The organism is Sorangium sp. So ce119 (genome assembly GCF_051524405.1).
Lineage (GTDB): Bacteria > Myxococcota_A > Polyangia > Polyangiales > Polyangiaceae > Sorangium > Sorangium cellulosum_G.
The window spans coordinates 1,032,537-1,089,257 of sequence record NZ_CP150310.1 but is presented as its reverse complement, the minus strand read 5'-3'; the positions used below and the strand labels follow the sequence as shown (position 1 = coordinate 1,089,257).

Sequence of the window (56,721 nt, the reverse complement as noted above, 5' to 3'; positions counted from 1 at the left end):
CCGCCGCAGAACTCCGAGGCCGAGAACTTCGGCTGGTAGCTCCCGCCCATGAACTTGCTCGGCACGTCCGGCCGCTGCCCGAACATCACCTGCACGAGCTTCGCGCCGGGGTCGGCCGAGATCCGCTCCTGCGGCCGCTGGATCATCAGCGCCCCGGCGACCCCGGGCGGCTTGCTCAGGTCGACGTCGCGGACCTTGTGGCAGGCGTCGCAGTGGTTCCCCTTCTCGAACGCGATGCCGGTCGCCTCGAGGAGATCGCGCCCGCCCGCGGGCCCGTCCATCCCCGCCGCGTGGCAGTCGGCGCACCCGCCGAACGCCGCCGGCCGCTCCGCCGCCGGCAGCGCGGGGTCGTCGCACGAGGGCCGCGCCTCGCCGCCGCAGGACGGGTTGAGGTCCGGCAGCACGCCGCTGCCGAGATAGCACCGCATCGCGGCCTCCCCCTCGCTCCCGGGCACGCGGCCCGCCTTCCAGCGCCCGCCCGCGGCCGCGCACGAGGCCTCGTCGTCGTGGGCCATCGAGACCCCCGCGTAGACGGCCTGGAGGAGCGGGCCCCTGGCCGACCGCGCGTGCCCCGACCCGAGGAACTGGGTCACGAGCGTCGTGTGGCAGTGGTCGCAGAACCGCGTCGAGTTGTGCGGGTCGCCGTCGCCCGGGTCCCCGTAGCTGTAGCCGAGCGCGTTGTCCGGCGGCGACACGTACCGCAGCGCGAGCTCCACCGGCCCGTCGGGGAGGCGCTCGAACTCGATGCCCTCCGTCCGGTACCCCACCTTCGCGGCCACCAGGGTCGGCTTCCCCGGGATGCCGCGCGTGATCTCGATGGAGAACGCGCCGTCCGGCCCGGTCTCCGTCTCCGGCTCCCCGCCGGCCTGCATCACCAGGGCGCCCTCCAGCGGCGCCGCGCCGTCCGTGACCACCCCGGTCACGAGGAACGTGCGCGGCAGCTCCTCCGGGGCGCCCCCGAAGCCCGTGACCGCGCTCATGTACGTTGTCGTCGTCACCGGGTGGGCGCCCGCGCCCTGGCCGGAGCCACCGTCGCCTCCCGTGGCGGGCGGCTCCCCCGCGCAGGCGCCGCCGAGCAGGCCGGCGGCGAGCACCGCCGGGGACAGGGAGGCTCCGAGCCGCCCCGCGGCGCGCGCCGCGCGGCGAGCCCGGCGGCCGGCGGAGGCGCTGCGGGGCGGGTGCGGAAGACGCAGGCGGCGCATCGCCGACATCCTGGGACATCCTGCCGGCCCCTCGCAAGCGCGCGCGGACGGGGTGCTCGGCAGCACAGCCGCCCGCGGCGCCGCGACGTCGGCCCGGTCCGCGTTCCGCCCCGATGGCCACGCGACCGGCGCCGGCACGCGTCCGGACGACGCGGCCAGTCTCGACCTGGGCACATCGGCGCCGGAGGCGACCTCGCCGCGCGACGGCGCGCGCGACTCCAGCTTCCGCAGGACCATCGACGGGCGCGCGAGCACGCCGAAGGCCACGATCAGCATGATCACCACGACGTGGGCCGCGCTCTGCTCGCCGTCTCGAGCCTCGTCGCGCTTGCTTGTTCCACCCACGGGGCACGCCTCCGGCGGCGGCTGCCAGGCCTGCGGGGATCGCGATGCGCTGTATCGACGTCAAGAGCCGGTCAAGGCGCTCGTCTTTGAGTGTTGCGCTTTGGAGTAGGCGAAGCAGCTGCCTTTGGTTTCGTCGGCTTCTTCGGGACGTCAGGGGCGATACCGCCAGCGACAGCGTTCCACTCCGAGAGCCGCACCACGACGGACTCGGGCACGGGCTCATCGAGTTTGAAGCGGATGATTCCCTTGCTCGCCTCGCGGCCTTCAAGATCCTTTGTGATAGCTTCAAAGAGCGTAGACGAGACGATGTAGAGAGCGTAATGGTCCTTCCATCCCGCGAAGGATGCAACGGCGCGGCCATCAACGAGGTACGCCGGCATTCCGTACTTGATGGCCTCAACGGAAGTTGGGAGAGCACGGCGCATCGCGGCTCGGACTTTGACGAGGGCGGCGCGGGCTTCGGGAGGTTGGGCAGCGAGGTACGCATCGACATCAGCGGGCTTGGGGGTCGGCATACGCGAAGGCTTAGCACGTCCGGCGATGGCGCGCGTAGCTGACCTTGCCCTTGCCCGTCGTCGCCCAACTCGCGCCGGCTTGCGCGAGCCGTGCGAGACCATTGGCCGGGATGCCGTCCGTAAACCATGTGCAACCCGGGCAAATGTGTTCCGGACCCGTGTCCATGAACTGGTAAATTAGCCCCCTCAGAAGAATTTGTGGGTGAGCCATTCGGGCTCCGGCAGGTTCCCGAGCGCGTGGTAGAGGGCGATCTCCGCGTGTTCGTAGGTCCGAAACCCATACGCTCTTCTGGTCGTAATCCTCGCTTTATTGTTGAATCCCTCGGTGGCGCCATGGGCGAAGGCGCTCCGTGCGCGGAACCAGTTGAGCAGGAGCTCTCGATGGCCACGGAGGGTCCGTGCGAACTTCTGGAACGGCGGAATCCTGGAACCCATGGCCAGACGTGTCCAGTCGTCCAGGAACCATCCAGCCCACACGGGAGACTTGTACTTCCAGAAACGCTGGAACTGCTCCTTCAGCAGGTAGGCGCGAACGCTACGAACCCTGCAGTCGACCCGGCGCATCGAGTAGACGAGATGGACCATCAGACCCCAGAACGGGACGAACGCGAACCGCGCAGCGGGCCGGAGCGCAGCGGAGGACCTGGACGCGAGCGAGCACGGCGCGACCCGTCTCACGCGACGGCGGACACGCGACCGCGCTGTGCAGTGAATGCAGGTCGTCACCGTATGAACGCACCGTCGCGCAGCTTCCCGCCCAGCTGACCATGAAGTCACGTTGACGGAGGGCGTCAAACCGCAGCTTGTCAGATCGCTGGGTGCCTCATCGTGACTGGAGCTGACGTCGTCGACGAATCTCGGATTTCAACGCAAAGGCGCAAAGGCGCCAAGGCGCAAAAAGGCGGAGAGAATGACCGAGAATGAGATAGCCAAGGTCGTCGTCGACGCAGCGATCGAGGTGCATCGTACCCTTGGAGGCCCAGGGCTGCTCGAGACAGTCTACGAAGAGGCGCTTGCCTTCGAGCAGGCCCTCACCTACCTGCGGCTGTCCGATCTCAAGCTCGCGATTGGTATCAACTTCGGCGAAGTGAAGGTGAGGCAGGGCATCCATCGCATCGTCAATGGATTGCAAGAATGACCTTCCTCTCTCTTGCTTTTTTGCGCCTTGGCGCCTGGCGCCTTGGCGTTGAGTTCTCCGGTCTCCCGCTACGATACGAGTAGACACGCCCATGCACCGCCTCTGCGACCACGGTCTGCGAGCAGGCGACGCATCCCACGGATGCCCGCGACGCATCGCCCAGCCATGCGCTGCGGCAGGGCGCCCCGCGGATGCCCGCAAGTCGTTCTGCCCTTGCTCGGCTCATGCGCCCACAGATCCTGCGGAGGAGCCGCCAATAGAGTATCGCTGCGCGATACAATGCGCGCATCGCGTGCCCGCGCCGGCGCCAGGGCGACGCCCGGGAGCGCCGCTGCGCCGCCTGTCAGACTGCGGTCGTGAGCCTCTCCGGGAAGGCCGAAGTTTCCTGACACCCACAGAAGCGCCTGGACTCCCTCCCCGCCCGGATTGTGCCGTGGCACACGCCATCGAGCGCCTTCCGTTCACGCCGGGGGAGCCCCATGACAGGCGAGTAGCCGCGCGATGCGCCCGCGTCGCCGGCGAGGACGAGCACGCGCGCGATGGAGGCAACATGAAGACGAACCGGCTCCGTCTGGGGATCTCTGCGCTCCTTGCCATGGCTTCCTTCTCGCTCGCGATCGCGGGCTTCACCGACACGATGGAACCAGCGGAGTACGAGCGAAGTGTGGACTGGAGGGCCTGTGAGCAGCGGCGTGCCCACGCATCCAGCCAGGTGGAGCGCGTCCGGGCCGCTTACCGGGCATGCGCGACCAGCGCCGATTGCACCCTTGTCGATACGAGCACCGACTGCGGCGGCACCTGCGGTGAGGTGGTCAGCAGGGCGGGCGTGCAGCCGATGAGGCGCGTCATCTCCCACCTCAACGCGACCGTATGTCGCGAGCATCGGAGGATGGACTGCCCGTACGGCGCGCCTGCGTGCCTCGCGATCAGGGCCGTCTGCGCCGGCGGTGCGTGCACGTTCGCCCCGCTGTAGGCGACGTCGCGCGACCTCGGCGGTGAGGTGCACGCCCTGAAGGGGCCGCACGCCGGGCTGGAGTTCCTGTTCGGCCCGAGCGCGGGGTTCTAAAGTGGGAGGCCGCGAGGAGCGTCAGAACGCCGGCACCACCGCGCCACCGTAGGTGGACTCGATGAAGCGCCGCACTTCCTCGGAGTGCAGCGCCTTGATCAACGCCTGCACCTCGGGCCGCGCCTCATCGCCCTTCCGCACCGCCAGCACGTTCGCGTACGGGTTGCCCTTGGCGGACTCGCGGGCGAGCACCTTCGCGTCCAGCTTCAGGCTCTTCTGCGCCTCGAGGAAGTAATTGCCGTTGATGACGGCGGCGTCCACGTCCGCCAGCGTGCGCGGCTGCTGCTCGGCGTCGATCTCCCGCAGCGCGAGCTTGCGCGGGCTGTCGACGACGTCCTTCACGGTCGCGGCGATCCCCACGCCCTCGCGCAGGCGCAGGAGCCCGTGCTGGGCCAGGAGCTGGAGCGCCCGGCTCCCGTTGGTCGGGTCGGCCGGGATGGTCACCTGCGCGGCCTCGGGCAGATCCTCGAGGCGAGCGTGCTTCGTGGAATAGAGGGCCAGCGGCTCGAGGTGCACCGCCGCCGCGCTGGTCAGCGACAGGCGGCGATCGGCGCTGAAGCGCTCCAGGTAGGGCACGTGCTGGAAGTAGTTGGCGCCGAGCTGGCCGTCCGAGAGCGCGATGTTCGGCTGCACGTAGTCGGTGAACTCGACCACCTCGATCTTCACCCCCTCCCGCTCGGCCAGCGGGGCGGCCGCCCGGAGGATCTCGGCGTGCGGCACGGGGGTGGCGCCGACCTTCAAGGTGCGGCCGCCGCCGGCGGGCTCGTCCGGCTTCCCGCAGCCGGAGAGCAGCGCCACCACGGAGAGCACGAGAGCGGAGACGACGATCGCAGGGGTTCGCTTCATGGTCAGTCCTCTGGAGGGTTCAGGTTGGCGAGGCGGCGCGCGCCAGGCCCCTGGAACAGGGTCAGTCGCGCGCGCCGGCGCTCCGGGTGCCGGTGCGGTCGAAGCGGGCGGCGAGCCCGTCCCCGAGCCGCTGGACGGCCTGCACCAGGACGAGGAGCACGACGAGACAGCCCAGCATCACGTCGGTGCGAAAGCGCATGTAGCCGTATTTCACGGCCAGGTCGCCGAGGCCGCCGCCGCCCACGGCGCCCGCCATGGCGCTGTACCCGAGCAGGCTGATCACCATGAGCGCCGTGCCGCGCACGAGGGACGGCAGCGCCTCGGGCAGCAGCACGCGGACGATCACCTGCCGCTGCGTGGAGCCCATCGCCACCGCCGCCTCCACCAGCCCAGGGTCCACCTCCCGCAGGCTCTGCTCCACGACGCGCCCCATGAACGGGATCGCCGCCACGACCAGCGGCACGATGGCGGCCGTCGTGCCGATGGTGGTGCCCACGAGCAGCCGCGTGAGCGGCACGATGGCCACCATCAGGATGATGAACGGCACCGAGCGCCCCACGTTCACGAGCGTGCCGAGCGCGCGGTTCAAGAGCGGCCGCTCCCACAGGCCGCCCCGGTCGGTGATCACCAGGAGCACGCCCAGCGGCAGCCCCGCGAGCAGGACCAGGACCGCGGCGACCGCCGCCATGTAGAGCGTCTCCAGGGTGGCCACCCACAGCGACGCCAAAAGCTCGCTAGGCATGCGCCACGAGCTCCGGCAAACAACGCTGCTCGCGCAGGTGACGCAGCGCCTGCTCCAGCGCCTCGGGGGAGCCGGTGAGCTCGACCAGCAGCCGGCCCACGGGGACGCCCCCCACCCGCTCCAGCGTGCCCTCGATCAGGGTCGCGTCGACGCCGAAGCGGCGCGCCAGCACGGCGAGCACCGGCTGCGCCGCGGCGTCCCCCGCGAGGGACAGGCTGACGAGGCGGCCTCCGGGGCGGACGGGCCAGCCGCCCGCGGCGAGCGGCGGGTAGCACAGCGCGCTCAGCCGGGTGCCGGGGCGCGCGAGCAGATCGACGACCTTGCCCTGCTCGACCACCTGGCCCCGCTCCAGCACCGCCGCCGCGTGGCAGATCTCCTTGAGCACCTCCATCTGGTGGGTGATGAGCAGGATGGTGAGCCCGAGCTGCCGGTTGATGTCCCGCAGCAGGCCGAGCACCGCGCGCGTCGTCTCCGGGTCGAGGGCGGAGGTCGCCTCGTCGGACAGCAGCACGCGCGGCCGCGGCGCGAGCGCCCGGGCGATCCCCACCCGCTGCTTCTGGCCGCCCGAGAGCTGGGCCGGGTACGCCTGCGCCTTGTCCGAGAGGTCGACCAGCGACAGGAGCTCCTCCACCCGCTCGCGGACGCGGGCCCGCGGCCAGCCCGCGATCGCCAGCGGATAGGCGATGTTCTCCGCGACGGTCTGCGAGGAGAAGAGGTTGAAGTGCTGGAAGATCATCCCGATGCCCTGGCGGGCCTGCCGGAGCTCCCGCGGGCCGAGCGCCAGCATGTCGCGGCCGTCGACGCGCACCTCGCCCGCGCTGGGCCGCTCGAGCAGGTTGACGCAGCGGATGAGCGTGGATTTGCCCGCGCCGCTATGCCCCAGCACCCCGAGCACCTCGCCCGGGGCCACGCGCAAGGAGACGCCGTCGAGCGCCGCCAGCTCGCGCTTCCCTTGCCGGTACACCTTGCTGACGCCACGCAGCTCGATCACGGCCGACGACCACCCTCGCACCCGCCCCGCGCCAGGCGCCGGGATCGGGCTGGAGGCGGAGCGCGACCCCGTGCCGCTCGCGCGGGCGCCGCGGGCCAGCTTGTAGCGGCGAGCTCACGCCGGGGCAACGCGGCGCCCCTAGATTGCTGCCCACGCAGCAGCGCGCTCGGCCCCGTGGCCCCTCCCCCGAGGAACCAGCGGCTCACCTGGGCGACGCGGCGCTAGAGACCGCAGTCCGGCCAGCCTTCCTCATCCACCCCGCAGGGGAAATCCGGCAGGCAAACGAACGTCTGAATGCCTCTCTCCGGGGTGCACTGGATCAGCACGGATTGCCCATCGATCACGTCGCACATCCCCAGCTCCGGGATGCCGGTGCAGTCGGGCTCCGTGGCGTTCGGCGCGAACCAGCAGCGGGGGCGCGAGCCCGTCCCCTCGGTGCACGAGTCGGGCGCCGCGGCCGCCTCCACCTCGGGGCTGTACGTCAGCACCTGCTCGTAGGGCTGGATGAGGCCGGGGATGGCGGTGCCGCGGAACTTCGTCGGGCAGAGCGCCCCCTGGAGCAGGGTGTCGACCCTGCACTGCAGCGGCGGGTTGTTCGCTTCGGTCAACGTGACCTCGTCGGTGTGGGGCGTGCTCAGATCGGGGACAGGACGGGAGTCACCCGGCCTCCGCGCCCAGCGACCGAAGCCCTCGGCGACCGCGGCGATCCGGTAGCACAGGTCCTGCGCGTCGACGCCCTCCCACGCCGCGTCGCAGCGCGCCTTCGCGTACTCGGTCACCGTCCCGCGGAACAGGGCGTTCACCTCGCGCTCGGCGGACCAGAGCCGCGGGAGACACTCCTTGGTCGCGAAGTAATCCGCCTGGCCTTCCGCGCTGCTCACCGTTCCGTACTGCCCCGCCGCCAGCCCTTCGACCTGCCTGTGCTGGGCAGGCGATCGCTTGAAGGGGAAGCCCCCGAGCGCGTGGCCGATCTCGTGGCACGCGATGAACGAGGCGACGTCGGGCGACGACACGCCCTCCTTGCGGAAGTCGAAGCCCAGGTGGATGTACCATGTGCGATCGGCCGCGATCTCCAGCCTGGTGTCGGTCGTGGTCCCCGCGGTCACCGCGAAGCGGGCCTGGTGATCCCGCATGTGGTCCCGATAAGCGTCCACCGCCCGGTTCGCGAGGTCGAACGCCTGCTCCGTCGTGACGTCGCCCGCGTCGGGGCCTGATTCGACGCTGGCGGCCTCACGGACCTTCTTGAGGATCACGGTCGGGTGATCCGTCGACTGCCACGCTGCGCCGCCGACGTCGCCCGAGCCGGTCAGGACGCACAGGGCATACAGGCCTTCCTCCGCGGGCACGGGGAGCTTCGCGAGGCGCTGATCCTCGATCGCGATCGGGTCGGAGTATCCCTCCGCCGCGCGGCAGTCGACGCTCGCTACCGGGCCCACCTTGTAGCGGTAGTGCGTATCCGCCGTCGAGGAGAGGCGGACGTCCCAGCCGCTCGGCTCGGGCGGCTCGCCGAGCGTCGGCGTGGTGACGCGCGACGGCGCCCTGATCGGGGAGGCATGGCCCCCCGGATCCAGCGCGCAGCCGGCGGCCGACAGATCGAAGCGGCCGTCGGCGTCGAAGCACCCGGCGATCGCCGTGACATCCGCGACGTAGCCGGCGCCCTCGACGCTGCGCTCGGGCTTGCCGTCGCCGACCTCGCACGGGTAGTCCAGGTAGCAAGGGTCCACCCGCCCGGCCGACTTGAAATGCGTGGTGAAGACCCCGAAGACCCTCCCGCGCCGGTCGAGCGCCGGGCCGCCCGAGGCGCCGACGCCCAGGCCGCGGCAGTCGTTCACGTGCATGTCGTACCAGTGCCACTGGTGCTCGATCACGTCGGGTCGTCTGCCGCCCTCCGCGCAGCGCGCGCGGCGCACGTACGGCTCGGTGGTGTAATCGCCCCCGTCGTGCTGCAGGGGTACCACGGCGAGCTCGATCGGCTCTCCCGCCGCCGGGGGCGCGTCGGCCAGCGGGAGCGGCTCGATGCCGAGCGCCTGGAGCTCACCGACGGTGCGGTCGAGCTCGACCAGCGCCAGGTCGGTCCCCTTCATCGTGACGTACGCGAGCCGGATCCCCATCGCATGGACCAGCTCGGCGTCGGGCGTATCGTTGAAATAGTTGAACGTGAAGATCAGGGCGCTGTCGGGGTCCTCGTCGACGCCCACGTCGAAATACATCGGCGTATCCAGAGGAAATTTGACGCAGCGACCTGCGGTGAGCGCGAGGGCGGGCGCGTCGACGTCGTCGCCGGTCTTGATGAGGAAACCGGTGCAGTCGTGGTACAGCGACCCGACGGCCCGGAGGTAGGCGTTCCTCGGGTCCTGGCCGGTGACCAGCGCCGTCGTCGGGACCGCGCCCTCCCATGCCCGGGGCGGCTCCTCCCCGATCAGGGGCGGCCTCTCCCCCAGGAAGGGCGGCTCCTCGCCGGTCAGCGGCGGTTCTCGCGACGTCGCGGGCGGCGGACCGGATCCTCGAGGGTCTTCCGGGGCAGAGAGATCCGCGCAAGCAACGCAGGTCAACGCGGCCACGCCGGCGAGCGATGCTGCCGCCGTGCCGCGCCGCCGATGCCTCCTGATGCCCTGGTTCGTGTGCACGTGCAGACCTTCGTCGGGGAGAGTTGGATGGCCGCCCGGCAGACCCCGGGGAGGCGCGCCTCGACCCGGAGCATACAGGTGACCGCTCGCCGCCAGGACCCGGGCAGCACACAGGGCTTGATGCCGCCTCGGGGCGCGCCCCTTCAGATTATTTCCGCGGCGTTCCCGACCCGCCCGCCGCCCGGCGAGGTCGTCGTGGTGCACCGTCGAACGCCCGAAGCCGCGGGCCCTGGCGTCCGCGCGCGGCTAGACTCGGACAGAGATCTCATGTCGATCCGCCAGCGCGATTACCTCCTCCGCATGATCGAGCAGCTCGCCGAGGCCGTCGGCCGGATCGCCGGGCTCCGGCGCGCCGGCCAGCTCGACGAGGCGGAGCTGCTCGTCCGCACCACCGCCGACGGGCTCTTCGGCCCGATGCGGGACATGCTCGACCGGCTCGACGCCGCGGGCGCGGCGACCCTGCTCGGCGACCACGAGAAGATCGGCGCGTACGCGGCGCTCTGCGCGGAGCAGGCCGAGATCCTCGAGCTCCGGGGCCGGGCCGCGCAGGCGCCCGCGGAGCGCCGGCGCGCGCTCGAGCTCTACCTGGAGGCGGCGAACCGCGCGCCCGAGGGCAACCCGCGCGCGCGGGATGGCGCGCGCGCGCTCCTCGGCCGGGTGGACGCCGCGCGCTTGCCGGAGAGGTACCGCGCCCTGGCCGCGAAGCTCGGCTGACGGATTGCCATGACGCCGGCGCGAACCCATGAGACGGGGAGCCCCGTGGAACCGATCACTTCGTCTGTCAGCTTCGCCGCGCTCGGCATCGGCCCTGCGCTCCTCGGCGTGCTCACCGAGCTCGGCTATGAAGAGCCCACCCCCATCCAGCGCGAGGCGATCCCGCACCTCCTGACCGGGCGCGATCTGCTCGGGCAGGCCGCCACCGGCACCGGGAAGACGGCCGCCTTCGCGCTGCCGCTCCTCCAGCGGCTCGAGATCGGAGGCGAGCCGCCCAGCCGCCCCGTGGCCCTCGTGCTCGTGCCCACGCGCGAGCTCGCCATGCAGGTGGCCGAGGCGATGCACCGCTACGGCCGCCGCCTCGGCGTGCAGGTGCTGTCGGTCTACGGCGGCCAGCCGTTCGGGCAGCAGCTCCGCGCGCTGCGCCGCGGGGTGCACGTCGTCGTGGCCACGCCGGGCCGCGCGCTCGACCACATCGGCCGCGGGACGCTGCAGCTCGACGGCATCCGCACGGTCGTGCTCGACGAGGCCGACGAGATGCTCGACATGGGCTTCGCCGAGGCGCTCGAGGCGATCCTCTCGGCCACGCCGGCCGAGCGGCAGACCGTGCTCTTCTCCGCGACGCTGCCCCCGCGCATCGCCGCGATCGCCGGCCGGCACCTCCGCGAGCCGGTGCGGGTCAAGATCGCGGCCGAGAAGGCGGCCCCCGGCGAGCTCCCCCGCGTCCGCCAGACGGCGTACATCGTGCCGCGGGCGCACAAGCCCGCCGCCCTGACGCGGGTGCTCGACGTGGAGGACCCGTCGTCGGCGATCATCTTCTGCCGCACCCGCAACGAGGTCGATGAGCTGACCGAGGCGCTGCGCGCGCGCGGCCACGACGCCCAGGCGCTCCACGGCGGCTTCTCGCAGGAGCACCGCGACCGCGTGATGGCCCGCTTCCGCGCCGGCACGGCCGACCTGCTCGTCGCGACCGACGTGGCCGCGCGGGGGCTCGACATCGAGCACGTCTCGCACGTCATCAACTACGACGTCCCCTGCGCCGCCGAGGTGTACGTCCACCGCATCGGCCGCACGGGCCGCGCCGGCCGCGAGGGCGCGGCGATCACGCTGGTGGAGCCGCGCGAGCACTACCTGATCCGCAACGTCGAGCGGCTCACGGGCCAGCGCATCGAGGCCGCCACCCTCCCGACCGTGGCCGACCTGCGCGCCCGCCGCCTCGAGCTGACGCGCGCCTCGCTGCGCGAGGCGCTCCTCGAGGGCGGCGCCGAGCAGTTCCGGGTCGTCGTCGAGCAGCTCGCCGAGGAGTTCGACGTCATGGACATCGCCGCCGCTGCGGTGAAGCTCGCCCACCACGCGACGGAGGGGGAGCGGCAGGAGGACGAGGCGGAGATCCCGTCGTTCCGGCCGCCTCCGCCGGGGCCGGGGCGCGCCTACGACGACCGCGCGCGGCGCGGCCCGCCGGGCGCGCGCGGTCGCCCGGGCGAGGGGCAGGCCCGGCCGCGGCGCGAGGGAGGGGAGGCCGACGGCAACGTCGCGCGGCTCTACATCGGCGCGGGGCGGGCCGCGGGCATCCGCCCGGCGGATCTCGTCGGCGCGATCGCGAACGAGGCGTCGCTGAGCTCCCGCGACATCGGCGCGATCCAGATCGCCGACGGCTTCTCCGTGGTGGAGGTCCCGGCCGGCGCCGCGGACACGGTCATCGAGGCGCTGCGCGCCACCCGCATCAAGGGCCGCAAGGTCCAGGTCCGCCGCGACCACCACGACGCCCCGGGCGAGGCGCGGGGCGGCGCGGACGAGGCCCGCGGCGGTGGCGGCGGCGCGGACGAGGCCCGCGGCGGTGGCGGCGGCGCGGACGAGGCCCGCGGCGGCGGCGGCGGCGCGGACGACGAAGCCAGGCCGCGGCGCAGCGCGGCTGGAGCCCGACCGCGGGCCAGCGCGGCCGACGAGGCCAGGCCGCGGAGCAGCGCGGCCGACGAGATCAGGCCGCGGGTCATCGCGGCCGGCGCCCGAGCGCGGGCCAGCACGGCCGACGAGGCGCGCGGCGGCGCCGCCAAGCCCCGGGTCCGCGGCGCTGCCGTCGAGGCCCGGGACGGCGCGGCGGAGGCCCGCGGCGGCGGGGCGGGCCTGGCGCCCCCGCGGCGTCGCCCCCGGACCTGAGCTCCGCGGCGGAGCGCGCCCGCGCTCGGTCCGCCGCGCGATGAGGTCGCCGGCGGCTCGACAGCCGATCGTGGCTCAGGTCATCCGCCCCCCGCCGCCCGCCCCCGCGCGCCCTCCCGCCCCTCCGGCCCCGGCTGGATGTCCCAGGCGAGCCCCAGCGCCGCGAGCGCCCGGATGAACAGGAACGCGAGGTCGTGCTGCCCCGGCGCCATCCCGTAGCGGGCGGCGCGCGGGAAGGCGTGGTGGTTGTTGTGCCAGCCCTCGCCGAAGGTCAGCACCGCCACCCAGCCCACGTTGCGGCTCCCGTCGCGGGTGTCGAACGCGCGGCCGCCGAAGCCGGGCGCGTGACAGGCCGAGTTCACCAGGTAGGTCGCGTGCATCCAGCCCACGAGCGGCAGGAAGAACACGAACGGCACCGCGCCCCAGCCCAGCGCGAGGCCCACGAGCAGCACCGCCGCCACCTGCGGCGCGAACCGGAACCGGAGCAGCCACCGGTAATACGGATCCCCGGCCAGATCGCGGCAGTACTTCTCCGGATCGCGCGCGTCGGTCGAGCCCTCGTCGATGATCCACCCCATGTGCGCGTACCAGAGGCCGCGCCGCGGCGAGTGCACGTCGCCCTCGCGATCGGTGTGCGCGTGGTGCCGCCGGTGCGTCGCCACCCACGCGATCGGGCTGCCCTGCCCGCTGATCATCGCCACCGACACCAGCGCGTACTCGACCCACCTCGGGCAGCGGAACGCGCGGTGCGACAGCAGCCGGTGCAGGCCGACGATGGTCGAGAGGTGGAGCGCCGCGTACAGCGCGGCCGCGAGGGCGACGAAGCTCGCCCGGATCGGCAGCAGCAGCCCGAGGGCCGCCAGCGCGTGCACCAGGGCGAAGTAGGCGATCGCGGCGCCGTTCGCGCGGCCCTTCATCGCGGCCCTCCTCCCCTGCCCCGACCGCCGCGGCGCCACGTCACGCGACCACCTCGGAGCCGCTCGCCCGCCGCGGCCGGATCCGCGCCAGCCCCCGCGGATCCGCCCGGCAGGACGAGGCGTCGATGCGCTGCGGCTCGAGGTCGAGCTCCCGCATCCTCGCCGCGTCCCACGCCTCGATCGGGTCGCGCCCGGCGATGTAGCTGCGCGCGCGGTTGGCGAGCGGCGCGCGCAGGCTCAGCACCTCGGGCGCCGACATCACGACGCACGCCTTGTAGCGGGGTAGATCGCTCGTCATCAGCCGGCCCCACAGGTGGCGGCCCACGCTGGGCAGGCTCCCCAGGGCGCGGCTCAGGCGCTGGAAGTGCTCGATCGTCTCGGAGGGGTGCAGCCTGGTCGGGCGGTGACAGAGGGTGTACCCGTCGAGGTCCCGGCTGGTCACCCCGGGCAGGAGCCGGCCCTCGGCCGCGACCTGCGCGAAGAAGGGCGTCTCCGGGTAGGGGCAGACGATCCCGAGGAAGGTCGGGCAGTGATCCCCGAGGTCGTGGAGGTACTCGGGCACCCGCGCGAGGTACTCGTTGGTGTCCCCGTCCGCGCCGACGAGCAGCCCGAAGGAGAGGACGATCCCGCTCGCGGACGCCCGCTGGAGGACCTCGCGCACCTCGCTCAGCTTGTTCTGGGCCTTGTTCATCGAGCTGATCGACTCGGGGTTGAGCGACTCCAGCCCCGTGTAGGCGTAACGGCACCCCGCCCGCCCCATGAGGCGGACCAGCTCCGGATCGCGCAGCACGTTGAAGGTGAGCGCGCAGCCCCAGATCTTCTTGAGCGGCATCAACGCCTCGCAGAGCTCCCGCAGGTACTTCGGCGAGCCCCCGAGGTTGTTGTCGAGGAAGGCGAACGTATCGCCGGTGACCCCCGGAATGCGCTGGTTGAAGGTCATCCGTTCGCGGATGTCGCGGATCACGTGATCGATGGGCCGATAACGGTACTGCTCGTGCCCGGTCAGCACGCAGAAGTTGCAGGAGAAGGGGCAGCCGCGCGACGCCTCGATGCCCGGCAGGCGAACGATGTTGTTCCGGTAATCGATGAGATCGTAGCGGTAGGTGGGGATACGGTCGGGCGGCACCGGCGGGAGCGCGTAGACGGGCTGGAGCTCGCGCCGCTGGAAGTCCGCGATGAGCGCCGGGACGTTCGACTCCGGGTCGCCCGCGACCACCGCGTCGAAGTGCTGGAGCGCGTCCTCGCGGAAGTGGCTCGCGTGCCGGCCGCCGGCCACGGTGGTGATTCCGCGCCGCCGGAACAGCGCGGAGAGCACCTTGGTGTGCTCGTAATAGGCGTGCAGGTACGAGAAGAACACGAGGTCCCAGCCGCGATCGAGGGGGATATCCGTCTCTTTCTCGTTGTAGAGCTCGATCTCGGCGCCCGGCGGGCACAGGGCCGCGATGAGCTCGGGCACGGAAGACTGCATGATCGAGCGCTCCTTGCGGTGAAGGCGGCTCGGGTGCGTGTAGGTCGAGATGATCGCGATGCGCATCGAGGGGGCTCCCGGTTCAGTTGAGGCCGACGGCGACGCTCGCGAGGCCCAGGGCGGCGTGCGCAAGGGTCACCCCGACCAGGGTGCGGTGCCGCGCGTAGAGCGCGCCGAAGAGAAGGCCGATGGCGAAGGTGAGGAAGGCGAAGCCGAGCGAGACATGGAGGTGGTAGACGCCGAAGAACGCCGAGGTGAGCGCGAGGTGGACGGCCCGGCCCGAGCGCGGCAGGAAGCGCTCCAGGGAGGTCTGGATCACGCCGCGCGCCACGAACTCCTGGAGCAGGCAATGGGGCGCGTAGAGGACGACGAAGAGCGCCGTCCAGGTCGCGTCGTAACCGGCGATCGATCCCCAGGTGACCAGGGGCTCGCCGCGGGTCCACGCGCCGAGCCGCAGCGCGAAGCAGGCGGCCGTGAGGGCGAGCGCGACGACCAGCGACTCCGCGAGGCTGCGGCGCACGCCGGCGGTGGTCACGCCCATCCGCGCGAGCGGCAGCGACTGGCGGCGCACGTACCACGCCACGGGGACGAGGAGGACGAGCAGAAGCCCCCAGGAATACGCCATGTGCAGCGCAGGGGATAGCCCCGGGACCACCGTCTGCTGGACCACACGCGACATGACGAGCAGCGCCGCGGCGAGGCCGATGAAGGAGAAGATCTCACCGCGGAGCTGGGGCGCGGCGGCCCCGCCGGCGGGATCGAGGCTGCGCGCGCGCGCCTCGGGCGCGGTGATCGCCGGAGCGTTCATGGTCATACCGGCGCTCTGAGCAGTCGATATGCCACGAGACGCCCCGCGGACGGCGCGCGGCGCGCGCGGGAGATCCGCGGCTGGTGAGAGAGTGGGGTGCGACGCGGACTACCTTCCACGGACGGTCGCCATGCGCGGAGGCAGCGCCGATTGCGCGAACACGGCGCAACCCGGACGGATGTCAGCCTGCCGTGGTGAGGCGCTGGAGGCTCCCTGACGCTCGGTCGACGCTGCGGTCAGGCTGGGATCCGTTGTGGGATCTCCCCACACCTACGCTCAGCCTGCCGGGGAGAGCCGCCAGGGACAGGCGATGGCGCGCCAGGGACAGGCGATGGCGCGCCGGGGTGTCCCTGGCAACCATCTCCGTGTCCCTGACATGGTCGCCTCGTGACCCTGGCGACCTCCTCCGTGTCCCTGACGCGGTTGCCGCTTGTCCCTGGCAGCGAGGTCCGTGTCCCTGCCACGGTTGCCGCCTGTCCCTGGCAACCTTCTCCGTGTCCCTGCCAAGGTTGCCACCTGTCCCTGGCAGCCTTCTCCGTGTCCCTGACAGGTCGCCGCCGGTCCCTGGCAACCTTCTCCGTGTCCCTGGCAGGTCGCCGCCTGTCCCTGACAACCTTCTCCGTGTCCCTGACACGGTCGCTGCTGTCCTGTCAGCGGGGTCCGTGTCGCTGACACGGTCGCCGCCTGTCCCCGTCAGCGGGGTCCGTGTCGCGGAAGGCAACGACGACCTGACCCATGGGGGACTGGCTCGTGGACGGGGAGCTGGGGCCCCCTCCGGCGCGCTGCTCAGATGCCCGAGGCCGACCCGAGGCAGGCGTCGAGCTCGGGGGTGTCCCGCCAGCCGCACTGGCCGGACGCGTCGCGCTCGCAGACGCCGTGCCTGCCGTAGCACGCGTACTCCTCGCGCCACTCGCACGTCGTGAACACCTCCTCGTCCGCGCAGACCTGCCCGCTGCAGCCGGTGACAACGCAGCGCCCGAGCTCGCCGCCAGGCGGCACCTCCCCCCCGCCGCCGAGGCACGCAACGAGCTCCGGCGTCTGTCGCCAGCCGCACTGGCCGGACGCGTCGCGCTCACAGATGCCGTGGTCGCCGTAGCACGCGTACTCCTCGCGCCACTCGCACGTCGTGTACACGGTCTGGTCCGCGCAGACCTGCCCGCTACAGCCGGTCGGCCTGCAGCGGCCGGGCTTGTTCCCCTTGATCCCTCCGGCCGCCGCAGAGACGAGCCCGGCGGTCTCGCTGTCCACGGCGTCGATCTCGGGACCAGCCTCGCCGCACGCCCCGGCGAGCAGCGGGGCGCACAGGAGGAGCACCGTGGAGACAAACCGATGACGCGTGGTGAAAGAATTCATCAAGGACCTCCTTAACAAACAAAAACAAAGTATGGAGTGCCCGGAAGGGGCGAGTCCCTGTCCTTACATCCCGCGGCGGCCCCACGCAACCCGCGGCGTCGTTCTCGCGACCCAGCGTTTCGGGCTCAGCGGCGGCACGAGATCCGTACTGCCTCCTTGACGGCGCAATCCGATCGTGCCGCGTGTTGCCAGGCTGTGTATTTCTTCTTCACCACGCCGCCGTGCAGCCGTACGGCTGGACGGCGCGAATGACCGGACGGCCGGAAAACGGCGAGGTGACGGTGTTACGCACGGCCATCCTTTCCTCGCCGAATCGGCAGAATCCGGACCCGTGACGTTGTCCCGTCGAGGGTGACAATCGCACCTCGGTCGAGCTCGTCCGCGTGCTCGCGAAGCACGCGGACGACAACGTCCCCCATCGCGCCGGGGAGAGGATCCAGGGTTCGAACCTGCAGGACGCTCGGACCGCTGGCGCCCGTCGTCGCGATGAGAATGCTGAAGTCGAGGTCGTGCGTGAAGACGATGTACCCGCCCTGGCGTGCCCAGGCCATCAGCTCTCGATCCTGTGCTCGAGCGTCGCCGATGGTAGACCAGTGAACGGCCTCTATCCCCTCGCCTTTCAGGAACGGTGCCCAGGTCGGCGAGAGGTTCATGTCCACCAGAACCTTCATGATGCCTTCAGCGGGAGCTCGACCTCCTCGGCGCGCCATGCCGCATAGGAGAGCGCCGCCATCACGTCATCCCTCTCGAGGTAGGGATAGAGATCGAGCACCTCCTCGATGGAGTGCCCCGCAGCCAGCAAGCCCACGATGGTACCCACCGTCACCCTCATCCCTCGGATACAGGGCCGCCCCCCCATCACGGCGGGGTCATGTGTGATCCTTGCCAGCAGCTCGGTCGCCATGCTGGAAGGCTACCTCATTGCGGGCTCCTCGGCTTGCCCTGAGCCGCTCTCTCGGGGAACGCGCGACGGCATCGGCCGGCGGCGCGGCCATACCCGAGCCGCCGCAACCGTCGCCGGACCCGCGCGACCCGCGGCCGCAACGGCGGCGGACGCCCCGTGGCAGCGCGGCGGGCACGTCCTCGCCCTGCAGCGCCGCGCTCGGACCTGAGCCCCACCGCCGCCCGGAAAGCTCAGCTCAATCGGCGGTGGTCTTCCGCCTCTGGAACTGGGCGAACAGCGCGGCGCGGACCTCGTCGTGCAGCGGCTCGCCCGGGATCCCCTTCAGCGCGTCGATCGTCAGATCCATCTGCCGCAGGTACGTGCGGCACCGCTCGCACCACGAGAGGTGCTGCGCGCAGCCCTCCTCCTGCTCGGAGGAGAGCGCCCCCTCTCTCCTGTCGGTGATCATCTCCGTCAACTGACAGCACGTGACGAGCATGCGCGCTCACCCCCTCGCCATGGTTCGCTCCAGGGCGGCCCTGAGCTTCGATCGGCCACGGTGCAGGAGGACCCGCTGGTTCGCCTCGCTGATGCCGAGGATCTCGCAGACCTCGTCGGAGGGACAACCCTCCACGTCCCGCAGCTGGACAACCGCGCGCTGTCCAGGCACCAGGGCCTCGAGCTCCCGCTGGAGCACGACGGCGATCTCCTTGCGCAACAAGAGGCCTTCCGGGCTCTGCTCCGTCCACGGGGCGGGCGGATTCACCCAGTCGCCCGTGCCGTCGAACCGGGCCGGGTCGACCGCCGTCTCGCTGCCCTGATCCCCGTCCTCCGTCCAGGAGACAGGGACCGTGCGTTTCTCCCGCGTACCCCACGTCCTGGCGCGGTTCGTCAGGATCCGGAACACCCATGTCTTCAGCGACGAGCGCCCCTCGAAGCGGACGAGCCCGTCGAAGACCGCCGCCCAGGTCTCCTGGACGACCTCCTGCGCGCCAGCGGGGCCGGCGAGGGTCCGGGCCAGCCGGAGCATGGGTGTGTGGAGCCCGGTCACGAGCTGCTCGAAGGCCTGCTCGTCGCCCGCGAGCAGCCGGCGGACGAGCGCGGCATCATCCGCGGACGCCGCGGCGGAGGCCATCATCGCGGTGCCCGCGGGCGCCGCGGAGGAGGCCGCGCCGTCCAGCGCGCCCCCCGCGAGGAGCGGGCCCGGGTCGGCCGGCGCGCGCTGCGCCGAGGGGGCCGCAGCGCCGTCGCTGGCCGAGGGGTCGTGGGACACGCGGAGCACGGTATCACGCCGCGCGGCCGCGCATCAATCGACGCCGGGGCGGCGCGCCCCGCGGGGCCCGTCGAAGTCGGCGGACGCCGCCAGGGTCACAGCGATCGCAGCGCGTCCGCGACTTCCTTCGGCTTCGTCAGGAAGGGAGCGTGGCCGGCGTCGATCGAGATGACCTTCTCGCAAGGCAAGGCCGTGTACTGCTGCTTCTGCTCGGCAGGGCTGATGGCGAGATCCTGGAGCGCCTCGATGTAGACCCGGGGGACGCTCCCCCACCGCTCCTGCGTGACGTGAATGGGCTCGCCGAACGGCTTCGCGGGCTCCTCGCGCAGGTGGCTCTCGAGCCGCGCGATGTCCTCCGGAGAGCAATCCTGGCAGAAGGCGTCCGCGGCCCACCCCTCCTTGAACGAGAGCGAGGTGCCGTCGCTCGACGGGACGGCGTACGCCTTGATCTCCGCCCCCTCGTCGTCGGCCCACTCCTCGTTCAGCGACTGACCGTCCTTCATCAGGAACGCTGTCAGATAGACCAGCGTCTTCACCTTGTCGGGCCGCTGCTCGGCGGCCTGGCTCACCACGATGCCGCCCATGCTGTGGCCGACCAGGACCACCGGGCGCGAGGCGCCGTCGATGGCCTCCACGACGGCATCGGTATAGCCCTGCAGGCCGGCGTCCGCGAGCGGCGTCTGGTCGTCGCCGTGCGCGGGAAGATCGAGGGCGATCACCTCGTTTCCGCCCGCCTCGAGGAGCGGCACCACCTTGTCCCACGCCCAGCCGCCAACGAAGGCGCCGTGGACAAGGACATACGTGTTCTTGTCCGAGCCCTGGGGGCCCTCGCCCCCCGCCCCGCTGTCCGTATCCCCGCCCCCGCAGCCGGGCAGCGCGGACGACAGCAGCGCCGCGGCCGAGATCATGGTGCCAAACCGCAAGACCTTGCGAAGCAGACCGTTCATGGATGTCTCCTCATCGTCGCAGGCTCTCCTCGAGCGCGACGTCACCGGTGTTCCGGCGTGCGACGGACACGCGCGCCCCTGCGCCCGGGCGTGTTCCCGGCGCCGCGGCGGCTCATCCCGCTACGAGCACAGTCTCGGAGGGGGCCAAAACGTTACGGCCCGATCGCGAAATCGTACGGAGGGGGCCGCGGCCACTCCTCCCCGCGCGGCGGCCGGGCCCACCGGGCCCCGCCGGGCACGGCGACGGCGCGCCCGACAGAGCCTGGTGGCGCTGCGCGTTCTGGGCTAGACGCGTCGCGATGCCCGAGAGCTCCGCGGCCAGTCGAGACGACCTCGTCGCGCGCGACCGCCGCTGCGTGATTCACCCCTACGCCGCGCCCATCTCCAGCGCGCCGCTGTTCGCCGTCGAGCGCGCGGAGGGCGTCCGACTCACGCTGACCGACGGCCGCGAGCTCGTCGACGGCATGTCGTCGTGGTGGGCCGCCATCCACGGCTACGCACACCCGGCGCTGACGGCGGCCGTCCGCGACCAGCTCGGGCGGATGAGCCACGTCATGTTCGGGGGGCTCACCCACGAGCCCGCGGTCGCGCTGTGCGAGACGCTCGTGGCGATCACGCCCGAGCCGCTGACGCGCGTCTTCCTCGCCGACTCCGGGTCCGTGTCGGTCGAGGTGGCCATCAAGCTCGCCCTGCAGTTCTTCCTGGCGCAGGGGCGGCCCGAGAAGCGCCGCCTGATCAGCGCGCTCGGCGGCTACCACGGCGACACGTTCGGCGCGATGGCGGTCACCGATCCCGTGGGCGGCATGCACCACCTCTTCCGCGGCGCGCTCGCGCAGCACCTCTTTGCGCCGGCGCCCGGGCCGGCGTTCGACGCGCCCTGGTCGCCGGACGCCCTGGGCAGCATGGCCGCGCTGCTCGAGCAGCACGCGCGCGAGGTCGCGGCCGTCATCCTCGAGCCGATCGCGCAGAACGCCGGCGGGATGCGCTTCTACCACCCGCAGTACCTGCGCCAGCTGCGCGCGCTCTGCGACCGCCACGGCGTGCTGCTCATCCTCGACGAGATCGCGACCAACTTCGGCCGCACCGGGGAGCTGTTCGCCTGCCACCACGCTGGTGTCGCGCCGGACATCATGTGCCTCGGCAAGGCCCTCACCGGCGGCACCATGACCCTGGCCGCCGCGCTCTGCACGGAGCGGGTGGCCGAGACGATCGCCGGGAGCGCGCCGCACGCGTTCATGCACGGCCCGACGTACATGGCCAATCCGCTCGCCTGCAGCGCCGCGCTGGCCAGCGTCCGCCTGCTGCTCGGCTCGCCGTGGCGCGCGCGCGTCTCGGCCATCGAGGCGCAGCTCCGCCGCGAGCTCGCCCCCTGCCGCGCGCTCGATGCGGTCGCCGACGTCCGCGTGCTCGGCGCCATCGGCGTGGTCGAGCTCAAGCAGCCCGTCGACATGGCGCGCGTCCAGCCGGCCTTCGTGGAGCGCGGCGTCTGGCTGCGGCCGTTCGGGAAGCTGGTCTACACCATGCCTCCCTACATCATCGATCCAGAAGACCTGTCGCGCATCACCGGGGCCATCGTGAACGTGGTGTCCGAGCTCTGAGCCGCACGCGCAGGTCCCGTCGCAGCCAGCACTGAAGAGGATCGCCACAGACGGCCTCGCTGGTTTCGTGCGTCAGGAATCCTGGCAGGAACTAGCCCGCCGAGGCGCGGATCTTCGGCGAGCCACGAGGGCCGTGACCACCGCGGCCGAGCGCGTCGCCGAGCGCCTCGAGGAAGACACGCACGCGCGGGACGGACGCCCGGCGCGCCGGCGTGAGCGCGTGCAGCGGTGGGCCCTCGGTCGCGAACGGCGCCAGCACCTCCACGACGAGCCCCGCTTCGAGCAGCGGAGCGGCCATGAAATCGAGGACTTGCGCCACCCCGATCGCCTGCACCACCGCGTCCATGAGCAGATCGCTTTGATCGAGCACGATGCGCGAGGGCGTCGCGACGTCGACGCCGCCATCGCCCGCACGAAAGCGCCAATCGACGACCTTGCCGCGCAGCACGAACTTGATGCACTCGTGCCGCGCGAGGTCGGCCGGCGACGTCGGGACCCCCCGGCTCGCGAGGTAGGCAGGCGCGGCGACGGTGATCCAGCGCGGCGTGCGCAGAGCGCGCGCGACGAGGGATGAGCTCTCGAGCGATCCCATGCGCAGCGCGACGTCGATCTCCTCCTGCGCGAGCGGCAGGAGGCGATTCGTGGCGATGAGCCGGATCGCCAGCCGCGGGTAACGCGCCGACAGCCGCGCGACGACCGGCAGGACGCTTCGACCGAGCACCGGCGGTAAGGTCACGCGCAAGGTGCCGTGCGGCTCTCTCTGTGCCCCGGCGACCTGCTCGCGCCCCGCCTTCAGCTGCGCGATGGCCGCACGACAGCGCTCGAGGAACACGGCGCCCTCAGGCGTGAGCGCGACATGGCGCGACGTGCGCTCCAGGAGCACGACCCCGAGCTCGGCCTCCAGCCTGGCCACGGACTTGCTCACGGCGGCGGCCGTGACCCCGAGGCGCGCGGCCGCGGCGCGGAACCCCCCCGCCTCCGCCACGCAGACGAACGGCAGTACGCCGGAGAAGAGGTCCACGCGGCGAGGGTAGGTCGTTAACCTGCGGTTGACAATGCTTTGCCCGCGCTCCGGATGGTCATCCACGCGCCCGTGCGTATCGTGTCCATCGAGGAACGGAGAACGCGCAACCCCATGTACTTCAACCGAAGTTCGGCGCTCGCCGGGACGGCGTCCTGGGCCCTGTCGGTCCTGTGGCTCACGCTGCTGTCGGGCTGCGCCGCCTCATCAAGCACGTCATCGCGAGGAGAACTGAGGCCCATGAGCACGGTCAGCGTCCGCTACATGATCGACGACGTCGACGCCGCCATTGCCTTCTACACGACGCACCTGGGCTTCGCGCTCGAATCGGACGCCCGCCCCGCGTTCGCCGCCGTCACCCGCGGCGACCTGCGGCTCCTGCTCAGCGGTAAGGCCAGCTCGGGCGCGCGGCCGATGCCCGACGGGCGCCAGCCTGTCCCCGGCGGCTGGAGCCGCATTCAGCTGCCCGTGGCCGATCTCGCCGCCGAGGTGGCCCGGCTCCGCGCGGCCGGGCTGCGGTTCCGCAACGACATCGTGAGCGGAGTCGGTGGCTCCCAGATTCTGCTCGATGACCCGTCCGGCAACCCCATCGAGCTCTGGCAACCTGCCCGTTGAGGGCTCCTCCGCCGGGCACGTCGCCTCGGACGCGCTCGCCGAATGGCCGCCCCCGGCCAGGCGCCGGGGCCTGCGCTCGTGCATGGGGGCGGCGCTCGAGCGCAGGCCTGCGCGGGCGCGGTGGCTAGAGCACCGAGGCGATGCTGTCGGTGATGTACTCGAGGTTGCCCTCGTTCATCGCCGCGACGCAGATCCGCCCGCTGTCGACGATGTACAGGCCGAACTCCGAGCGCAGCCGGCGCACGCGCTCGAGCTCGATGCCCGAGTACGAGAACATGCCCTTCTGCCGCGTGATGAAGGAGAAGTCGCGCCCCGCGCCCTTCTTCGCCAGGAGCTCCACGAAGCGGCCGCGCATCGCGCGGATGCGGTCGCGCATCTCGCCGAGCTCGCCCTCCCACTGCCGGCGCAGCTCCGGGTCGCCCAGCACCAGCGCGACCAGCTGCGCGCCGTGGGAGGCGGGGTTCGAGTAGTTGGTCCGGATCACGCGCTTCAACTGCGAGGCGACCCGCTTCGCCTCATCGCTGCTGGCGGTGACCAGGCTGACCGCGCCCACCCGCTCGCGGTAGAGCGAGAACGACTTGGAGAACGAGCTCGCGATGACGCAGGGCAGGTCCGCGCGGGCGAAGGCGCGCACGGCGGCGGCGTCCTGCTCGATCCCGTCACCGAAGCCCTGGTAGGCGAAGTCGATGAACGGCACGAGATCGCGCTCGCGCACGATGCGGACGACCTCGTCCCACTGCTGCGCGTCGAGGTCCACCCCGGTCGGGTTGTGGCAGCAGGCGTGGAGCAAGATCACCGTGCGCGCCGGCGCCTCGAGCAGCGCGCGGCGCATGCCCGCGAAGTCGAGCCCGTGCGTGGTCGGGTCGTAGTAGGGGTACTCGCTCACCTTGAAGCCGGCGGCCTCGAAGAGCGCGCGGTGGTTCTCCCAGCTCGGCGCGCTGATCCAGAGCGCCGAGTCCGGCAGGAAACGGCGCAGGAAGTCGGCGCCGAGCTTGAGCGCGCCCGTGCCGCCGAGCGCTTGCGCGGTGACCACGCGCCCGTCACGGACCGGCGCGGAGCCTTCGCCGAGCAGCAGCTCCTGGACCGCGCGCGTGTACGCCGGGGCGCCGTCGATCGGCAGGTAAGACTTGGAGTCCTCCTTCTCGTACCAGCGCTTCTCGGCCTCCCGGATGACCTTGAGTACGGGCACCTTGCCCTGCGCGTTCTGGTAGACGCCCACGCCGAGGTTGACCTTGCGCGGGTTCTGGTCCTTCTGGAAAGCGTCGGTCAGGCCGAGGATCGGGTCAGCGGGGGCGAGCGGGATGTCGGAGAAGATGGATGCCATGGTTTACCTCACACCGCCGCGCGGGCGGTCGGCACCGCTCCTTACCCCGGCCTGAGGCGGCGCGCGAGCAGGAGCTGGGTCGTGAAGCGCGGGCCGGCTCCGGGGCCGCGCCGGAGGCCGCCGAGGTGGGCCAGCTCCCCGCTGGAGCTCGCGTGCTTCGTGATGCCGGCGCGGCGCTTCGGCCCCGACGCCTGTCGAACGCTGGCATCGACGAGGAAGCGACCTTCGAGCAGCCCCCGCCGTGCTAACGTGCGCGCCCGGGTCATCGCTCCGGCGCACACGGATCACGCACGAGAACGGGAGGTACGGCCATGACCAGGGGCGCGTGTCTATGCGGAACGGTCCACTACGAGATCGACGGTCCGTTCCACGCCATGCTGCACTGCCACTGCTCGATGTGCCGCAAGTTCCACGGCTCGGCGTTCGCCACGGCCGCTGTCGCGCCGCTCTCGGGCTTTCGCTGGCTCGCCGGCGAGCACGCGATCCGCGCGTCGTGCGCGAGCCGTCATCGGTCCTTCTGCGCCACGTGCGGCTCGGCCACCCCGCTGCTCGCCCCCGAGCGGCGGCTCGCCCTGGTCCATGCCGGCAACCTCGAGGGTGATCTCGGCATCGCGCCAGAGTTCCACCAGTTCGTCCGCTCCAGGGCGCCCTGGTACACGATCACGGATTCCTTGCCGCAGTTCGAGGAATGGCCGCCCCCGAGCCAGGCGCCGGTCGTCTCGCGCCCCGCGGTCGCGCCCAGAGAGGGCGTCACCCAGGGGAGCTGCCTGTGCGGCGACGTGGCCTTCGAGTTCGACGGCGCGCCCCTCCGCATGATGAACTGCCACTGCTCGCGCTGCCGCCGCGGGCGCAGCGCCGCGCACGCGACCAACGTCTTCGTCGCGCTGGACGCGTTCCGCTGGGTCCGCGGTGACGCGCAGGTCGCGAGCTACAAGGTGCCCGAGGCGCGTTTCTTCGCCGTGGCGTTCTGCACGCGCTGCGGCGGCGCGGCGCCGCGGCTGTCGCCCGAGCGCGGCTTCGCCGTGGTGCCCGCGGGCACGCTCGACACCGATCCCGGCATCCGCCCTGCAGCCCACATCTTCACCGCCTCCAGGGCGAGCTGGTTCCCGATCACGGGCGACCTGCCGCAGTTCGCCGAGCTCCCGCCCCAGGCCTGACGACGAAGAGAGACGGCGCGCAAGGAGAAGAATTCGAACCGCAGAGGCACAGAGGGCGCAGAGGGGAGAGATAGAGAAGAAGAGAGATGAATCTCTATTTCTCTCCTCTCTCGCCTCTGTGCCCTCTGTGCCTCTGTGGTTCCTTCTCTCTCTCTCGTGAACCAGAGGACTCAGCCCGTCACTTGGCGCCCGCGAGCTTCAGCACCGCGGCCCGCTCGACGTCGGTCGGGTCGCGCTGGCAGTCCTTGCCGACGCCCTGCAGGGCGTCGAGCTGGCGGACGAGATCCCCGGGGTCCACGCTCAAGCAGCCCTCCTCGAACTCCGAACACTCGGCGACGGAGAGCGCGGTCCCCGCGACGTAGCGGCAATCAGGGTCCTCGGGCGGGTACCTCAGGAAGGTGGAGGCTTGGTCCAGGAGGCACGCGGCGTCCGACGGCGTGTTCGCCTTCTTGCAGCGCGCGGCGGCGATGCGCGCCATCCGCTCGAGGTCGGCGGCCGGGTACGTGCGGACCCGAGGGGGAGCGGGCTGCGCGCTCGCGTCGCCGGCGGTCCGCGGGCCCGCGGCGGGCTGCGCCGCCTCGGAGCACGCGCTCGCGAGGAGGGCGCACGCGACGACGAGGACGAGCAAGGAGGTTCCCCCGGGCCTCATGCAGCGACACGTACCACGCCCCCTCCAGCGCCCGCAATCCAGCGCGCCCCCCTCCGGCTCCCGCGGGCCAGCTCCGGCGCGCAGGTTCGGCTATCCTGGCGACCTGATGCGTATGCGCCGCTCCGATGCCGCCGATCCCCCCGGCGCCCACCACCACCGCCTGGATGCTCCCCTGGAGCTCACGGTGTTCGCCGGGGGCCGCGTGACCCGGCACCCGCTGCCGGCCGAGGGAAGGGTGTCGCTCGGCCGATCCAAGGAGAACGACGTCCCGATCGACGACAGCTCCGTCTCGCGCCGGCACGCGATCATCCACCTCGGTCCGACGATCGCGATCGAGGACCTCGGGAGCGCGAACGGCACCCGCCTGCGCCGCGAGCGCAGCGCCGGGCCGACGACCAAGCTGCTCGAGCTCCAGCTCGAGCCGGGCAAGACCATGGAGCTCTCCGTCGGCGACGCGGTCAACCTCGGCTCGGCGCTGATCGTGATCGTGCCGCGCGAGGGCGCGACGAGCGCGGCGCCGGTCCAGGGGCCGGGCGAGCCCATCGTGATCGACCCGGCGATGCAGAAGCTCTACGCGCTCGCCGAGCGCGTGGCAGGCTCGCCGATCACCGTGCTCCTGCTCGGCGAGACGGGCGCCGGCAAGGAGGTGCTGGCCGAGCACATCCACCGGCGGTCGCCGCGCGCGCCGGGGCCGTTCCTGCGGCTCAACTGCGCGGCGCTGTCCGAGTCGCTCCTCGAGAGCGAGCTCTTCGGCCACGAGAAGGGCGCCTTCACGAGCGCCGGCCAGGCGAAGCCCGGCCTGCTCGAGACCGCCGAGAAGGGCACCGTGCTGCTCGACGAGGTGGGCGAGCTGCCGCCCTCCATCCAGGTGAAGCTGCTGCGCGTGCTCGAGGACCGGAAGGTGATGCGCGTCGGAGGCCTGAGCCCGCGGCCCATCGACGTCCGCTTCCTCTCGGCCACGAACCGCGACCTCGCCGCCGAGGTGAAGCGCGGCGCGTTCCGGGAAGACCTGTTCTTCCGGCTGAACGGCATCGCGCTGACCATCCCGCCGCTCCGCGCGCGCGTCGCCGAGATCGCGCCGCTCGCGCGCGCGATCGCCGAGCGGACCGCCGGCGCGCTCGGGCGCCGGGCGCCCGCGTTCGCCCCCGAGACGATCGCCGCCCTGGAGGCGCACCCGTGGCCCGGCAACATCCGCGAGCTGCGCAACGTGATCGAGCGCGCGGTCGTGCTCTCCGGCGGCGACACGGTGCTCCCGGAGCACCTCCTGCTCGACGCGGCCGCCACGCCGCCCGCGGCGGCTCCCCTGGCGCCGCCCCTGGACACGAGCGTCGCGCCCGCCGGCGCGACCTTGGCGCCCGCCACGCCCGCGAAGGCGGCCGACGAGGACGCCGGCGCCGCGCGGTCGGGCCAGAGCGCGGGCGACCTGCGGCGCGAGCTCGACGCGATCGAGCGGCGCCGGATCGTGGACGCGCTGGAGCAGTGCGCGGGCAACCAGACGCAGGCCGCGGCGCTCCTCGGCATGCCCCGCCGCACCTTCGTGGCCCGGCTGGACGCCTACGGGATCCCGCGGCCGCGCAAGCGCAAGAGCAACGACTGACCCGGATTGTCCCGGCCGCGCCGCCCGGAGCGACGCGCGCCGGAACACGCCGGCGCGGCGCCGGAATGCCCGCGCGCCGGGGAGCCCGCGCCGCGATCTCCCTCCCCTCATTACCTGGCAGGTAATCGACCGCCGCCCTCGCCGTGGTTCAACTCCACCTCGCGACGCACAGCGCGCAACGAGGAAGGAGACCCACGATGAATGAACAGAGCATCGACACGCCGTCGGCAGCACCGGTGAAGCCGGAGGTCGGCCCGTCGGCGAGCCCGGGGCAGCCGCCCGCGCCCGCGGCGCGAAACCGCCCGCAGCACGCCGCCGGCCCGTTCGTCGAGGCGCAGGACGGCGCGCTGCTCTTCTACCGCGACTGGGGCGCGGGGAAGCCCGTGCTGTTCCTCTCGGGATGGGCGCTGAGCAGCGACATGTGGGGCTACCAGATGATCGACCTCGTCGACCACGGCCTGCGCTGCGTCGCCTACGACCGGCGCGGCCACGGCCGCTCGAGCGATCCGGGGCAGGGCTACGAGTACGACACGCTCGCCGACGACCTCGCCGCCGTCCTGGAGCAGCTCGACCTGCGCGAGGTCACGCTGGTGGGCCACTCGATGAGCGGCGGCGAGATCGCCCGCTACCTCTCACGCCACGGCGATCGTCGAATCGCCCGGGCCGTGTTCCTGGCGCCGACCACGCCGATGATCCTCAGGGCGGCCGACAACCCCGACGGGATCGATCGGCACCTCATCGAGCACGTACGCGCGGCGATCCGCGCCGATTACCCGCGATGGCTGGACGACAACACGCCGCCGTTCTTCGTGGACGAGACGCCGCCCGCGACGAGGGAATGGGTGCGCTCTCTGATGCTCCAGTGCTCGATGAAGGCGGCGATCGACTGCAACCACGCCATGGCCGAGGCCGACTTCCGCGACGAGCTGCGCCGGATCCGGGTGCCGACCCTCGTCCTCCAGGGCGACCGCGACGCGTCGGCGCCGCTCGCGCTCACCGGCCAGAAGACGGCGGCGCTCGTCCCGGGCAGCCGCCTCGTCGTGTACGAGGGCGCGCCGCACGGGCTGTTCGTCACCCACCGCGAGCGGCTCGGCCGCGATCTGCTCGCCTTCGCGCGAGGCTGAGCGGCCACGGCCCGGGACCGAGCCGCGCCCGCTGCCCGCGCTCAACCGCACTTGCAGACCGGATCGCCGCCCGCATCACAGTAACACTGGCACGACCCATCCGGGCACGAGACCTCCTTATCGCCCCCCGGGCAGGTCACGACGCACGAAGCGATCGAGTCCTCCTCGACGCCCGCCACGGCACCATCTCCGCTCGCGCTCGAGAAACCGCGCTCCTCCGCGCCGTTCGACGCCCCCGCCGCGTCGCCCACAGACCCGCCGCCCGGGCTCGCCTGGAGCTCCGTGGAAGCGGGCAGCACTGACATCACGAACAATGACAAAAGCGTAGCAACCATCTTCACTCCTCCTGGTCAGCGATGCGCTCGTGGACGGACATCGTTGATCGCCGCGACGTGAAGCACGCGGCGTGCCGGATCTCGCGGTCCTCGGCCGACATCGCGGCTCCGCGGCGCGCGCCGGAGCGCTGCCCCGCGCGCATTCATGGGCTCGGACGGCGGAGCCAGGTCGGCTGCGCGGGTCGAGCTCGCCTGTCACGCCGCATCACCGCCGCGAGCGGCGAGATCCCATGGAGAGGCGCGTCGCGCCGGATCGATCGTTGCGCGTAACGGATTGCTCGAATGAGCAAGACGCGTCGGGCCCAGCGCGCCGCCCTGAGGGGGTACGGCCCGCGCATCGGCCCGGGCCGGCGGCGGAGCGCGCGCGCGGCGGGCGGAGGGAGAGATCGGCACGAGTCGTGCTCTCTCGGTGACGCTGAGTCCTGACATCACCCGCGAACTCGATTCCTGCGCGGAGCGCCGCCGAGCCCCTGTTCGTGTGGGGGAGCCGCGCTCGAACAGCGCGGGTGGCATGTCGGGCCGCTGCAACCACCACACGATCGAACAGAAAGAGAAGAACATGGCACGCAAGATCATCACAGCAGTCACCGGGATGTCGTTGTTCATTGGCGTGGCGATGGCGCACGCGGCGACGCCCGCCGCCTCGAGCCTGAAGGCCCGCTCCGGCCTGCGCGCCGAGGCGAGCGCCGCGACGCCCGAGAGGGTGGCGTACTACGGCTTCCCCGCGGCCAACGTGGCCACCACGACGCAGGTGGGCATCGCGGGCATCGCGATCGGGACCTCCGGGGCCGTGTCCCAGTCGGCGGTCGCCCAGGCCGGCGGGATCGGCAACTTTGGCCTCGCGGCGGCCAACGCGGGGGGATACCGCGGCTACGGAGGCTGGAGGAGGGTCGCGATGAACGACGCGCCGGCGCCCGGTCAGGCGGACGTCCTCTTCGACAACTAGCCTGCTGCGAGCGGCCCCGCCGGGGCCGCTCGCAGCCATCTACCGCCTCGCGCGGCGCTCCTGCCGCGCGGGGCTCTCTCTCCGACGACCCTGAACCCGGGATGGACGAATCCATGCGCCGTTTCCTCCGCGTGCTCTCGACGTCCGCGCCCGCGCTGCTCGGCGCGGCGCTCTGTTTTCATTTCGCGATGACGCTGGCGTACCTGACGCCGCAGAACCCGCTCAAGCTCCGCTTCGCGCGGTTCATCGACGGGTACATGAACCCTCTCCTGCAGCAGAACTGGCACCTCTTCGCGCCCGACCCCATCACCGACACCCGCCTCCTGATGGTCGCCTGCCGCCTGCGCGCGCCGGACGGGAGCACGACCGAGACCGGGTGGACCGACATCACGACCCCCTACTGGGAAGCCCACCTGGAGAACCGGCTCGGGCCCGCGACGCGCGTCGGGCGATCGGTGACGGGCGCGGCGCGCCTGATCTACAGCGCCGATCCGGCGTCGCTGCAGATGGCGAAGAAGCTCGACGAGCGTCGCGCCCGCGCGCTGCCCGGCGGAGGGGGCGCGGGCGCGCCGGAGGAGCAGGAGGTCGACAGGCTCCGGGACCAGGTGAAGAGGGAGCAGGACGCCGGCTCTCGGCTGGGCCAGATCGTCCTGACGCGGGCCGGCTCCGCGCACTGCGACAGCCTCCATGGCCCGAACCGCACCACCGCCGTGCGGATGCGCATGGCGGTGCTGAGATTCCCGCGCTTCTCCCGGCGCGGCCTGCCCGACGCCGGGGGCGAGATGGCGTATTACGATCTCGACTGGGCTCCGTATCAACCGGTGGCGCCGCTCGAGGTGGCGTTGGAGGGCGGCCCCGAGCCGCCCGCGGCCGACCGGACAGCCGCCCTGGAGGAGAGGTAAACCCATGCTGAGCAAGCTGAACGCGCGCTGGCATCGCGTCGTGGAGCTCGCGAGCCAGGAGCGCTGCCTGATCGGTGCCAGCCTCTTCCGGATCGCCGCCGGGCTGACGATCCTCCACCTCTACCTGGCCAACTACCACCAGCGCCATTACCTCTACGGCCCCGAGGGGGTATGGCCGTTCGCGCGCTCGCTCGAGGAGGCCCACAGCGCCGGCGCGTTCTCGATCTACGTGCTCAGCCGATCGCCGCTCTACTTCGAGGTCATCTTCCACCTCGGTATCCTGTTCGCGGCGCTGTGGGTGGTCGGCTTCCGCACGCGGCTCATGTCCCTTCTCACGTACGTGGGGCTCTGGTCGTTGCACCAGCGGAACCCGGTCCTGCTCGACGGCGGCGACAACGTGGTCCGGCTCGCGCTCCTCTACGGCATCTTCGCCGAGCTCGGCGCCCACTTCTCGCTCGACGCCGACCGCCTGCGCGCGCAGCGGGAGCGCGGCGGGGAGCTCGTGCGCATCAAGGCGATGATGCACAACGCGGCGATCCTCGCCTGCGCCGTCCAGGTGTGCCTCGTCTACGGGGTCGCCGGGCTGTACAAGGTGCAGGGCGAGCTCTGGCAGAACGGGACGGCCCTTTACTACATCACCCGCGTCGGCGAGTTCACGTGGCCCGGGCACAGCGAGGGCCTCTACCGCAGCGTGGCGCTGGTGACGGCGATGACCTACGCGACGGTCGCGTTCCAGCTCAGCTTCCCGTTCCTGTTCGTCCTGAACCGACACACACGGAGGCTCGCGCTCGCCGGTGCGTTCCTGTTCCATTCCGGCATCGCGATCATGATGGGCCTCGTGACGTTCGCCGCGTTCATGATCAGCGTCGAGCTGGCGCTCGTCTCGGACAGGGAGTATCGGGCGATCGGCGCCCTCGCCAGGCGGCTGCTGCCCCTCGAGGCGCCGTCGCTCCGGCGCCTCCTGCCCGGGCGCCGGGTCCGTGCGAAGTAGCAGCGCTGCGCGCGGCGGGCGCGCTCAAGCCCCGGGCGCGAGGGGGCGCGCCGCCTCGCGCCCGGCTGGACAGGGCCTCACTTCGAGCCGAGGAGCCTCAGCAGCTCTTCGCGCTCGTAATCGGTCGGCTCGCGATTGCAATCCTTGCCGGCGCTCTGCAGGGCCTCGATCTGGTGAGCGAGGTCCTTCGGGTCCACGCTCTGGCACCCCTCATTGAAATCGGAGCACTCGGCGACGGAGATGGCCGTCCCGGACACGTAACGGCAATCCGGATCCTCGGGACGGAACTTGAGGAACGGGGCGGCCTCGTTGAGGAGACACGCCGAGTCCGAGGGCGCATTCGCCTTCTTGCAGCGCGCGGACGCGACGCGGGCCACCCGCTGCAGCTCCTCCTTCGGGTAGCTGCGGGCCCGGGGACGAGCAGGGGCCGCCGCGGCGGCGGCCGGAGCCGGCGCACCAGCAGCCATCTCGGACCCGCCCATCGAGGACGAGCGCTCCCCCAGGCCTTCCGGCGTCGAGGGAGACAGCGGTGAAGAGGACGCGCACCCACAGGCGAGGAGCGCGGTGACTGTGATGAGAAAGCTTCCCCCAACCTTCATAGGCGACACATATCACACCCTGGCTCGCGCCCGCAATGCATAGCTCGCGCGCCGCGCGGTGGTTCATCGCTATCCGCCTGCATCCGCCTGCGCCCGGGGGGGGTGAAGAATTGCAGTGCGAGCACCCGCAGGTCGCCCTCGCGCCCGACGCGCGACGTCCACCACGACCCCGCTCCGGCCACGCGCGTCCCGGCGGTGCGCCGTCCCCGACCAGCGCGCCTCGCGCTGGAAGCGCGGCGCGTCGGCGCGTCGGCGCGTCGGCGCGTCGGCGCGTCGGCGCACCGGCGCTCGAGCGCTCGCGCAGGACCTCACGCCGCTTGCGCAGGTCCTGCTCAACTCGCGCGGGGGCTACTCGAACCGCGGCGCCGCGGCGCGATCACGCCCCGGATCCGGCCTGGATCCCGGTATCCTCGCGGTGGCACAGCGCCTGCAAAGCCCCGGTCGCCGCGCGCAACGGCCGCCGTCACGGCAGGAGAGCGCGCAGGCAACCCTCGAAAGGAAGCCCTCCATGGTACGTGCATTGTTTGCTTCGGTGGCCGTCTCGTTGATCGCTGGTTGTGTCGCGGAGTCCGCAGGAGAGATCGCCCAGCAAGACCTCCTGCCCGCGGACGCGTGGGTGTCGGACGCGGAGCTGTCCGGCTGTCCGCAGGAGCAATGCCAGGTGGACGAACCGGTCACCATCCCGGACGTGCCACCGACCGACCAGGGAGATGAGCACGACATGAGCAATGAATCGGACACGGGTGAGCCGGAGAACACCATAGGAGACCTCCTGCCGGACGGCACGCAGGTGCCGATCGAGACACAGATTCCCGTCGACTCGAAGCTTCGCTTCCTGGATCCCAGGACCAACACTCCGCTCCTCCACGTGGCGGTGACGGGCTCGAACCCTCCCCCCAACTTCGCGGCGAAGGTCGAGTACTGGTCGAGGCTCAGCCCCTTGAAGACGCCCACGCTCACCATGGAGTCGTTCGGGTTCACGAACCGCCCGGGCGCGCCGGGGTACCCCACGGAGTTCCAGAGCTGGCTCGCCGGGGGCAGCGTCATCGCGACGGCCCAGGAGGTGACGTCGCAGCAGTGGAGCAAGGGCGTCTACGCGCCGGAGTCTCCGAACAGCGCGCTCTACTGGGCGGTCGATCCGGACCAGCCGTCCACGCACCGGATCGGCCTGCTCGTGGAGCGCGGGAGCGCCGACGAGCTGCTCAGCATGACCTGGTACAAGATGAAGCAGCCCCTCAACGGGCTGATCTTCCAGAAGGTCCCGACCAAGCTGACCTTCACGCAGGTGTTCTCGGGCGACGACCCGTCGATCGATCCGAGGCTCATCAACCCGCAGGCCACCTGGTACCACTACCATTGCATCACGAGGTAGGCGCGAGCGCCCCGCGCGCCTGAAGCCGCGGGGCGCGCCCGGACAGGCCTCCTGCGCCGGGCGCCGGCCGGCCGCTCAGTCGAGCAGCGAGCGCGCCAGCCGGAACCCCATCCCCCCGAAGCGATCCCCGGGCTTGCTCGCGAAGCGCCCCGCCGCGCGGCAGAAGTTCGGCGACGTCGACCACGCGCCGCCCCGCAACGCGCGGAAGTCCGGGTCGGCGTCGTCGGCCGGGTCGAGCAGCACGACGCCGCCCTCGGTCCGCGGCCCCTCGCGCTTCCACGCGTTGATGCACCAGTCCCGCACGTTGCCCGCCGCGCCGCGCAGCCCGTAGGGGCTCTCGTCGAGCGGGAACTCGTCGACGGGGCGGCGGCCGGCGACGCCCTCGTGGCTGCCCAGCATGCACGCCCAGGTCGGCTCGAGGAAGTCGCCCCAGGGCATGCAGCGGCCGTCGACGCCCCGCGCCGCCTTCTCCCGTTCGAGCTCGTTCAGGAGGCGCCACGGCGCGCCCGTCTCGGCGGCGTACCACGCGGCGTAGCGCATCGCCGCGCGCCAGTGGACGAAGGCGACAGGCATCCTCGGCTCCTCCTGGACGTCGGTCGGGATGCAGCCGAGCCGGAAGCGCCCGTCGTCGCACCGCTCGAAGCGGAGCGAGTCCGGGCCCGCGCCCGGGACGGCGCGGCCCAGCGCGAGGCGCGGACAGCACTCGAGCGCCTCGCCTTCCCGCCCGGCCTCGACGAGCGCGTTGAGGAAGTCGAGGTACTCGGCGTTGGTCACGGGGTGCCTGCGGACGACGAAGCCGTCGCACCAGAGCCGCCGCCGCGGGAGGCTGTCCCCGGCGTCCGGATCGCCGCCGGCGAGGAACCAGCCGGCCGGCACGTAGACGTCGTCCTCGCCGAGCTCGCCGAGCCGGAGCAGGCGGACCGGGCGCGGCGCCGCCTCGCCGGGCCGGACGCCGTCCCAGCGCCGCCCGCGCTCGATGAGCACGGGGTACGAGGCGTCGTGGTGCCCCGGCGCGCGCAGCTTCAGGAGGTAGCTGCCGCGCGGGAGCGTCACCTCGAGGGGCGCGGGGCCGAGCTCGCGCGCGGGCTCGGGCACGAGCCTGCGGTCGCGCTCGACGTAGCGGTGGAGGGAGACCTCGGCGCCCGCGGGGGCGGTCGCCAGCGCGAGCGCGCCGTCGCCCGCGAGCAGCACCGCGTGGCGGCCGCGGTCGTGCTGCCGGAGCAGCGCCTCGGCGCGCGCGGCGGCCCGCGCGTCGCGCGCCTCCTCGGCCTCGACGAGCTCCTCGGCGTAGTGGTCGGCCAGCGCCTCGTGCGCCTCGCGGAGGTCCGGCGCCTCGTTCAGCGCCGAGCGGAGGATCTGCATCCACTCGAGCTCGCCGAGCGACGCCGCCCGATCGAGGCGCTCCGCCTCGTCCTCGAGCCGCCAGCCGCGCGCCTTCTGCTCGGCGGGGTCGAACGAGCTCAGGCCGTCGAGGATCGCCCGCGCCTCGTCGCGCAGCGCGCGCGCCCGCGCCCGGGTCGCCGCGAGCTCCGGCTGGATCGCGCGCGCCTTCTCCACGGTCGCGAGCGCGCGCTCGCGCCGCCGCGCGCCGTCGAGCCAGCTCCGGACGTCGGCCGCGAGCGCGCCCGCGTCGGGGTACCGGGCCTCCGGGGCGAGCGCCATCGCGCGGGCGCAGAGGGCCGCGAGCTCCGCGGGGACCTCGTGGGGGGCGAGCGCCTCGACCGGCCGGAGCCCGCCGGAGAGGAGCGCGCTCCAGACGGCCGCGAGGTGGCCGTCGTAGGGGTGGCGGCCGGCGAGGATCTCGTACAGCACGACGCCGAGCGCGTAGACGTCGGTGGCGGCGCCGAGGCGGTCGCCCTCGCCGCGCGCCTGCTCCGGGGCCATGTAGAGCAGCGTGCCGAGCACCTCGCCGGGCTGCGTGAGCGGGGCCGCCTCGATGACGTCCGCCCCGCCGGCTTCCGCGGGCGACCCGAGCGGCGGCGCGGCGGGGCGCCCGAGGCCCCAGTCCATCACGAGGACCTCGCCGAACTCGCCGATCATGACGTTGGCCGGCTTGAGATCGCGGTGGATCACGCCGCGGCTGTGCGCGTAGGCCACGGCCTCGCAGACGCGGAGGAACGTGTCGATCGCCCGCCGCAGCGCGACGGGCGAGAGGCTCCCGCCGCCGGCCGCGTACATCTCGGCGATGACGTCGCCGAGCGTGCGCCCGCGCACCTCCTTCATCGTGAACCACAGCCGCCCGTCGGCGAGCGCGCCGCAGTCGTGCACCGGCACGATCCCCGGGTGCTGGAGGGCCGCGGTCAGGCGCGCCTCGGCGAGGAAGCGGGCGCGATCGGGCGTGGCGTCGCACGCCTCGGTCGACTGGACCTTCATCGCGAGGACGCGCCCCATGATGCGATCGCGCACGCGGCGCACCTCGCCCATGCCCCCGCGCCCGATGCAGCCGAGGTCCTCGTAGCGCTCCTCGGCGGTGAGGCGCTCGGGCGCCGTGACCGAGATGGGCGGCGGCTCGCGCGACGACGGGCTCGCGGGGGTCACGCGCAGCCGGAACGTGACGTCCGTCGGGGCGTCCGCCGGCGGCGCGCCGCCGGGATCGGCCGCGGCCGGCGCGCACGCGGTCTGCGTCCGCTCCATCTCCTCGCGCTGGCTGCGGTTCATGGGCCGTCGACTCCGCGGATCGCGCCCCGGAAGCTCCCCGGGACGAGATCCGCGCCGACTCTATCGTCCGGTCGCGCAGGCCTCAACCCGACCCGCGCACGCGAGGACGCGCGCCGCCCACAGCGCCCCACGCGAGGAGCAAGCGCGCTCGCGCCCCGTGCGCCCCCGGCATCCTGTGGCGAGTTTCTGTCCAGCCCGAGCGACGCATCAGGGGTTCAGCAGGACGCCGAGCCCTCCGGTGAGGCCGAGCTCGACCGAGTCGTTGTTCTGGAGAACCGCGCCGCGCGATCCCCTGAGGCTGGCGACCCTCAGGACGAGCTCCGGGGAGACGTGCAGATAAACGTGCTCCGTGGGCCGGTAGACGAGCCCGAGGTCGACGACGCCGATCCACGCGCGCATCGACTGCAGCGTCTCCGCCGTCCAGACCGCGTCGGCGCGCGCGCCGCTGTACCCGACGCCCGCGCGCGGCCAGAGCGTGAGCGGCTCGCTCAGCGCGATGGCGTAGCCGACGCGCGGCACGACGGAGATCGCCAGGGCGTCGCCCTCCATGACGTCATCGCCGGGCAGGCGGACCTTCTCGCTGGTGTACGAGACGCCGACGGTGCCCCCGAGGGAGATCTGGTCGGTCACGAACACGTCGACGGAGGGCGAGGCCCAGGCGGTGCGCGACCTGGCCGCGTACGTGCCCGCGCTGCCCGGCGCTCCGCCGCGGGTGTCCGAGAACGTATAGCCGACGATCCCCGTGTACCCCGTGGCGCCCCACGAGCTCCCGGCAGCCCCCCCGGCGACCATGTTCGGCCCGAGGTGGCCGCCCTCGGTCGTGACGCCGACGACGTTGTCGAGCGCGACTCGCCCGCGCCCGCCGAAGCGGGATTTGCTGGGATCGATAGCGCGCTCGCCGGCGCCCTCGGCGCGCGCGGCGCCGGCCGCGGAGAACGTCGCGAGTGAGAGGATCAGGAAGGCGAGGCGAATACGACGGATTCGGTGGTTGGACAGCATGACTCCCCTCTCGATGTGCAGGCCCGCGATCGCGGACCCGCCATAAGGACGAGCGCGGTTCGGCGCGCTCCGCCGGAGACCCCAGGCGCGACGGCTCCGCGTCTCCCGCCCTCGGTCCGCGGCAGTGAACGTCGCACAGGCGCGCTGTCTTTCTGCCATGTTGTCAATCGCGCTCCATGGCTGGAATCCGACGAGTCACGACCGGGACGCGCGCGCGCGTCGAGAACAGGCAGCGCGCTCCTCGATCGACCTGCGCCTCGCCGCCGTCGGGCGCCGGCTCGCCGACAGCGCCACCGCGGGCCGCCCTCCGGATCGGCCCGGGCGAGGCGACGGCGCGTCGCCCGCTCGCGCGCCGAGCGCTCGCGGATTCACGCGGACACCTACAGACACGCACTTGGAACCGAACGGGACCAAACGACGCTGCCTGGAGCCGTCGTGTAGCGCCGGAGGGCGCTCTACATCTCGACACTGGCCGCTTGACCGATGTACTCTGCCAAGTCGGACATGGCCCAGCCAGACAGCGCGACCAGCACGATCGACGACTTCTTCTCGCATTGCACGGAGCTGGTCTTCATTGCCGGCGAGGGCGGCAGGCTCCTCCGGATGAGCCGCGCGCTCACCGAGGAGATGAGCCCCGAGCTCCTCGACGCGGGCTCGCGGGCGGAGATCGGCCTCCTGGTTCACCCGGAGGACAGGCCCGCGTTCGACGCGGCGTGGGGGCGCCTGCGCGCCGCGGTGAAGCCGGTCGACATCGTCCTGAGGCTGAAGACGGCGGACGGATCGTTCAAGTGCTTCCAGTGCACCGCGCGGTGGGTGCCCGAGAAGGAAGAGGTCTATGGATCGCTCCGCGACGCGGAGGAGCGGATCAAGAGCGAGATCCAGCTCAAGCTCCTCCGGGCGCTCAACGACCATCTCCCTGTCTGCTTGTGGGCGATCGACCGGAAGGGGGTCTTCGTCCTCCACGACGGGAAGGGGCTCGAGTCCGCCGGGCTCAAGCCCGGGCAGTTCATCGGGCTCAACGTGTTCGACCTCTACCCGGAGTCGGGCACGGCGGTGCTGCGCAAGGCGATCGACGGCACGATGTCCTACTTCGTGAACGAGATCGACGGCGTCCACTGGGAGGCCTGGTACCTGCCCATCCTGAACGATCGCGGCGAGGTCACCCACGTCGCGGGGGTCACGCTCGACATCACGCCCGCGAAGCGCACCGAGCAGGAGCTCCGCGCGAAGCTCGATCTCATCGAGCGGCAGCGGCAGGTCATCCGTTCGCTCTCGACGCCGATCATCCAGGTGTGGGACCGCGTGCTCACGCTGCCCCTCGTCGGCATGTTCGACAGCGCGCGCGCCGCCGACGTGATGGAAGGGGTCCTCCGCGAGGTCGTCCGGACGCAGGCGCGCTACACCATCCTGGATCTCACCGGGATCGAGGCGATGGACACGGAGACGGCGAACCACCTCATGAAGCTCACCGCGGCCATCAAGCTCCTCGGAGCCGAGGGGATCATCACGGGGATCCACCCCGCGATCGCCCAGACCATCGTCGGGCTGGGCGTGGATCTCTCGTCGATCGAGACGCGCTCGACGCTGCGGCAGGGGCTCGAGTACTGCATTCGAAGGATGGGCCGCGAGCGCTGAACCCGCCGCTCGCCCTGGCCGCCCGCAGGTGGTGAGCTCGCCCACCGGATCATCACGATAGGATCCGTGAGCTCGCCCACCGGATCATCGAGAGAGAGACCGAGCCCCGCGTCCGCGGCGAGCCGGGCGCAGAGCGCGCCGCGGCACGGACGGTCTGACAGCGTGCGCCGACGTCGCCGGGGAGCGCCTTTAGGCGATGGACCCGCACGTGCGCTGGAGCTGTGGAGTTCGGACATCAGGAGTGCGACATGAGCCCTGGCGCCAGAACACCGAAGAACACCGAAACGCGCGCCGGACGCGAACTTGGCTTGACGGATTTGTTAACACATTTGTACAATCAATCTTTGATTCTCGGCGACGTGGGGGCATTCAACGAATGGAGTGAGTTCCATGAGCACGAACAGCGGTGGTTTCAGCGGTTTTCTGCGTCGTGGCTTTCCTGTCGTCTCCACGCTCGCGCTGGCGGGCGCCGTCACCTTGACGCTCGCGAGGCCCGCGGAGGGTACGCGCTCGAACGGCCTCCCGGAGCTCAAGGCGCTGCAGGAGATCGAGCAGCTCGAGTACTGCTACGCGGCCGGGACCGACGCGATCGGCGGCGGCGATCTGGAGAAGGGCAAGCAGATCTTCGCGAGGTGCTTCACGCCGAACGCCCCCGTCTTGATCTGGGAAGCCGGCGCCGCTGCGGATGATCCGCCGGTCGTGTCGGTGCCCAGCGCCGAGGCCTGGGCCGACTTCATGGGCGTCCTGTTCGCAGAATCCGGCTACGTCGACACGCAGCACCTGATCAGCAACATCCGTATCGACATCCTCCCTGGCGGCAACCGCGCGAAGATCACCTCGTACCTGATCGCGACGCACGTCGTCGACCCGCTGGGCAGCGTCCAGGTGGCGCACGGCACGTACGAGAACGAGGCGGTCTGGACGCCCTCGGGCTGGAAGCTCAGCAAGCGTACGTTCCGCACCAAGGCGTTCATGCCCCTCGAGGCGCCGGCCCCCTGAGCGGCGCCGCGAGCGCCCGCTCGCGCGCGAGGGCGCGCCGCGGCCCGCTCAGCGTCTCCTCCATTTCGAGCATCAGCAGTCTCCTCGGATGAGGGCCTGCGATGTACAAGAGACATGGCGGCTTCGCGGACTGCGGTCTCTAGCTGGGAGTCACCAGGTTCCGCGCCTCCGTGCGCAGCACGACGGCCTGCCCGAGGCTCTGGATGGCCTCGGCCGGCACGTCGAGGAACCCCGCGTGGAAGAGGCCGTGTTGCACCCCGAGCACGTCGGCCGCCTCGTCCCGGAGCTTGACCCGCACCCCCGCCAGCTTGAACGAGTCGCTGTCGAGGTAAAGCTGCTCCACCTCGCCGATCACGCTCCCCTCGGCGTCGACCACCGAGTGCCCCCGCACGTCCTGCTCGTACGTCAATCGCATGGCGCTTGCTCCGCGCCGGGGGCGAAAGCACGACGCAGGCCACCCGGCCGCCGCCGCGCCGTGTCCCCCGCGCGCACCGCCGCGATCAGCCCGGTTGCTGGTAGGGCCGCGCGTCGAGCGGCAACTCGAGGGTGAAGGTGGTCCCGCGCTCCGCGCTGCTCTCCAGCGTCATTCTTCCTCCGTGCGCCTCGGCGCACCCGTGCACGAACGTCAGGCCGAGCCCCTGCCGGTCTGCCGCGCTCCGGGCGCGCGGCGCGAGCAGGCGCGCCTGCTCCTCGGCCGGGATCGGCGGCCCCTGGTTGTGCACCGCCACGGCGGCCCCCTCCGAGGTCCTCTCGACAGCGACGACGACCGGCGCGCCTGTCTCTCCGTACCTGAGCGCGTTGCTCGCCAGGCTCCCGATCGCGCGGCGCAGCTCCTCCGCGCCCCATATCCCCTCGACGCGCGCCTCCCCCCGGAGGTCGATGCGCTGATCGTGGAAGAACGCGAGCTCGTCGGTCACGTCGCGGGCGATCGCCACGAGATCGCACGCGCCGAGCAGCAGCGGGAGCCGCTCGCCCGCGTGGAGCCGCTGCACGTCGGTCAGCGTGCAGATCATCTCGTTCATGCGGCCCAGGCAGCGGACGATCCGGCCGGCGAGCGCCTGCGGGTCGCACGCTGCCCGGCTCATCATGACGATCTCGGCGGAGTACATCGCTGCGGCCATCGAGCTCCGCAGGTCATGGGTGATGAGCGACAGGCACTGTTCGCGGACCAGCTCGAGCTGGCGCACCCGCTCGCCGGCCTCGCTGAGCTCCCGGGCGGCCTGCGCCTCGCGAGCGCGCGCCGCGACCTGCTCCGTCGTGTCGAGGATCTGCACGATGAGGCCCCGCTGGCAGGCCCGCTCGTCGAGGAGCGGCGCCACGATCGCGGTGCCGTGGAAGGCCCTCCCCTCCCGGCACGCGAGCGCGACGTCCGCCGCCACGTCGGTGACCCCGTCCCGATAGACGCGCTCGAGCAGCGCCTCCAGCGCCTCCGCGCGCCGGAAGAGGTCGGGCACGCGGGCCCCCACGAGCGCGCCCGACGGGCGCCCGGCCAGCGCGCAGAACGCGGGGTTCGCGTGACGAATGGTGTGCTCTTCCGTGACGGTCAGGAGGGTCGGAAGCGGCGACCGCTCGACCGATGGCCGGTGCAGCCGGATGGGGTCGTCGCTGGCGTCAGGCGCCTGCGCACCCTCGCTGCTGCGCGACGGGTACATCATCCAGGTCCTTCCTTGATGGGTCGTCGCAGCGGGCCCACGACGTGCTGTATAGCACGGCGCCCCCCTCGACCGGGGCGCCTGGCGGCCTGTTCATGTCCGAGGATGGCAATCCGCCATCCTCTCTTCCGTAGAGCTCGCCAGAGCGCGCCGGGCGCGAGCCCTGGCCGGCGATGCGTCCAGCGCGCCTGTCGCTAGCCGCGCAGGGCGGCGGTCGCCTGGGGTCGCAGCGCCGGGCGCGGCCGCTTGGCCACCTCGGCCTTCCTGGGCACGGACGGCGTGGCGTCGGCCCTCCAGGGCTGGAATCGCGCGTCCTTCCACATCACGAGTCCGCCGAGGAGGGGCTCCTCGGGGGCAGCTCCATCCTCGGAGCGCAGCCAGACGAGCGGGCGCGCCTCGAAGACGGGCTTCGTGCACGCGATGTCCTCGAACGCCGCGGACCAGGAGCCGGTGTTGCCGAAGAACACCCCGTCTTCCCAGCTCCCTTCCGGGTTGTGGGTGTGCCCGAAGATGACCGCCTTCGCGCCGTGCGCCCTGGCCACGAGCCGCGCCGCGCGGTTCACGCCCTGCCAGACCGCATCGAGCGTCGGCTTCGGCACCGCGCACTCGTACGCGACGAGGAGCGTCGGTGCGAGCAGCGCCGCGGCCGCGAGCCCCCCGGGCATCCAGCACAGGCACGCGAGCGCGGCGAGGATCCCCACCAGCGCGAGCCCGAGGCGGTCGAGCCAGAGCTCGCGCGCCACCCGGCCGAGGCAGTCCTCGGCGGGCCGCGCGAACAGCCGCGCGTGCTTCGCCACCGCGGGCAGCGGCGCCCCCGTCTCGCGGGCCGCCGCGCGGAGGCCAGCGCGCCGGAGCGCGCGGCGGCACGGGTCGCGCCGGCGCACGAGCTCGATCATCGTGCGGAGCGCGCCCACGGCGAACGCGAGCACGAGAGACCGGCCCGAGAACAGGTAATACCGCGCCCAGTGCGCGAGGTAGCCGAGGCCGGAGAGCATGAACGACGAGTCGACGTGCGGGTTGAAGTACCCCATGCGCGACACGAGCAGCCGGCTCACCAGCGAGCCCATGGTCGGCTGGATCTCGCCCGGCTTCCGGCCGAACGGCGCCATCGGGTAGCGATAGCTGCAGTACGAGTCGTACTGATTGCCGTGCTCGACGATGACCCCGTCCTTCGTGCGGTGGAACCAGGCGCGGAAGACCACCCGCGCCTCGATCGCCGCGCGGCGCGCTTCGCCCAGCGCGTCGGCCGAGCGATCGGGAGAACCGCTGCCCTGGGCGGAGAGCGCGAGGAGGGCCGCGTCGACGATGCGCCGCCTCACCGCGTCGCGCACCTCGGGCAGCGTGAGCTGGATGTCGTGGTTGCCTGCCACGAAGACCACGGTGTGCCCGTCCGCGACGACGCGGCCGACCGCGTCGACGAAGATCGGGTGATCGCGCAGGATGGCCTCCATCGCCGGCACCGCGTGCTCGGCGGTGCGCGGCAGGTCGTGGACCACGCTCTCGTTGTCGATCACCCGCGGCGCATCCAGGTCGAAGATGTCGCCGTTCAGGACCAGCGTGAGCTCGTCACGCTCCGAGCTGAGCCCCCCGGGGCCGCCCGCCCCCTTCCGCACCTCGCCCCGGAGCGCGTCGAGCATCGCCGCGATCTCCCCGTCCGGGGAGTACGGCGCCTGTCGATAGCGCATCCAGAGGCCGGCGGTCGGCTCGAGCTCACATAGATGGATGTCTGAAATAGCCACCGTGTGATGCATCGGCGGGGAAACTGACATGTCCTCGATTCCACGCCAGCCACGGGACCGTCAAGACTTGGTGTCACGCGCCGTCGTGGCCGCCCTGAAGCGGTGCGCCCCGAGCGTGTTTCGCGGCGCGAACACGCCTCGCACACGCGTTCGCCACCGTGCATTCCTGTGAATGTCGCGAGTTCGCCACGAGCGTTGTCCGCGCGCCCGGCGCAGGGGGCATTGAGCCCTTCCTTCGAGGATTCTCATCGAGCGAGCCCTCGAGTGCGCTGCCCACCATCGGTTGGGGGTCAATCGAACCAGCACACACGCCGTTGGGGTCGCCCCCGGCGCGTCGCGGGTGTCCCGCACGTCCGTCGAGCGCCCCAGCGGCCTCGGCGGTGACCTCTGGTCGCGTCGGTCCTCCGCGCCGCCTTGTGGTCCCGCGTCGCCTCGGTCGCCGCGTCGTCTCGGCCGCCGCGTCGCCCCGGTCACGTCTGGTACTTTCCGCGGGAGGGTCGCGAGCGTGCTGTTCTGTCTGGGGGCGGCCTGCGCTCGCTGCGCTGGGCTCTGGTACGATGCACAGTGTGGGGGCAAGATCGGAGCAGGCCGGCGAGGCTGGACGGACTGCTGAGCCCGTGTGGTGTTCCGCGAGGGAGAAGGATCATGTCGACGCATTTCATCGGCGGCAGCTGGGTGGCCGGCGCGGGGGAGCCGTTTGCGAGCCGGAACCCGGTGACGCAGGAGGTCGTCTTCGAGGGGCGCGCCGCTGCGCAGGAGCAGGTGGACGCGGCCGTCGAGGCGGCGCGCGGCGCCTTCACGGCGTGGCGCGATCGCGGCTTCGAGGAGCGGATGGCGCTGGTGAAGCGGTTCGCGGGCCTGCTCGGCGAGCACAAGGCGCGGCTCGCCGACGTGATCGGCCGCGAGACCGGCAAGCCGCGCTGGGAGGCGCTCACCGAGGTCCAGACGATGATCGGCAAGGTCGACGTGTCGCTCATGGCCCACCGGGAGCGGACGGGCGAGCGGCAGGCCGAGGCGGGCGACGCGACGGCCGTGGTGCGGCACCGGCCGCACGGGGTCGTCGCGGTGTTCGGTCCTTACAACTTCCCGGGCCACCTGCCGAACGGCCACATCGTCCCGGCGCTGATCGCGGGCAACTGCGTGATCTACAAGCCGTCCGAGCTCACGCCGAGGGTCGCGGAGGAGACCGTGCGGCTCTGGCAGGAGGCCGGCGTCCCGCCGGGCGTGCTCAACCTGGTTCAGGGGGCGAAGGGCACCGGCGTCGCGCTCGCCGGTCACCCCGGCATCGACGGCCTCTTCTTCACGGGGAGCTCCGCGACGGGCAGCGCCCTGCACCGCCAGCTCGCGGGCCATCCGGACAGGATCCTCGCCCTGGAGATGGGCGGGAACAACCCATTGATCGTCCAGGGCGTCTCGAACACGGACGCGGCGATTCACCACATCCTTCAGTCGTCGTTCATCTCGGCGGGCCAGCGGTGCACGTGTGCCCGGCGTCTGCTCTTGCCGTCGACGCCGGAGGGCGACGCGCTGTTGCAGCGCCTGGCCGACGCGGCGAGCCGGCTCAAGGTGGGCCGGTACGACGACGCGGAGCAGCCGTTCATGGGCGCGGTGATCTCGCTCGCCGCCGCGGACCAGCTCCTCCGGGCGCAGGCGCGGCTGATCTCGCTCGGCGGCAAGGTGATCCTCGAGATGCGCCGCATCGAGGAGGGGACGGCGCTCCTCTCGCCGGGCATCATCGATGTCTCCAGCATCGACGATCTCCCCGACGAGGAGTACTTCGGCCCGATCCTGCAGGTCCAGCGCTATGGCAGCTTCGACGAGGCCATCTCGCTGGCGAACCGCACGCGTTACGGCCTCGCGGCGGGGTTGTTCTCCGACAGCAAGGACCTTTACGAGCAGTTCTGGCGTGAGGCCCGTGCTGGCATCGTCAACTGGAACAAGCCGCTGACGGGCGCGTCGAGCGCCGCGCCCTTCGGCGGCATCGGCAGCAGCGGCAACCACCGCCCGAGCGCGTATTACGCCGCCGACTACTGCGCCTATCCCGTCGCCGGCCTGGAGGCGTCCACCGTCAGCCTCCCCGCCCAGCTCGCCCCGGGAATGAAGCCCAACCCATAACCCCCCACGGCCAGCCGGCCGGCGGCGGGAGGGGAGGGTGCGCGGGGGGGCCGAGGGGGAAGGGCCCCGCGGATCCGAGCGCCGGCCCGCATCGGAGCGAGTCGCCCCCAGACCCACCCCTCCCGTTCATCCGGCCATTGCCTCCACAAGGCGCGAGTCCGCGGGAAGGGCCCCCCTCGGCCCCCCGCGCACCCTCCCCTCCCGCCGCCGGCTCGATCTGGACCCCCCCGGTCGAGACAGGAATTACGTCGACGCCTTCTCCTTCCCCAGCTCCACCGGAATCGCCGTCAGCCCCCGCACCCCCGGGTTCATCCGCCAGGTCAGCCCCCCGGAAGCGAGCTCCGCGTTCGGGAACCGCCGCAGGAACGTGGCGATCGCCGCCTGCGCCTCCACCCGGGCCAGCGCCGCGCCCGCGCAGTAATGGACGCCCAGCCCGAAGGAGATGTGGCGGATGTCCGTGCGGTGGAAGTCGAGCCGATCCGGCTCGGGGAACTGCGCCGGATCGCGGTTCGCCGCCCCGAGCACCAGGAAGGCGCGATCGCCCTTCGGGATCGTCACGCCGTCGAGCTCGATGTCCTCCAGCGCTATCCGGCTCATCCACTGGACCGGGGAGTCGTACCGGAGCAGCTCCTCCACCGCCGGCCCGATCAGCATCGGCGACCCGCGGAGCTCGTCGCGCGCGGACCGGTGGAGCAGCAGCGCGAGCAGGCCATTGCCGATCAGGTTCTTCGTCGTCTCGTGGCCGCCGAAGAGCAGCATGCAGCACGTCGACAGCAGCTCCTGCTCGCCGAGGATCATCCCCTGCTCCTCCGCGAGGATGAGCTGGCTGAGCAGGTCGCTCCCGGGGCTCTGCCGCCGGGACGCGATCACGCCGCGGAAATAGTCCTCCAGCTCGGCCACGGCGGTCAGCGCGCCGCCCGCGATCTCGAGCGTCGGCCGGCCCGCGCCGAGGAACCCGCCGAGCGCGTTGGACCAGCCCTTCAGCTTGTGGCGGTCCTCGGTCGGCACGCCGAGCACCTCGCCGATCACGAGCAGCGGCAGGAGGTCGCCGAGGTCGCGCAGCACGTCCATCTGCCCCGCCGGCGCTACCGCGTCGAGCAGACCGTCGACCAGCGCCTCCACCCGGGGGCGCAGCCCCTCGACGAGCCGCGGCACGAACGCCTTGTTGATGAGCGAGCGAATGCGCGTGTGCTCCGGCGGATCGAGCAGCAAGGCCCACGACGCCAGGTTGCGGCGCAGCGGCTCGAGCCGCTGGCGCACCTCCTCGGGTAGCTTCGTCACGAAGGCGCTCGAGCGCTTCGCCGACAGGCGCGGGTCGCGGAAGCCCGCGGCCACGTGGTCGTACCGGGTGACGAGCCAGCCGTTATAGCCTGCGCTGAAGTACACCGGCGCTTCCTGGCGCAGCCTGGCGTACACGGGGTACGGGTTCGCGAGGGTCTCCGGCGATTGAAGGCGGAAGGGGTCGAGATCGGCGTCCGTCGCCGGAGTGGCCGCGGGCGTTGCGTCGGGCTTCGGTGCGTCGGGCGAGTTCATCGGGCCAGGGTACGACGGTCGCGGCCGCTTGGGAACCGGCGCCGCCACCCCCGCGGTCGTCTGACACCGCGCACCGCGCGCCGCGGGACGGGTCCGCGCCCCGCGGCCCGCGCGGGGTGGCTATGCCCAGAGCTTGATGCCGCCGAGCAGGCCGGCGACGTTGTCCACCACGACAACGTTCTCGGGCAGGCGCGAGGCGTCGAGCAGGCGCGCATTGCCGCCGCCGAGGTAGAGCTTGCGGTAATTGAAGATCGGCTCGATCTGCGCGATCATCTGGCGCACGCGCTTGTTCCAGCGCTTCGGGCCGATGCGCTTGCACTCGGCGTCGAAGACGCGGTCCTCGTACTTGAGGTCCCGCTTGCCATAGGGGTGGTGGCCGAGCTCGAGGTTCGGCACGTAGTGGCCGTCGATGTACAGGGCGCAGCCGAGCCCGGTGCCGAAGGTGAGCACCATCTCGAGCCCCTTGCCCTCGATGACGGCGAGCCCCTGGATGCCCGCGTCGTTGGCGACGCGCGCCGGCCTCCCGAGGCGGCGCTCCACGGCCTCGGCGAGCGGGTATCCCTTCCATCCCTCGTTGTCGAGGTGCGGCGCCGTCTTGGTCACGTTGTCCATCACCACCCCGGGGAAGCCGATCGAGACACGGTCGAACTCCCCCTGCGCGCGGGCGAGGTCCGCGATGACGTCGAGGATGGGCTCCGGCGAGGCCGGCTGAGGCGTCGGCACGCGCACGGGATCCGTCATCGGAGTCCCCTGCTCGTTGAGGATGGTGGCCTTGATCCCCGTCCCGCCGATATCGATGCAAAGCGTGCGCATGGATTCCTCTGTCTCCTCCCGGAGAACTGCCTCCGGGGCTGCCGCGGGCGTCTGCGCACCCGCGATCGCGGCGGCCATCATCTTGAGCTCCGGCGGAGTGTCAACTGGAGCCGCACCGCGCCCCCCGGCGCGGCGCTCCGCCCCTCTGCTCCGGCCGCCGGCGCGCCCCCCCCGAGCGCGCCCGAGGCGCCCTCGCCGGCGCCCTCGAGCCCCGGGCTCCCGCGCTCCCGGCGCGCCGCTCAGCAGCCGTCGCAGGCGACGTTCGGCGGCTGCGCGCCGTTCACGAGGTCGTCGAGCCACCTCACGAGCCGCGTCCCGCTCGACTCGACGGTGTAAAATTCCGGCCGCCAGAGGATGCAGTGCGCGCTGCCCGGCGCGAGGAACGAGCTGAAGTTCGCCGTCGACGCCTCGATACGGGCGATGGACGCCTTCATGGCGTCCGACCAGGCCTGGTCGCCGCCGCCGCCCATCGCCTTGAAGAAGAAGATCTGGTCGTCGTCGAGGACGGTGTTGTACTGCGACAGGCGCATGTCGGGGTAGTGGCCGCCGATCACCTCGTAGAGCGAGGACAGCCGCTCGAGCTCGGCCGGATCGAAGCCGGGTATCCATGTGGGATAAACGCCCTCCGGCTTCCAGGACGGGAGGCTGTCCCGGAAGAAGCTCTCGGTGATGATCCCGGCGCCGCTGTCGCCGAACTGGATCACCGAAGCGCCCTTGTAGTGCTCCCGCACGTGCGCGGACCACATGATCGAGCCGTACGCGCCCGCGCTGCAGCCGGTCACGAAGACCTTCTCGGGCGCGGGGACGTTCTCGTACACCCAGTCGAGCGCCGCGCGGACGTTGACGGCGCCCTTGTGCCGGATGGTGACGGCCTGGCTCCCCTCGCCATAGGTGGCCACGTTGTCGCCCCAGTGGATATCCCCGGTGCAGTACGGGATATAGACATGGTGCCAGTCCCTGAAGGGGTTGTCCGGGTTCTCATGATCGTAGATCCCGGTCGCGCCCTGCTGGCTGACGACGTTCACCTCGTCGGTCACCGTCTCCTGGAAGAGCGAGCCCGCGACGGAGCACGTGGTGGCGTTCCAGCACGCGCCGCCCCCGCGGAACTCGACGATGACGCGATTGACGGTGCCCGGGCGGACGAAGTACTTGAACGGATCGCCGCGCGAGCACGTGGTCTCGCCGCCCGGCTCGATGGTGTTCCATCCGGGCGCCAGGCTCAGGATTCCAGCCTTCGGCGCGCCGTTCGGGCTTTCGTCCTTGGCGGACGGTCCGCCGCAGCCGACGAGGGCGAACAGGCACAGCGGTAGTTGAGCAGGAAGAAACGAGAGGGCCTTGATTCGCATGATTGTGGAGAATAGCACTCCACGAATCCAGGGCTTCTCCGCCGGAGCTGTCCCTCGCGGAATGATGCCCTGCGCTACGGCGGCGGAGCGGGCTCTGCCCAGAGCTGGGCCGCGGCCGCGCTGACGGCGCGCCGGATCGACCCCTCGTCGAGGCGGGCCCTGTCGCGCGGCGCGAGCACGGCGCAGATGGCGAGCGCGGCGATGTAGAGGGCGCCGATGAGCCCGATCCAGCGCAGACCGGACGCGCCCAGCCGCGAGATGATCTCGATGGGCACGATCTGCGCGCGGATCTGGACCGGCCCGATCACGAGCACGGCGCGGTCCCCCTCCTGGAGCTCGATGTCGGCGGGGCCTGTCAGCAGGCGTCCGAGCCCGTCGGACCCGTGGACGCGCGCCCGTGTCCGGCGCGGCACGTGCAGCACGTAGCGGGCGCCGGTCACCTCCGCGATGACCGGGGCTGCTCTGTCGAGCTCTGCGAACGGCACGCGCGCGATGGAGGAGGGCGTGTCGCCGATGTGGGCGCGCCCCTCGGCGAGCATGTGCCGGACGCCGATCACGTCCTTGCCTCGGACGGCGACGAGCTCCAGCGCGCGCCGCGCGGCGGCGCTCGTCGCGGGCGGCCGCGATCTCCGGTCGCTCGCAGGTTCGGCCCTGGTTGCCTCATTAGGCCCTTTCGCCATGTTCTACAGCCCCCCTCATCGACCACTGCTGACAGGGTTCGACTCAGCATGTCACCCGGAGACCTGCCCTCGGCGGCGCCGCCCTGCGCGCTCGCGCATCACTCCCCTTCACCGGCTACCCTCAGGTTCCCTGGCACGGAGCGTTCCGCGGCCAAGCGCGCAAAGACGTGGCGCCCCGGCGGTCTCGTCCAGCACGCGGGTCGGGCCGAGGCGCCGTGTGCCCGGCGGGGCGGAGGCTTGACGAGGGCGTCCCGACGGCCGGAAGGTGGACCGACCGGAGCTCGCGCTCGACCTTGACGTCCGGCGCGAGCGCGTCGCGCGCTGCGAGGGGTGTGGTGGCGTGGAGGGGGCGCGCGCTGCGCGGGGGCGCAGCGGCGCGCTGGACTGCCTAGCTGCTCACGGCGTCACGTAGCAGACATCGAGGCGCGGCCGCTCGGCGGCGCTGGATTCCTCGCTCGACCGGAGGGTCCGCTTGCCCGGGCCGACCTCGCGCAGGAGCACGCCGTGGTTGTCGAGCGCGCCCGAGACCCAGTCCTGGACGAGGGCCGTCACGTCGCACGACACGGTGGCGGTCCGGTTGGCCGGCACCGCGAGCGAGGCCTCGACGGCCGCGTCGAAGGCGCCGTTCAGCGTGTTGTACGTGACGGTGGCCTCGGACCACGGCGCCGTGATCGCGTGGACCTCCAGCGTCGCCGCGGTGGCGGCGTACTGCGCCCTCACCGAGAACGTCGCGCCCTCGATGGTCGCGTCCCCCGGGATCGCGCCGAGGTCGAAGGCGACGAGGCCCATCTTCACGCCGCCGCCCGAGGTGCCGGTGAAGATGCCGGGGTACGAGCCCGAGCTCGTGTTCGGCTCGGAGGACGAGATGAAGGAGTCGGCGGCGCCGCCCACCCCGCCGCGGTGGATCGCGACGCAGATCGGATCGCAGGCGTTCCCGTCGCCGTCGCCGTCGTCGTCGCCCTGCCCCGGGTTCGCGTCGCCAGGGCAGTTGTCGCACAGGTCGCCGGCTCCATCGGCGTCCGCGTCCGCCTGATCGGCGTTCGCCGCGGCGAGGCAGTTGTCGCACGCGTCGCCGGCGCCATCCGCGTCCGCGTCCGCCTGGTGGGTGTTCGCCGCGAGGGGGCAGTTGTCGAGGCTGTCGCTCACCGCGTCGCCGTCGGTGTCGACCCACGCGGGGATCTCGACCTCGAACGAGGCGCTCGCCGTGTTGCCCGCCGCGTCCGTCGCGCTGCAGGTGACGGTGGTGAGGCCGACCGGCAGGACGTCGCCCGGCGCCGGCGAGCAGCTCACGTCGACGGGGCCGCTCACCGCGTCGATCGCGACGGCGGTGAAGGCGAGCTGGGCGCCCCACGGGCCCTCCGGCTGCACGGTCATCGAGCCGGGGATGGAGAGCACCGGCGCCCGCGTGTCCTCGACGACGACGGCGAAGGTGCCGTAATCGAGGTTGCCGGTGGCGTCGAGCGCGTAGCAATGGACGATGGTCACGCCGATCGGCAGGGTGGTGCCCTCGGGCGTCGTGCAGATCACGGGGACGGCGCCGTCGACGTCATCGATGGCGGAGACCGTGAAGGTGGCCGCCGCGCCGCTCGCGCCGGTCGCCTCGATCACGAGGTCTTCCGGCACGGAGAGCGTCGGCTCGGTCGTGTCGCCGACCGCGCCGGTGCCGCAATCGAGCCGCAGATCCAGGTCGAAGACCGGCGGCGGGATGAGCATGACGGCGCTCTCGACGTACGGCAGCTCGGTGTTGTCGGGCGCGTGGCAGCCGGGCTTCTCGGCGCGGACCTTGTAATAGCCGGTGAGGACATCCCACCCGAAGTGCCCCTCCGCGTCGGAGATGCTCGGGTTGGCGCGGTTCATCGGCGACATGATCGCGCTGCCGTCGGGCACGACGGTGAACGAGCCCGGAGCGCCGGTGTCGGAGCGGAGGAGCGTGACCGTGGCCCCCTCGACCGGCGCGCCGCCCACGGTGCGGATCCACCCGCTCGGGTCGATGTAGATCGGGAAGCTGAAGCTCGAGGCCGTCGGGCCGCACTGCGTGCGGATGAGGACGGTGGCGGCGCCGTGGTTGGGATAGAAGGGCGGGATCACCGCGCGGAACTGGCCCGCCTGGTCGAGCTGCATCGGGCCCGCGGCGAAGGTGAGGGCGCCGAACTTCACGTCGTAGCTCGCCGTCCCGCCGGCGCAGCCGGGCGCGGTCAGGGTGGTGGGATCGTGCCAGTAGACGACGGGGACGTCGCCGCCGCCCACGGAGGAGGGCTGGAGATCGACGCCCGCCGGCGGCGCGCTCGGCCTGCCGAGCCGGAGCGACAGATCCTCGTAGTCGATGACCTCCAGCGGCAGGTCGGTTTGAGCCTGGATCAGGTTCGACCCCGTCGGCGGGAACGCGGTGATCGTCAACCTGGTCCCGCTCGCCGTTTCCCCGTCGAGCGGGATGCGGTCCGCCAGGAAGAAGCCTGCGTCATCGGTCGTCCCGTACCACGGGCAACGGCGCTGCTGCTGCTGCGGTGTGCTCTCGCAGATCTGCACGGGCGCGCCCGCCGCCGTCACCTCTTGCCCCATGTCGTTCAGCGCCGTGACCTTCACACGGATGCTCGCGCTCCCGGTGTCCAGGGTGCCGTTCCTGACCTGGTGCGTGTAGCGCCCCGCTTGCTCGATGCCTCCCACCGATCTCGACACGAGCGGGTACGAGGCGTCCGAATCGACGAAGATGTCACCGACGTCATTGTCCGTGTCACGCTGCGCCGTGACCTTGTCGAGCTCGTAGGGCCTTGCGCCGGGGGGCGTGGTGCCGTCCGGGAGTATCCCGGGAGCATAGCCGATGCGCGCGGTCTCCCCCCCGAGCCCTCCGATGCCGCCGCTCGCAGAGCCGGCGTTCCACTGGATCTGGTCGTAGTTGAAGATGATGTCGAAGTCCCCCTTGGCGCGATAGGACTTGTTTTCCACCGGAACGCAGCCCTGGTCGGCGGGGTCGCAGACCACGGGCGGAGTGCACTCCGGCGATGTGGGATTGCACCTCTGACAGGCCGGGTCGCCGGGGTCGCAGATCACGTCGGTGCACGGCGGCTCGCCGGCGTCGCAGGTGTGAGCGTCCACGAGCAGGAGCTGGAAGAGGTTCAGTCGGTCGGTGCTGGCCGAGAAGTAACCGACGCCCGCGGCGCTCCCCGAGCTCGGGTCGTAGCTCGCCCACACCGCGCAGAAGGCCGGCCGGTCGTCGCCGGGGAGCTTCTCCACCACGCCCCAGTGAACGACCCCCGAGCCAGGGCCCGTCGTGTCGACGTCGGCGAAGAAGGGCGCGATGATGGCGCGGTTCGTGCTCTCGAGCGGGAACGGCGTATAGGCGTTGAGCGGCCCGTCGAAGGTGATGTTGCCGTTGTTGTTGACGTAAACGCTGTTGTAACGGATATCGTAGAAATTGACTTCGAACGGAAGCCCCTGCACGCCGCTCGACCCATCGTCGTTTGGTGGCAGCGTGTTCTCGAAGCAGCCCTCGTCATAGATCACCGCGTTCGGCCCGACGGCGAGCGCCTCGCTGGGTAGACACCAGCAAAGCACCACAGCGCCGGCGGTCCCCCACCGACCAACATTGCGCGTCATCCTGTCCTCGCTTCGCCTCACACACAAAGAGGCGCGATGATAATGCATGCTCCCGGGGGTCGATGGAATCCTTTTTTGTCTCCGGGACAACGTTCATTCGCAGCGCGCAGCTACGCGGGAGTCGCGCAGAGCTCGTTTGAAGGACAATGGAATTCGCTGTCACATGAACAAGCGAATCGGCACTCTCCGCCTCGGCGTACTCCGCTCACGATGGAATCGCGCGGGAGGCGCCTGCCCCCTGAGGAACCCCTCGTATTGCAGCCATTTTCAGCGGAAAATTGAACAGGGAGACGGGGAGACGGGGAGTATTTGAAGATTCCCCTCCCCGCCTCCCCGCCTCCCTGTGAATTTTCCGAAAAATTCGAGGGGATGCCTCAGGCCTGCACCTTGACGCGGTTTCGAGCGCCTGGCTCTCATGGCGGCATGAGGCGCGTGCCCATTTCGCCGTGCGAGACCGTGTCAGCCCGTACTGGCCTCCTCATGGGCTCGGCGCTCGCGGCGCTCGCCGCCGCGTGCTCGCCTCCGGAGCCGCCGGCGGTCGAGGTGCTCTCGGCGCGGTTTCCCGCCGTGGCAGCGCGCATCGTCGATCGAGGTGACGAGCTGGTGGCGCGGGGCGCCGTCTTCACCCTGGCGGAGGATCGCGCCGCGGGGCGCCTCGCCGTCGAGGTGCCCCACGACGCGGCCGATCCGGTCCGCTTTCGGCTCCCCGGCGCCGACGGGTGCGCCGGCCCAGCGGCGATGTGCCCCGACGTTCTGGACATCCGGGTGCGCGAGGCGGGCGCGCGAGGAAAGGTGACGCGCGCGGGCCGCGCGCTCGCCCTCCAGCGGCCTGGAGGGACCTCGTTCTGGACCGTTGAGCCCGGCGCAGCCGAGGAGTGGCTGCTGCTCGAGGCGGACGCTGTCCGGCGCGGCGCCCCCGTGGCCTCATGGCATGTCGAGGGGGCGACGCTGCGCCAGACGGGCGACGTGGTGCTCGCGGTGGACGCATCCGGCGTCCCGCGGCTGCGCGTGACCGCGCCGGAGGCCTACGCCAGCGGGGGCGAGCGTCCCGTCGGCGCGCGCTTGTCGGTGGACGGCGCGACGCTCGCGCTGCACGTCGACGCGGACGGAGAGGCGGTGCTCGTCGACCCCCTCTGGGAGCAAGTCCCCGCCACGATGAGCGCGGGGCGCCGGGAGCACACCGCGACCCTGATCGAGGACGGCGCGAGGGCCGGCCAGGTCCTCATCGTGGGCGGGTACAACGGGGCAGCCGCGCTGAACACCGCGGAGCTGTATGACCCGCTGACGAACAGGTGGTCGACCACGGCCACGATGGGCGCCACGGGACGGTACCAGCACACAGCGACGCTGCTGGGCGACGGGCGCCGGGTGCTCGTCGCGGGCGGGCGCGCCGGAGCGAGCGTCGTGGGGACGGCGCAGATCTACGATCCCGACGCCAATACATGGACGAGCGCCGGGGAGATGGGCAATCGCGCGTCCCACACCGCGACGCGCCTCGACGACGGCGACGTGCTCGTCGCAGGCGGGATCGACGGAACCAACGTGATCGGCGACGCGCGGCGCTACGACGTCGAGAGGGGCGCCTGGTCGGCCGCGGGGACGATGAGCGCGCGCTACACGCACGTCGCCGTCGGGCTGACCGATGGAACGGTGCTGGTCGCGGGCGGGTACTCCACCGATTACCTGGCCACCGCGGAGATCTACGACCCGGCCGCCAACGCGTGGTCGCGGACGGGCAGCCTGACCACGGCGCGGCGGTCGCACAGCGCGACGCTCCTGCCGGACGGCGACGTCCTGGTGGCCGGCGGCAACAACGGGGCGCACCTGACGAGCGCGGAGCGGTACGACGCCGTGACGCGGACATGGCTGGCCGCCGGCGACATGCCTGTTGCGCGCAGCAACCACGCCGCGGCGCTGCTCCTCTCGAACAGCGCGGTCCTGGTCACCGGCGGCTTCAACGGCAGTTATCTCTCCTCGACAGCGCGGTACGACGTCGCGCGCGGGGCGTGGTCGGCGGCCGAGGACATGCGGGCCGCCCGCGGCTACCACACGCTGGTGACGCTCGACGACGGTCGGCTCCTGGCCGCGGGAGGGCGGAGCACCACGGCCGCCCTGGCGAGCGCCGAGCTCTATCTCCCCCAGTCCGCCGACGGCGCGTCCTGCCTCGCCGACGGCGAGTGTCTGAGCGGCCACTGCGTCGATGGGGTCTGCTGCAACAACGCATGTGGCAGGGGCGATCCCGGCGACTGTCAGGCCTGCAGCGCCGCGGCCGGCGCGGCGGTGAACGGCGTGTGCGGGCCGCGCGCCTCGGGCCAGGTGTGCCGCGCCTCGGCCGGGAGCTGCGACGCCGAGGAGCGCTGCAACGGCAGCGCCACCGCGTGCCCCGACGACGCTTTCGCGCCAGCGAGCCAGGTCTGCCGGCCGGCGGAGGGCCCCTGCGACGCGGCCGAGCGCTGCACCGGCAGCTCCACCGCGTGCCCCGCCGACGCCTTCGCGTCCGCCGCCACCGTGTGCAGGCGAGCGGCGGGCCCCTGCGACGCGACCGAGAACTGCACCGGCAGCTCCACCGCGTGCCCCGCCGACGCCTTCGCGTCGGCCGCCACCGTGTGCAGGCGGGCGGCGGGCCCCTGCGACGCGACAGAGACCTGCACCGGCGCCGCCGCCGACTGCCCCGCCGACGCCTTCGCGCCGGCGACCCAGGTCTGCCGGCCGGCGGACGGCCCCTGCGACGCGGCC

General features: G+C 72.0%; 47 protein-coding genes and 2 pseudogenes (2 of these 49 running past the window's edge). 17 read left to right on the top strand and 32 right to left on the bottom strand.

The features are described from left to right. The 3 genes and pseudogenes from WME76_RS04350 to WME76_RS04340 all read right to left on the bottom strand — a co-directional run. Nucleotides 1–1,547 carry the 5' portion of a hypothetical protein gene (locus WME76_RS04350; protein ID WP_437958949.1) on the bottom strand. It extends 1,126 nt beyond the left edge of the window, so 1,547 of the gene's 2,673 nt are visible here — the first part of the coding sequence; its start codon is at nt 1,545–1,547; its stop codon lies off the left edge, out of view. 71 nt (nt 1,548–1,618) lie between these two features. Next, entirely contained in the window at nt 1,619–2,062 is a 444-nt protein-coding gene (locus WME76_RS04345; protein ID WP_437958948.1) for an iron chaperone, read from the bottom strand. A gap of 186 nt (nt 2,063–2,248) precedes the next feature. Next, nucleotides 2,249–2,605: pseudogene (locus WME76_RS04340) on the bottom strand (transposase); the annotation flags it as partial. A gap of 367 nt (nt 2,606–2,972) precedes the next feature. Between WME76_RS04340 and WME76_RS04335 the strand changes: the two are divergent. Then, entirely contained in the window at nt 2,973–3,200 is a 228-nt protein-coding gene (locus tag WME76_RS04335) for a GxxExxY protein (protein ID WP_437958947.1), read from the top strand. Nucleotides 3,201–3,750: 550 nt separating this feature from the next. Further along, on the top strand, nt 3,751–4,173 hold the full coding sequence (locus WME76_RS04330) for a hypothetical protein (protein WP_437958946.1): 423 nt from the start codon (nt 3,751–3,753) through the stop codon (nt 4,171–4,173). 114 nt (nt 4,174–4,287) lie between these two features. Here the strand turns inward: WME76_RS04330 and WME76_RS04325 are convergent, their stop codons facing one another. The 4 genes from WME76_RS04325 to WME76_RS04310 all read right to left on the bottom strand — a co-directional run bounded on the left by WME76_RS04325 (nt 4,288) and on the right by WME76_RS04310 (nt 9,472). Next, nucleotides 4,288–5,112, bottom strand: a complete 825-nt coding sequence (locus WME76_RS04325) for a MetQ/NlpA family ABC transporter substrate-binding protein (RefSeq protein ID WP_437958945.1) — start codon at nt 5,110–5,112, stop codon at nt 4,288–4,290. A gap of 61 nt (nt 5,113–5,173) precedes the next feature. Further along, on the bottom strand, nt 5,174–5,854 hold the full coding sequence (locus WME76_RS04320; RefSeq protein ID WP_437958944.1) for a methionine ABC transporter permease: 681 nt from the start codon (nt 5,852–5,854) through the stop codon (nt 5,174–5,176). Beyond that, nucleotides 5,847–6,845 carry a methionine ABC transporter ATP-binding protein gene (locus WME76_RS04315; RefSeq protein WP_437958943.1) on the bottom strand — a complete coding sequence of 333 codons (999 nt, stop codon included), beginning with the start codon at nt 6,843–6,845 and terminating at the stop codon, nt 5,847–5,849. The genes WME76_RS04320 and WME76_RS04315 overlap by 8 nt, the downstream gene beginning before the upstream one ends. A 221-nt stretch (nt 6,846–7,066) precedes the next feature. Continuing rightward, nucleotides 7,067–9,472 (bottom strand): trypsin-like serine peptidase, encoded by a 2,406-nt coding sequence (locus tag WME76_RS04310; RefSeq protein WP_437958942.1) that lies wholly within the window; start codon nt 9,470–9,472, stop codon nt 7,067–7,069. Between the two features lie 267 nt (nt 9,473–9,739). Between WME76_RS04310 and WME76_RS04305 the strand changes: the two genes are divergently transcribed. Continuing rightward, on the top strand, nt 9,740–10,186 hold the full coding sequence (locus WME76_RS04305; RefSeq protein WP_437958941.1) for a hypothetical protein: 447 nt from the start codon (nt 9,740–9,742) through the stop codon (nt 10,184–10,186). A gap of 3 nt (nt 10,187–10,189) precedes the next feature. Next, nucleotides 10,190–11,968, top strand: a pseudogene (locus WME76_RS04300) (DEAD/DEAH box helicase); the annotation flags it as partial. Between the two features lie 455 nt (nt 11,969–12,423). Here the strand turns inward: WME76_RS04300 and WME76_RS04295 are convergent. From WME76_RS04295 to WME76_RS04255, 9 genes are all read right to left on the bottom strand, one after another. Next, nucleotides 12,424–13,260, bottom strand: a complete 837-nt coding sequence (locus WME76_RS04295; RefSeq protein ID WP_437958940.1) for an acyl-CoA desaturase — start codon at nt 13,258–13,260, stop codon at nt 12,424–12,426. A 40-nt stretch (nt 13,261–13,300) separates the two neighbouring features. Continuing rightward, on the bottom strand, nt 13,301–14,794 hold the full coding sequence (locus WME76_RS04290) for a B12-binding domain-containing radical SAM protein (RefSeq protein WP_437958939.1): 1,494 nt from the start codon (nt 14,792–14,794) through the stop codon (nt 13,301–13,303). Between the two features lie 16 nt (nt 14,795–14,810). Then, nucleotides 14,811–15,542 carry a CPBP family intramembrane glutamic endopeptidase gene (locus WME76_RS04285; RefSeq protein ID WP_437958938.1) on the bottom strand — a complete coding sequence of 244 codons (732 nt, stop codon included), beginning with the start codon at nt 15,540–15,542 and terminating at the stop codon, nt 14,811–14,813. A 780-nt stretch (nt 15,543–16,322) separates the two neighbouring features. Continuing rightward, a complete protein-coding gene (locus WME76_RS04280; RefSeq protein WP_437958937.1) occupies nt 16,323–16,889 on the bottom strand; it encodes a hypothetical protein in 567 nt (188 codons plus the stop codon). 284 nt (nt 16,890–17,173) lie between these two features. Beyond that, on the bottom strand, nt 17,174–17,560 hold the full coding sequence (locus WME76_RS04275; protein ID WP_437958936.1) for a DUF5615 family PIN-like protein: 387 nt from the start codon (nt 17,558–17,560) through the stop codon (nt 17,174–17,176). Next, entirely contained in the window at nt 17,557–17,793 is a 237-nt protein-coding gene (locus WME76_RS04270; protein WP_061616880.1) for a DUF433 domain-containing protein, read from the bottom strand. Before WME76_RS04270 ends, WME76_RS04275 begins: the two co-directional genes overlap by 4 nt. 235 nt (nt 17,794–18,028) lie before the next feature. Next, on the bottom strand, nt 18,029–18,271 hold the full coding sequence (locus tag WME76_RS04265; protein ID WP_437958935.1) for an anti-sigma factor family protein: 243 nt from the start codon (nt 18,269–18,271) through the stop codon (nt 18,029–18,031). Nucleotides 18,272–18,277: 6 nt separating this feature from the next. Then, entirely contained in the window at nt 18,278–19,045 is a 768-nt protein-coding gene (locus tag WME76_RS04260) for an RNA polymerase sigma factor (protein ID WP_437958934.1), read from the bottom strand. A gap of 95 nt (nt 19,046–19,140) precedes the next feature. Continuing rightward, the gene (locus WME76_RS04255; protein WP_437958933.1) at nt 19,141–19,992 is read right to left on the bottom strand and encodes an alpha/beta fold hydrolase; all 852 of its coding nucleotides are present in this window, start codon (nt 19,990–19,992) and stop codon (nt 19,141–19,143) included. Between the two features lie 299 nt (nt 19,993–20,291). On the opposite strand from WME76_RS04255, the gene bioA reads away from it, so the two are divergent. After that, entirely contained in the window at nt 20,292–21,590 is a 1,299-nt protein-coding gene (gene bioA / locus WME76_RS04250; protein WP_437958932.1) for an adenosylmethionine--8-amino-7-oxononanoate transaminase, read from the top strand. A gap of 91 nt (nt 21,591–21,681) precedes the next feature. Here the strand turns inward: bioA and WME76_RS04245 are convergent, their stop codons facing one another. Continuing rightward, entirely contained in the window at nt 21,682–22,611 is a 930-nt protein-coding gene (locus WME76_RS04245) for a LysR substrate-binding domain-containing protein (protein WP_437958931.1), read from the bottom strand. 240 nt (nt 22,612–22,851) lie between these two features. On the opposite strand from WME76_RS04245, the gene WME76_RS04240 reads away from it, so the two are divergent. Next, complete coding sequence (locus WME76_RS04240; RefSeq protein WP_437962071.1) at nt 22,852–23,226, top strand: VOC family protein; 375 nt, start codon at nt 22,852–22,854, stop codon at nt 23,224–23,226. 124 nt (nt 23,227–23,350) lie between these two features. On the opposite strand, the gene WME76_RS04235 is transcribed toward WME76_RS04240, so the two are convergent. Further along, complete coding sequence (locus WME76_RS04235) at nt 23,351–24,550, bottom strand: aromatic amino acid transaminase (RefSeq protein ID WP_437958930.1); 1,200 nt, start codon at nt 24,548–24,550, stop codon at nt 23,351–23,353. A 41-nt stretch (nt 24,551–24,591) separates the two neighbouring features. Beyond that, nucleotides 24,592–24,816, bottom strand: a complete 225-nt coding sequence (locus WME76_RS04230; protein WP_437958929.1) for a hypothetical protein — start codon at nt 24,814–24,816, stop codon at nt 24,592–24,594. Nucleotides 24,817–24,861: 45 nt separating this feature from the next. Here WME76_RS04230 and WME76_RS04225 point away from each other — a divergent pair, with 45 nt between their 5' ends. Then, the gene (locus WME76_RS04225; RefSeq protein WP_437958928.1) at nt 24,862–25,707 is read left to right on the top strand and encodes a GFA family protein; all 846 of its coding nucleotides are present in this window, start codon (nt 24,862–24,864) and stop codon (nt 25,705–25,707) included. A gap of 178 nt (nt 25,708–25,885) precedes the next feature. Here the strand turns inward: WME76_RS04225 and WME76_RS04220 are convergent, their stop codons facing one another. Next, nucleotides 25,886–26,356, bottom strand: a complete 471-nt coding sequence (locus WME76_RS04220) for a hypothetical protein (protein ID WP_437958927.1) — start codon at nt 26,354–26,356, stop codon at nt 25,886–25,888. A gap of 112 nt (nt 26,357–26,468) precedes the next feature. Here WME76_RS04220 and WME76_RS04215 point away from each other — a divergent pair, with 112 nt between their 5' ends. Further along, entirely contained in the window at nt 26,469–27,953 is a 1,485-nt protein-coding gene (locus WME76_RS04215) for a sigma 54-interacting transcriptional regulator (protein ID WP_437958926.1), read from the top strand. A gap of 197 nt (nt 27,954–28,150) precedes the next feature. After that, nucleotides 28,151–29,077, top strand: coding sequence for an alpha/beta fold hydrolase (locus WME76_RS04210; RefSeq protein ID WP_437958925.1), 927 nt, complete (start codon nt 28,151–28,153; stop codon nt 29,075–29,077). Between the two features lie 41 nt (nt 29,078–29,118). Here the strand turns inward: WME76_RS04210 and WME76_RS04205 are convergent, their stop codons facing one another. Continuing rightward, nucleotides 29,119–29,391 carry a hypothetical protein gene (locus WME76_RS04205; protein ID WP_437958924.1) on the bottom strand — a complete coding sequence of 91 codons (273 nt, stop codon included), beginning with the start codon at nt 29,389–29,391 and terminating at the stop codon, nt 29,119–29,121. A 580-nt stretch (nt 29,392–29,971) separates the two neighbouring features. Between WME76_RS04205 and WME76_RS04200 the strand changes: the two genes are divergently transcribed. The 3 genes from WME76_RS04200 (at nt 29,972) to WME76_RS04190 (ending at nt 32,251) form a co-directional block, all read left to right on the top strand. Then, nucleotides 29,972–30,358, top strand: a complete 387-nt coding sequence (locus tag WME76_RS04200) for a hypothetical protein (RefSeq protein ID WP_437958923.1) — start codon at nt 29,972–29,974, stop codon at nt 30,356–30,358. 113 nt (nt 30,359–30,471) lie between these two features. Further along, on the top strand, nt 30,472–31,260 hold the full coding sequence (locus WME76_RS04195; RefSeq protein WP_437958922.1) for a DUF5819 family protein: 789 nt from the start codon (nt 30,472–30,474) through the stop codon (nt 31,258–31,260). 4 nt (nt 31,261–31,264) lie between these two features. Then, nucleotides 31,265–32,251 carry an HTTM domain-containing protein gene (locus tag WME76_RS04190; RefSeq protein WP_437958921.1) on the top strand — a complete coding sequence of 329 codons (987 nt, stop codon included), beginning with the start codon at nt 31,265–31,267 and terminating at the stop codon, nt 32,249–32,251. A gap of 77 nt (nt 32,252–32,328) precedes the next feature. Here WME76_RS04190 and WME76_RS04185 read toward each other — a convergent pair whose 3' ends face one another. Continuing rightward, nucleotides 32,329–32,718 (bottom strand): hypothetical protein, encoded by a 390-nt coding sequence (locus WME76_RS04185; RefSeq protein WP_437958920.1) that lies wholly within the window; start codon nt 32,716–32,718, stop codon nt 32,329–32,331. A 640-nt stretch (nt 32,719–33,358) separates the two neighbouring features. Between WME76_RS04185 and WME76_RS04180 the strand changes: the two genes are divergently transcribed. Beyond that, nucleotides 33,359–34,222, top strand: coding sequence for a hypothetical protein (locus WME76_RS04180; RefSeq protein ID WP_437958919.1), 864 nt, complete (start codon nt 33,359–33,361; stop codon nt 34,220–34,222). A gap of 75 nt (nt 34,223–34,297) precedes the next feature. Here the strand turns inward: WME76_RS04180 and WME76_RS04175 are convergent, their stop codons facing one another. Together WME76_RS04175 and WME76_RS04170 are read right to left on the bottom strand one after the other, a co-directional pair. Then, complete coding sequence (locus WME76_RS04175; protein ID WP_437958918.1) at nt 34,298–36,880, bottom strand: bifunctional serine/threonine-protein kinase/formylglycine-generating enzyme family protein; 2,583 nt, start codon at nt 36,878–36,880, stop codon at nt 34,298–34,300. Between the two features lie 207 nt (nt 36,881–37,087). Then, on the bottom strand, nt 37,088–37,879 hold the full coding sequence (locus tag WME76_RS04170) for a hypothetical protein (protein WP_437958917.1): 792 nt from the start codon (nt 37,877–37,879) through the stop codon (nt 37,088–37,090). A 504-nt stretch (nt 37,880–38,383) separates the two neighbouring features. Between WME76_RS04170 and WME76_RS04165 the strand changes: the two genes are divergently transcribed. Then, complete coding sequence (locus WME76_RS04165) at nt 38,384–39,514, top strand: STAS domain-containing protein (RefSeq protein WP_437958916.1); 1,131 nt, start codon at nt 38,384–38,386, stop codon at nt 39,512–39,514. A 390-nt stretch (nt 39,515–39,904) separates the two neighbouring features. Next, nucleotides 39,905–40,513 carry a nuclear transport factor 2 family protein gene (locus WME76_RS04160; RefSeq protein WP_437958915.1) on the top strand — a complete coding sequence of 203 codons (609 nt, stop codon included), beginning with the start codon at nt 39,905–39,907 and terminating at the stop codon, nt 40,511–40,513. A 139-nt stretch (nt 40,514–40,652) separates the two neighbouring features. On the opposite strand, the gene WME76_RS04155 is transcribed toward WME76_RS04160, so the two are convergent. From WME76_RS04155 to WME76_RS04145, 3 genes are all read right to left on the bottom strand, one after another. After that, the gene (locus WME76_RS04155; protein WP_437958914.1) at nt 40,653–40,928 is read right to left on the bottom strand and encodes a PRC-barrel domain-containing protein; all 276 of its coding nucleotides are present in this window, start codon (nt 40,926–40,928) and stop codon (nt 40,653–40,655) included. Between the two features lie 85 nt (nt 40,929–41,013). Next, nucleotides 41,014–42,168, bottom strand: coding sequence for a PAS domain-containing sensor histidine kinase (locus WME76_RS04150; RefSeq protein WP_437958913.1), 1,155 nt, complete (start codon nt 42,166–42,168; stop codon nt 41,014–41,016). 191 nt (nt 42,169–42,359) lie between these two features. Continuing rightward, on the bottom strand, nt 42,360–43,904 hold the full coding sequence (locus WME76_RS04145) for a hypothetical protein (protein WP_437958912.1): 1,545 nt from the start codon (nt 43,902–43,904) through the stop codon (nt 42,360–42,362). A 645-nt stretch (nt 43,905–44,549) separates the two neighbouring features. Here WME76_RS04145 and astD point away from each other — a divergent pair. Beyond that, nucleotides 44,550–46,019 carry a succinylglutamate-semialdehyde dehydrogenase gene (gene astD, locus WME76_RS04140; RefSeq protein WP_437958911.1) on the top strand — a complete coding sequence of 490 codons (1,470 nt, stop codon included), beginning with the start codon at nt 44,550–44,552 and terminating at the stop codon, nt 46,017–46,019. Between the two features lie 243 nt (nt 46,020–46,262). On the opposite strand, the gene WME76_RS04135 is transcribed toward astD, so the two are convergent. The 5 genes from WME76_RS04135 to WME76_RS04115 all read right to left on the bottom strand — a co-directional run bounded on the left by WME76_RS04135 (nt 46,263) and on the right by WME76_RS04115 (nt 53,985). Further along, a complete protein-coding gene (locus WME76_RS04135) occupies nt 46,263–47,552 on the bottom strand; it encodes a cytochrome P450 (protein ID WP_437958910.1) in 1,290 nt (429 codons plus the stop codon). A 120-nt stretch (nt 47,553–47,672) separates the two neighbouring features. Then, complete coding sequence (locus tag WME76_RS04130; protein WP_061615177.1) at nt 47,673–48,365, bottom strand: ROK family protein; 693 nt, start codon at nt 48,363–48,365, stop codon at nt 47,673–47,675. Between the two features lie 239 nt (nt 48,366–48,604). Next, nucleotides 48,605–49,711 (bottom strand): pectin acetylesterase-family hydrolase, encoded by a 1,107-nt coding sequence (locus WME76_RS04125; protein WP_437958909.1) that lies wholly within the window; start codon nt 49,709–49,711, stop codon nt 48,605–48,607. A 74-nt stretch (nt 49,712–49,785) separates the two neighbouring features. Beyond that, nucleotides 49,786–50,391, bottom strand: coding sequence for a hypothetical protein (locus WME76_RS04120; protein ID WP_437958908.1), 606 nt, complete (start codon nt 50,389–50,391; stop codon nt 49,786–49,788). Nucleotides 50,392–50,787: 396 nt separating this feature from the next. Then, on the bottom strand, nt 50,788–53,985 hold the full coding sequence (locus WME76_RS04115) for a DNRLRE domain-containing protein (protein WP_437958907.1): 3,198 nt from the start codon (nt 53,983–53,985) through the stop codon (nt 50,788–50,790). A 456-nt stretch (nt 53,986–54,441) separates the two neighbouring features. Between WME76_RS04115 and WME76_RS04110 the strand changes: the two genes are divergently transcribed. Then, on the top strand, nt 54,442–56,721 hold the 5' portion of the coding sequence (locus WME76_RS04110) for a kelch repeat-containing protein (protein WP_437958906.1). Its footprint extends 1,341 nt past the window's final position; 2,280 of the gene's 3,621 nt are visible here — the first part of the coding sequence; its start codon is at nt 54,442–54,444; the stop codon falls past the right edge of the window.

What these genes read in the sequence shown, in the direction of transcription:
- WME76_RS04345 (WP_437958948.1), bottom strand. Translation starts at nt 2,062, where the DNA reads ATGCCGACCCCCAAGCCCGCTGATGTCGATGCGTACCTCGCTGCCCAA.
- WME76_RS04335 (WP_437958947.1), top strand. Translation starts at nt 2,973, where the DNA reads ATGACCGAGAATGAGATAGCCAAGGTCGTCGTCGACGCAGCGATCGAG.
- WME76_RS04330 (WP_437958946.1), top strand. Translation starts at nt 3,751, where the DNA reads ATGAAGACGAACCGGCTCCGTCTGGGGATCTCTGCGCTCCTTGCCATG.
- WME76_RS04325 (WP_437958945.1), bottom strand. Translation starts at nt 5,112, where the DNA reads ATGAAGCGAACCCCTGCGATCGTCGTCTCCGCTCTCGTGCTCTCCGTG.
- WME76_RS04320 (WP_437958944.1), bottom strand. Translation starts at nt 5,854, where the DNA reads ATGCCTAGCGAGCTTTTGGCGTCGCTGTGGGTGGCCACCCTGGAGACG.
- WME76_RS04305 (WP_437958941.1), top strand. Translation starts at nt 9,740, where the DNA reads ATGTCGATCCGCCAGCGCGATTACCTCCTCCGCATGATCGAGCAGCTC.
- WME76_RS04295 (WP_437958940.1), bottom strand. Translation starts at nt 13,260, where the DNA reads ATGAAGGGCCGCGCGAACGGCGCCGCGATCGCCTACTTCGCCCTGGTG.
- WME76_RS04290 (WP_437958939.1), bottom strand. Translation starts at nt 14,794, where the DNA reads ATGCGCATCGCGATCATCTCGACCTACACGCACCCGAGCCGCCTTCAC.
- WME76_RS04285 (WP_437958938.1), bottom strand. Translation starts at nt 15,542, where the DNA reads ATGACCATGAACGCTCCGGCGATCACCGCGCCCGAGGCGCGCGCGCGC.
- WME76_RS04280 (WP_437958937.1), bottom strand. Translation starts at nt 16,889, where the DNA reads ATGAATTCTTTCACCACGCGTCATCGGTTTGTCTCCACGGTGCTCCTC.
- WME76_RS04275 (WP_437958936.1), bottom strand. Translation starts at nt 17,560, where the DNA reads ATGAAGGTTCTGGTGGACATGAACCTCTCGCCGACCTGGGCACCGTTC.
- WME76_RS04270 (WP_061616880.1), bottom strand. Translation starts at nt 17,793, where the DNA reads ATGGCGACCGAGCTGCTGGCAAGGATCACACATGACCCCGCCGTGATG.
- WME76_RS04265 (WP_437958935.1), bottom strand. Translation starts at nt 18,271, where the DNA reads ATGCTCGTCACGTGCTGTCAGTTGACGGAGATGATCACCGACAGGAGA.
- WME76_RS04255 (WP_437958933.1), bottom strand. Translation starts at nt 19,992, where the DNA reads ATGAACGGTCTGCTTCGCAAGGTCTTGCGGTTTGGCACCATGATCTCG.
- bioA (WP_437958932.1), top strand. Translation starts at nt 20,292, where the DNA reads ATGCCCGAGAGCTCCGCGGCCAGTCGAGACGACCTCGTCGCGCGCGAC.
- WME76_RS04240 (WP_437962071.1), top strand. Translation starts at nt 22,852, where the DNA reads ATGAGCACGGTCAGCGTCCGCTACATGATCGACGACGTCGACGCCGCC.
- WME76_RS04235 (WP_437958930.1), bottom strand. Translation starts at nt 24,550, where the DNA reads ATGGCATCCATCTTCTCCGACATCCCGCTCGCCCCCGCTGACCCGATC.
- WME76_RS04230 (WP_437958929.1), bottom strand. Translation starts at nt 24,816, where the DNA reads ATGACCCGGGCGCGCACGTTAGCACGGCGGGGGCTGCTCGAAGGTCGC.
- WME76_RS04225 (WP_437958928.1), top strand. Translation starts at nt 24,862, where the DNA reads ATGACCAGGGGCGCGTGTCTATGCGGAACGGTCCACTACGAGATCGAC.
- WME76_RS04220 (WP_437958927.1), bottom strand. Translation starts at nt 26,356, where the DNA reads ATGAGGCCCGGGGGAACCTCCTTGCTCGTCCTCGTCGTCGCGTGCGCC.
- WME76_RS04215 (WP_437958926.1), top strand. Translation starts at nt 26,469, where the DNA reads ATGCGCCGCTCCGATGCCGCCGATCCCCCCGGCGCCCACCACCACCGC.
- WME76_RS04210 (WP_437958925.1), top strand. Translation starts at nt 28,151, where the DNA reads ATGAATGAACAGAGCATCGACACGCCGTCGGCAGCACCGGTGAAGCCG.
- WME76_RS04200 (WP_437958923.1), top strand. Translation starts at nt 29,972, where the DNA reads ATGGCACGCAAGATCATCACAGCAGTCACCGGGATGTCGTTGTTCATT.
- WME76_RS04195 (WP_437958922.1), top strand. Translation starts at nt 30,472, where the DNA reads ATGCGCCGTTTCCTCCGCGTGCTCTCGACGTCCGCGCCCGCGCTGCTC.
- WME76_RS04190 (WP_437958921.1), top strand. Translation starts at nt 31,265, where the DNA reads ATGCTGAGCAAGCTGAACGCGCGCTGGCATCGCGTCGTGGAGCTCGCG.
- WME76_RS04185 (WP_437958920.1), bottom strand. Translation starts at nt 32,718, where the DNA reads ATGGCTGCTGGTGCGCCGGCTCCGGCCGCCGCCGCGGCGGCCCCTGCT.
- WME76_RS04180 (WP_437958919.1), top strand. Translation starts at nt 33,359, where the DNA reads ATGGTACGTGCATTGTTTGCTTCGGTGGCCGTCTCGTTGATCGCTGGT.
- WME76_RS04175 (WP_437958918.1), bottom strand. Translation starts at nt 36,880, where the DNA reads ATGAACCGCAGCCAGCGCGAGGAGATGGAGCGGACGCAGACCGCGTGC.
- WME76_RS04170 (WP_437958917.1), bottom strand. Translation starts at nt 37,879, where the DNA reads ATGCTGTCCAACCACCGAATCCGTCGTATTCGCCTCGCCTTCCTGATC.
- WME76_RS04165 (WP_437958916.1), top strand. Translation starts at nt 38,384, where the DNA reads ATGGCCCAGCCAGACAGCGCGACCAGCACGATCGACGACTTCTTCTCG.
- WME76_RS04160 (WP_437958915.1), top strand. Translation starts at nt 39,905, where the DNA reads ATGAGCACGAACAGCGGTGGTTTCAGCGGTTTTCTGCGTCGTGGCTTT.
- WME76_RS04155 (WP_437958914.1), bottom strand. Translation starts at nt 40,928, where the DNA reads ATGCGATTGACGTACGAGCAGGACGTGCGGGGGCACTCGGTGGTCGAC.
- WME76_RS04150 (WP_437958913.1), bottom strand. Translation starts at nt 42,168, where the DNA reads ATGATGTACCCGTCGCGCAGCAGCGAGGGTGCGCAGGCGCCTGACGCC.
- astD (WP_437958911.1), top strand. Translation starts at nt 44,550, where the DNA reads ATGTCGACGCATTTCATCGGCGGCAGCTGGGTGGCCGGCGCGGGGGAG.
- WME76_RS04135 (WP_437958910.1), bottom strand. Translation starts at nt 47,552, where the DNA reads ATGAACTCGCCCGACGCACCGAAGCCCGACGCAACGCCCGCGGCCACT.
- WME76_RS04130 (WP_061615177.1), bottom strand. Translation starts at nt 48,365, where the DNA reads ATGCGCACGCTTTGCATCGATATCGGCGGGACGGGGATCAAGGCCACC.
- WME76_RS04125 (WP_437958909.1), bottom strand. Translation starts at nt 49,711, where the DNA reads ATGCGAATCAAGGCCCTCTCGTTTCTTCCTGCTCAACTACCGCTGTGC.
- WME76_RS04120 (WP_437958908.1), bottom strand. Translation starts at nt 50,391, where the DNA reads ATGGCGAAAGGGCCTAATGAGGCAACCAGGGCCGAACCTGCGAGCGAC.
- WME76_RS04115 (WP_437958907.1), bottom strand. Translation starts at nt 53,985, where the DNA reads ATGACGCGCAATGTTGGTCGGTGGGGGACCGCCGGCGCTGTGGTGCTT.